This window comes from Roseateles sp. (assembly GCF_052436255.1).
Lineage (GTDB): Bacteria > Pseudomonadota > Gammaproteobacteria > Burkholderiales > Burkholderiaceae_C > Pelomonas.
This window is the reverse complement of sequence record NZ_JBQVNP010000006.1, coordinates 1-56990: the sequence shown is the minus strand read 5'-3', so window position 1 is coordinate 56990 and position 56990 is coordinate 1. Positions and strand designations below refer to the sequence as shown.

Below are 56990 nucleotides of genomic sequence, written 5' to 3'. Positions count from 1 at the left end.
ACACGATCAGGATCGGCGTGAAGGCCCGCACGTACTCATGAGTGTCATTGAGTACGAGGTTGCCCGACTGCACCCAGGAGTGCGCAGCGAAAGGTCGAGTCCTGACGCCGATCACCCAGCTGGGAAACAGACGCTCGGCTGCCAGGAAGCGCAGCAGCGTCAGCGAATCGTGCAGGCACTTGTCATGCGAGGTGATCACCAGGGGACGCATGCGAAGGTACAAGGCGCTTGCCTGTGGCAGATCGGCGGTCGGGTCGGCATGCCCTTGTGCCGTCAGCACCGGGCGCAGGTCACGCACCTTGCGCGCAATCGTGGCAAGGCTGTGCCGCTTCAGCCAGTGCGCCGTGAGGGCAGATGCGTATGCAAGGCGGGAAAACCTGCGCCAGGGAACTCTTGGCAGGGGCGCGAGTTCCGAGAGGGGCAGGCTGTCGAGGGGCGTCGCAAGAACCTGGGCGACCGACGCTGGCTGCGATGCAGGCACCAAGAGGCCCTGCTGGTGCAGATTGCCAATCCAGCGATCGACCCCGTCGCGCTGAGTATGAATGGGGCCCTGATCGCCGGCAGGCCAGTCTGCGATGTTTGCCGAAAGCGCGGACGCGAGCGGACCGCCCGCGCCGATGTACTTGTCGTTCTGGAGGTCGATCAGGATCACCTGGCCATCGACCAGGCACGCGCGCACATGATCGGCAAGGCGATATTCCGGCTGAGTCGCTGATGTCGTTGACATGGTGATCCTGCGAGGCGTGCGGCTTGTCGCCGCACGCCGTTTCAGCTGCCCGTGGGATCAGAACTGCTTGTAGATCCCGACCTGGTTGTCTTCAACCCGCGGCAGATCGGGCTGGCCCTTGGTCTCTTCCTTGGCGTCGCCCAGGTCGACGATCTCGAGTTGCGTTGCTTCGTTCATGACGTTCTCCTTGAAGTTGCGTTGAGGTCAGAAAAGCCGTCGGCGCAAGGCCATCCGGCCATGAAAGATTGAGGCTGGCCCGGCGTGCGGGCAACCTCCTGTGCCGACGAGTTGTGGCGTTCGGCGATCGCACCGATACAGGCGGCCGGGCGTAGATGGGCTGCTGGATTCGTTGTCCCGACGGCGCCTCAGCACTGCGTCCGTTCGGTTGTTCTGCTAGGGGATTGAGGGCATCGACGCCTCTGCCACGTCAATTCGAGAGTGGAGCTGCCGATCAACCCAGGAGCGACGCCATCAAACGCCGCGGGACGCGGGCTTGGCGCCGCTTTGATCCGCGCAGCCGGCTGAGCGCAGACCTGCTCTGCCTGTCCCGCCGAACAATCGGTTTGGTGCTGGGCTCTTCATGCTGAGGTTTTTGGCGGCTGAAACGTCATGGAGATATGGAAAGCTCCGTGTCCGCCCAAGGCAACTCGACCACCTGGCATCTCTGCTGGCAGGCAGCAGTTGGGCGCGACCTGGTCTCCAGCCCGAAGCTCATCGAGAAGATCACCCAGCCGGCCCAGGGCGTCAAAGGAGCTGCGGGTGGTCGTGCTGACAAGATCAGGGCCACTGCTAAGCACGCGCGTGAGATTGCCACGACGGTTGTATCCGTAGTCCAGCGTGAGCCGGCGCGCATTGGCTGTTCCCACCGGGTCGATGTCGCGGACCTCTCGGTCGAGCTGACCGAAGGCGTTGTAGGTGGTGTCGGTCTTGTGGCCCAGGGCATCGATGGCCTGCTGGATGAGGCCGCGGCGGTTGTAGGTAACGGCGTTGCGGTTGTCCTTGGCCGCGTCAGACAGCAGGTCGATCTTGTCTGTGAGCGCTTGGCTGACGCTGCCACCGGTCAGGGCGTTGGCGTCGGTCGTGCTCAGCCGCGCGCTATAGCTGACGCTGGCACTGAGCTCGCTGAAGCTGCTGTAGATCGTCTCCACGACCTCGCCGCCCGTGAGCGGATCGATGAGGATGGCGTAGCGCTGGCGCCCTTCCGTGTCGTAGTAATAGACGGTCTTGTAGCCGCGCGCATCGGTGACGCTGGTACGGCGCCCGGCGGCGTCATAGGTGGTGGTCACACCCGTCGCGTCGCCCTGCGTGCGCGTGCTCTTGACGCGTCCCCAGTCGTCGTACTCCATCAGCCGCTCGCGCCGCTCCGGCTGGCTTTCGGCCAGGGTCGTGCTCTTGAGCCGCTGCAGGTTGTCATACTGGTAGTAAGTGACGGTGCCGTCAACGGCAGTTTCGCGCTCAAGCAGGCCGAGGGTGTTGTAGCTGCGGCTGGTCTTGAGCGGGGCGGGGGTGCTCAGGCTCGGGCGCAGCGTGTTGAGGTCAGCCAGCAAGAGCTTGCGCAGCGTGACCGGGCTGCCGCTGACCACGGGCTTGAAGGCCTGTTTGAGGTATTGCAGCGTCTCCTGCAGCCGCCCTGCGTTGTCGTAGCGGTATTCGGTGAGGTGACCTTCGGCATTGACCTGGGCGATCTGGCGGCCCTGGCCGTCGTAGAGCCACTGTGTGAACTCGTCGTCCGCCAGCGGGGTCAGTGCCTTGAGCTGGGTGAGGTTGTAGGCCGCTTCGGCGGTGCTGAGCACTGCGGAGCGACGCAGCTGGCCGAGTGGGTTGCCTGCGGCGTCGTAGGTCCAGACGGTGAGGGCGTTCTCGCCATTGATCTGCGCACCCAGGCGGCCAGATGCGTCGTACAGATTGCGGATCGCACGGTCCCTGGCCACGTCCTCAGTAACGGCAGGTTGGGTGGGGACTGTGCTGCGGGTGGTGCCCAGCATCACGTCGAGCCGGGTCACGGTCGTTACGTTGGCGAAGGTGGTCTGCGACGTGATGGCACCCGTGCCGTCGTACTTCGTATGAGTAAGGAAGCCGTCGGCATCCTGTACGCCGCTGAGTCGACCGGCCGTGTCGTAGTAATACGTGGTGATGCGGTCCTGGCCAAAAGCGGCGACGGGGCGGATACCGGCATCGCTGATCTTGTTGGTGGCGGCGAGCCCATTCAGCTTGGCTTGGCTCAGCGGCGTGATGTAGGCAATCGTCTGGATAAGCCGCCCGGCCGCGTCGTACATGTACTCGGTGAGCTGACCGTTGGCGGCAATGTCCGCGCTCTTGCGGCCGCTGACGTCATACAGGGTGAACGTCTTGACGCCCGTCGCATCACTCGTGCGCCACAGCCGGCCCAGCGCGTCGTACGCGTACTCGGTCTTGCCCAGCCACTTGGGGTTGGCCTCGGTGTTGCCAGCACCCATGACGTCGCTGCTGACGAGGTTGCCCTGCGTGTCAAAGAGCTGGACGGTGGTCTGGCCGTTGGCGAGCTGCACGCTGGTCTTGCGGCCCGCGTCGTCGTAGCTGTAGATCGTCGAGACGTTGTTGGTGTCCAGGCTTTTGATGACGCGACCGAGCCCGTCGTACTCGTAGCTGAGCTTGACGCCGCTTGCGTCCTGTCGATGGAGCAAGCGACCGAAGGCGTCGTAGGTGTACAGGGTCGTCGAGAGGCCGCCGTCAACCACACCGCCGCCGCTCAGGCTGGCCGAAGCGTAGCGACGCTGTTCCCGCACCTGACCACGCAAGTCGTAGTCGTACTCGGTGACCTGGCGCTCCAGGGTCTGCGCCTGCGCAGCGGTGGTGACCCATGACTCCAGGCTCGTGAAGCTGGGGCTGCCGGCCGTGAACAGTGCCCCGGTGTACTGAACCTGACGCGTCAGCTGGCCTTCGCTGTTGTAGATCTGGCGCGTCACCTCGCCCTGTGGCCCCACCACATAGGCCAGCCGCCGCTTGGCGATGTTGGTGGTGTCGTAGACGTACTGGGTCTTGCGCGCGCCGCCTGGCTGCGCTGCACCGGCCGCGCCATCGGAGTCTGCAATGCTGTAGGCGGCTTCGGTCAGGAGCAGCCGGGTGACCGGGTCGTAGCTGCGATCAACCACGTTGCCGGCATGATCGGTGCGACGTGTCCAGGCGCCATTCGTGCCTCCGGCGCCGTCATAGCCGTAGGTGGTGGTTTGACCGGCGGCATTGGTGACGGTGAGCAGGTCGCCTTCAGTGTTGTAGACATAGCTCTGCTTGAAGGCGGCGCCACCCATGACAGCGCCCGCGACTTCCAGCAACTCGCCGGCCGTGCCGTACTTCAGCACGCTCGATTGAAGGCTTTGCGTGCCGAGCTTTTCTTGGACGGTGGTGGTGCCTGCGACTGAATAGTCAAAGACCGTGGATCTGACACCGAGGCCGGAGGGCGACGACATCGAGGCAACCCGACCATTGGCGTCGTACCCGATGGTGATCTGGCTGCCATCAGTCTGCTGGATGCTGCTGAGCCGGCCGTTGGCGTCGTAGTCGTAGGTGACGGTGTAGACCTTGCCGTCGGCATGACCGGCAACCCCCGGCGTCAGGTCGGTGGTGACGGTCTGAAGCTTGCCTGTCTTGGCACCCGAGCCAGCCGGGTAGTAGGTGTAGCTGGTGACGCTGCGCGTCTTTGACTGCCCGCCGTCCTGGTAGCTGGTGGTGATGCTGCTCAGCTGGACGCCGCTGTAGTTGAGCGCGATGGTTTCAACGGCTGGGCTGCTGCCGGCCTTGTGGGTGGTCAGCGTGGTGATGCGGCCCGTGCCGGCGTCATAGGACACCTTGACGGCGTTGCCTTCAGGATCGGTGACCTGGGTCAGCCGGTACAGGCCACCGCCCAGCACGTAGGTCTCTTTGGCGCCGGAGTCGCCGTCGGTCCAGGTCCAGCTCTGGCTGCCGGCATCAAAGCTCAGCGTGTCGTACTGGCCGCCGCCTTCCTTGCTGACGTAGGCCGTGCCGTTGTAGGCGTACGCCCGCTCCGATCCGTCTGCCTCGACCCGCTTGGCGATGCTGCCCGCGCCATTGGCCGTGCCGCTGCTGAGTTCGACCTTGCGGTAGTAACCGATGCGCCAGCCGTCGTTGTTGTCACCATCCCAGCCGCCGAGGCTGTTGTAGGTGCGCAGCAGATCGACATCGGGCCCGACCCCAACGAGGTACTCGTCTCGACCCTGAATGATCAGGTTGCCATTGGCTGCATTGACCGTGACGCGCTCACCCGCCCGGCCATGTGCCGCATTGCCCAGCTCGCCCGCCCCACCCAGGACATCCTTGGAGCCGTTCGCCAAGCCGTTGCCGTAGCCCGTCACCACCGAAACCATGCTTCTCACCCTCGAATCCAAATATGGATATGGAGTGATCCAGGCTTTGCGATGCCGGTTTAGCTAAAAGCGAAATTGTTACAAATAGGGCGGCCGACGCTGGCGCGCAGCACGATGTTTTTTTTGCCCCTCGATTGCGGCGCACCTAGCGGCCGATAGCCACGCGCCAGTTCGCGCACCGCGCGCTTGACGATGCCGGCATTGGCCGTATGCGGCAGCGCCTCCGGCGAGAGGTGCAGCAGGTCGTCTCTAGCCCCGCACTTCAGTTTCTCCGCCAGCCAGGCGCCTGCACGTGGCCATCAGGACATGCTCGGCCATGCCCTCGTAGAAGTCGCTGACGATGACGGCGGAGCGACGCGGCACCAGCACCTGTTCGGCCGCGTGCCCACCGCCTTGCCGATGAAGGTGCCGCCACCAAGCTGCACGCCCATCAGGGCATCGACCGGATCGCTGACGTGTTGGTCGGATCACCACTTCGGTGTCGAAGGCGATCAGATGGGTCTTGATGCCGGGCAGGCTCCGCAGGCAGCAATGCCCAGGCGAGCACAATCGCCCTCCGCCTGCCCCCAGCCTGGAGCGCGATGCCAGGTTTACCAGTAGAGCGCTTGCACCGCGCAGGCGGCCCCTCGCATGGCGATACCGTCAACAGCGTGCTGGATGCCGTCACTAGGCCAGCGCTGTCTGTGCAGATGCCGTCAGGACACTAGGTTCAACGGACGTTGTGCTGCAAGGTGCAGGGCAGCAGCGGTCGTTGTCGCCCAACGGCATACGGGCGGACCTTGGCCGCCATCTGCGACGACGGTAGTTCCGACGCTATTCGCCGGTTCCAGGACCAGAAAACTGCCGATCTCTCCAATGAGGCGGGACAAGCCGTTGACAATAAAGTGGGAACGAAGACTGTCAGCTCGACGATGGCGACTCAAGGAAGCCGGTAATTGACCGCTTACGGCCAGCTCGCTGGACACTGCGCCTTTCAGGCGAGAGTCGGAGCTGATTTCGAAGGCCATTACCCGCGTCAAAGAGGGCTTCGAAGACTGGCTGCAAGACCAAGCGTATGCCCACACTGGAGAGCCCGAGCAAGCCGACAGATGAGGTGCGGGCATCTCTACCTAGCGAGCTGAGGCAAACGAGCCACTCACCCGCTGCAGCTGCGTTAGGCCGACGCCGGCGGCCCCGGTTCGGCGGGCGAAGCCAGAGAGTCCCACCAGCGCAGCAGCGCGCCTCTCGCGAGGTAGTGGAACGTTGGCAGGTTGATCGGCAGGTCCTTGGCAACCCAGTAGCCGCCCTCCGTGGTTACGGCCAACTCCTCCGTTCCCAACTCAACCAGCGGGCCATCGGCATCGAGCCGACTCGCAGGCAGGCACATCGGCGCGGGAAACGGCGTGCCACCGTGCAGCGCTTCCGACCGATACCCATAGACGATCCCTAGCACCGATGCCATGTTCGCCGCGGTCCACTCGACCTGGTAACCCGGCGACTCGGGCCGAACCGCCGGTCGCGCAGGAAGATGCTCGACGACGAAGGCGACGAACTTCTCGGTGGACTTGACGAGGTGCGAGAGCTTCTTCGCGACAAATGCCATCAAGTCGTCGCCGCCAACGTCTTGCACACGCTTTGCAAGGTCGGGCATCGCCGCCTGCAGGTGCACACTGGTGTGCCCCAGCTTCTCTTCCATCGATTGGCTGCCGCCTCAAGCGCAGACACCAACAGCAGCCAGGCGAGGTTCGGTTCCGATTCGGCGACCCACAGCGCGTCCTGGTACAGGCGGGCTGCACGTACCAGCTCGATGCAGTCCTCCCGACCTAAGGTGGGCATGGAGCTCAGCCTCGGTACGAGGTCTCGCAGGTCCCCCTGCGACGACACATCCGGAAGCATCGGGCCCTCTCGGTTCAGCAGCAGTGTCGGCTCGCCCCTGCGTCGCGGGGAGCCTGGCGTTCCTAGTTCATCGCGACCGTCGAAGCGCCTGGTTTCGTCGCCTGCCATGAATCGCTTGCCGAGCGCCAACGACGCCAATGCCGCGACCTCGTCCGGAATCCAGCCACCGTGATAGAGCTAGTTTGACGAAGGGCTTCCATAGACGTGCCGCTGGAAGAGCTGCGTGTGCATCGCTATCCTTGCCACGACTGGAACCTGCACACGCCCTGGTGACCTGCTCCCTTCCTGCCGTACCAAGCTAAACGAGAGCGAGTCCGTCCTTTTGGAGAATGACGGACATGAGAACCAGCAAGTACAGCGAGCAGCAGATCATTGGCTTCCTGAACCAGGCGACAGCCGGGATGGGCATCAAGGAGCTGTGCCGTAAGGAAGGCTTCAGCGAGGCCACGTTCTACAAGTGGCGGGCCAAGTACGGCGGCCTGCAGGTCAGCGAGGCCGTGCGGCTGCGTGAGCTCGAAGCCGAGAACGGCAAGCTCAAGAAGCTGCTGGCCGAAGCGCACCTGGACATGCACGCGCTCAAGAGCGTGCTGGGCGTAAAGCGCTAGCCCCGCAAGTGCGCCGGGACGCCGCGCGTCGCATGGTGGACGAACACCAGTTCAGCGAACGCCGCGCCTGTCGCCTTGTGGGGCTGAGCCGAGATGCCTATCGCCACCCGCCGGTGGCGAGCAAGGAGAACCAGATCTTGATTGAAGCCATCAAGACCATCGCGCTGCGGCGACGCCGCTTCGGCTATCCGAAAAAAGCGTCGGCCTACGTCTGCGGCTGTTGGAGGAATTCCCACGGAACGTCTTTGGCCCACTTTGGGCCCACCTCAAGACCGTTGCACGGTTCGCGCGTAGGCCGCCAAATCGGCAAAGCCATGCGAGTCAGTGACTTGCATGGCCTTGATCTGGTGCGCCCGGTTGGGATCGAACCAACAACCCCTGCCTTCGGAGGACCAGAACGGCGAGCAATCGTTGCTGAGATTCAGTCATACGGTTCAAGCCATGCAGCGTCTGCATCCAAGCCATGAGTACGGGGGTACTTTTGGGGGTACAGCACATCGCGGATATCTTGAGCGTCTAGATATAGCTGACGTTTGACGAATGATATGGATGCCTCCGACCCAAGTACATCAAATGGGCCCCCTGGGCCCATTTTTTATTTCACCAAGCGTTCGGGGCAAGCAGTCGGGTGTGCCAGCCGGCGATGCCGGCGGCGCAGCGCAGCGACTGCGCTCTTCCTTTCAGCCCTCCCGGAACCATCGCGCGGCGGCGGAGTGTTGCCACGGACCTTGCAAGCCAGTTGTGAGCCGCATCTCCCGAAGATGATTCGCTGCATGGGTGCGGCGGCCGGTGTTCGCGTTGACTTGCATCAAGCAGCGCAGGGTGCCCGTCGATAGGCTGTGAGGCATTCCAGCTTGCTTTCAGGGCACCCTCATGACAGAACTCAGTTTGCCATCGCGGATCTTCGTGGCCACCGACCTCAGCGCCCGCTGCGACCGTGCCCTCGCCCGTGCTGCTCAGCTCGCCGACGTCTGGCAGAGCACGCTCATCGCCGCGCACGTCGTCAGCGCGGCCGAGGTCGCGCACCGCGAGCGCCCGACAGCTGGCGCGCCCTCATGGCGCCGCCCCGAGCCCTGGACTCAGACCTTGCAACGCAGGCTCGAAGCAGACCTCTCAGCGGAAGGCATACAGGCGGAACCCAGGGTCGTGATCGGTGCGCCTGAGGAGGTCGTGCAGCAGGCCGTCGCCAACGCCGCCGCCGGGCTGGTCGTGCTCGGGGTGGCGAAGGATTCGCGGATGGGACGCATCCAAATGGGCAGCACCGCCGACGCGCTGGTGCGGAGTTCTCTTGTGCCCGTGCTCAACGTGCGAAGCCGCGCGCGTGATGTCTATCGTCATGTCGTCGTCACCACCGATTTCTCGGCGCCATCCCTGCAGGCACTGCGCCTGGCGGCGTGCTGGTTCGGGGCGGCGCGGCTGACGGTGTTTCACGCTTACACGCCGGCAAGCGGCACAGATCCCGGCAGCGAGGCCGAAGAATCGTGGCGCGCAGCGGTGGTTGAGGAATTCGCAACTTATGTGGCGGACGCCGGGTTGCCCGCCGCCACGGCCGCCAGCATGGAGCGCGTCATCGAGCGCGGGCAACCAGGCGCCCTGCTGGCTGACTACATCACCAGCACCGGGGTCGACCTGGTCGTGCTGGGTTCGCATGGCCGCAGCGGCCTTGCCCGCGCGCTGCTTGGCAGCACGGCTGAGCACTTGCTGCACAGCCTGGACTGCGACACCCTGGTCGTTCGCGGTGTCTGAGATCGCCACCGCACGTGGCGCATGAAGTGGCCTTGGAGTGCGCTGCTGCGCGTACTCGGTTGCCTGGCGGCGGCGGCGGTGGTGCTCGCCTTCGCGCCGCCGCCCGATGCACTGCGCACCGGGTTGGCTCTTTTCACGCTGGTTGGCGGCCTGTGGATGACCCAGGCCCTGCACCTCAGTGTCACCGCGTTGCTGGTGCCGCTGCTGGCTGCGCTGACGGGGCTGATGGACGTGCGCACGGCGCTGACCTCGTTCGCCCATCCGGTCATCTTCCTGTTCCTCGGCGGATTCGCGCTCGCTGCGGCATTGCAGCAGCAGGGGCTGGACCGCGCCATGGCACTGGCCGTGTTGCGCCTGGCCGGCGGGCGGCGCGCCACCGCCGTGGGCCTGCTGTTTGCGTTGACGGCGTGGCTGTCGATGTGGATCAGCAATACGGCGACCGCCGCGATGATGCTGCCCCTGGCGCTGGGCCTGCTGCGCGACGACGACGGGCCGAATGAGCGCGTCTTCGTGCTGCTGGGCGTGGCCTACAGCGCCAGCATCGGGGGTATTGGCACCCTGGTGGGTAGCCCGCCCAATGCCATCGCCGCAGCGCAGGCGGGCATCGGGTTTGCGCATTGGATGCGCGTCGGCGTGCCGCTGGTGCTGGTGCTGCTGCCGCTGATGGCCGGCATGCTGCTGCTGTTGCTGCGCCCGCAGCTGGGCGCTCGGGTGCCCCTGCCCGCAGCAGGCGCCGCACCGGGGCCGTGGACGCGCGCTCAGCGTATGGCGTTGCTGGTGTTCGCGTCGACGGCGGCGGGCTGGATCGGCGCCGCGCCGCTGGGGCGGCTGCTGGGTATTGGCGCCGACTTCGACAGCGCCATCGCACTGGCGGCGGTCGTCGCTCTCGTCGGCACCGGCGTGGTCGGCTGGCGTGACATCGAGCAACGTACCCATTGGGGTGTACTGCTGTTGTTCGGCGGAGGGCTGGCCCTGAGCGAGGTGATGGCGGTCAGCGGCGCCAGCAACTTCCTGGCAGGCGCGTTGACTGCGGCGCTGCATGGAGCGCCTACCGGGCTGCTGCTGCTGGGGGTGGTCGCCTTCGTCGTCTTCCTGACCGAGCTGGTCAGCAACACCGCGTCGGCGGCCCTGCTGGTGCCGGTGTTCTTGGGGGTGGCGGCCTCACTCGGCCTGCCGCCGCCTTTGTTCGCCGTGGCCATCGCGGTGTCGGCATCGTGCGCGTTCATGCTGCCGGTGGCCACGCCGCCCAATGCCCTGGTCTATGCCACCGAACAGGTGCCGCTGGCGAGCATGATGCGTTGCGGCCTGCTCCTCAACCTGATCTGCATCGCCGTCATCACGACCCTGGCAGCCTTCGTCTATTCATGATCGACCTGCAGATTCTTGGCACGATGGCCGGCGGGCTCGGCTTGTTCCTGCTGGGCATGGGCCTGATGACCGAGGGTCTCAAGCTCGCCGCCGGGCCGGCGTTGCACCGCATCCTGGCTGGGGCGACGCGCACGCGCGCCCATGCCCTGGGCTCAGGCCTGCTGGTCACCGCCCTGGTGCAGTCGTCCAGCGCCGTCACCGTGGCAGCCATCGGCTTCGTCAACGCCGGCCTGCTGGCGCTCGGGCCGGCGCTGTGGGTGCTGTTCGGTGCCAATGTCGGCACCACCATGACCGGCTGGGTCGTCGCGCTGGTGGGGCTGAAGCTCAAGGTCGAGGCGCTGGCCATGCCCCTGGCGGGGCTGGGCGCGCTGTTGCGCCTGACCGGTGAGGGCCGGCGCAGCGGCGCGCTGGGCACTGCGCTGGCCGGCTTTGGCCTGCTGTTCATCGGCATCGCGTTGCTGCAACAGGCTTTCGCCGGCCTGGCCGGGCAGCTCAGCCTGCCGCAGGGCGACGGGCCGGCCGCCGTGGTGGCCCAGCTCGGCATCGGGCTGGTGATGACGGTGTTGATGCAGTCGTCCAGCGCCGCCATGGCCATCACACTCACCGCAGCCCAGGGCGGGCTGATCGACCTGCAGGGGGCGGCGGCGGTGGTCATCGGCGCCAACATCGGCACCACGGTGACGGCGCTGCTGGCGGCCATCGGCGCCACGCCCAACGCGCGCCGCGCGGCTTGTGCGCATGTGGTGTTCAACCTGTTGACCGGCGCTGTCGCGCTGCTGCTGCTGCCCTGGCTCATCGGCCTGCTGGCCCGGGCGCAGGCAGCGCTTGGCCTGGCGGCAGACCCGGCCACGCAGCTCGCTGTCTTCCACACCACCTTCAACCTGCTTGGCGTGCTGCTGATGTGGCCGCTGGCGGCGTGGTTGACGCGCTGGCTGCAGCAGCGCTTCCGCGCGCGCGAGGAGGACGAAGCGCAGCCGCAGTTCCTCGACGACACCGTGCTGGCCGTGCCCACGCTGGCGCTGGATGCGCTGGCCCGCGAAGTGGCTCGCGCAGGCCAGGTGTCGCTGCGCATGGCTCGCAGCGCGTTGGGCGGCGCGCCAGCGGCGGCGCTGAGGGCGGACCACGGCATCTTCGCCAGCCTGGACGCCGCCATCGAGCGCTTCGTCGAGCAGCTGCGCAGCGCCTCGATGTCGCAGCCTGCCAGCGCGCGGTTGGCTGGGCTGCTGCGCATCCAGCGCTACCACGAGGCTGCCGCGGAACAGGCCGCCACCGCGGCCACGCTGCCAGCCACCGACACGACCGACACCCGTTTGGCCGAGGCCCTGGCGGCTTTCTCCTCAGCCGCCGACGCGCTGCTTCGGCGCTGCAACATAGCCGCGGCCCCGGCCGCGGTGGATGAGACCGGCCTGGATGCGGGCCTCGCCGCGATGGAGTCTTGCTACCAGCAGCTCAAGGCCGAACTGCTGGCCGCCGGCGCAGATGCGCGGCTGGGCCTGAGCGACATGGAGCGAGCGCTGCGCCGCTGCAGCGCGCTTCGGCGCGCGCTGCAGCAGTTGCACAAGGCCCGGCGGCGCGGCGAAGGTGCTTCGTCGTGACCAGCGTGGCCGGCATCCTGCTGGCGCTGGGGCTGATGATCGGGCTGGCATACCGGGGCCTGAGCGTGCTCGTGCTGGCCCCGCTGTGCGCGCTGGTGGCGGTCCTGTTCAGCCCGGACGCGCCGCTGTTGGCCAGCTACACGCAGGTGTTCATGCAGGCGCTCGGCGGCTTCGTGGCCGCATTCTTTCCGCTGTTCCTGCTGGGCGCCATCTTTGGCAGGCTGATGGAGGCGAGTGGTGCGGCGACGGTGATCGCGCAGGCCATCGTGCGCTGGATGGGTGCGGAGCGCGCCGTGCCGGCCATCGTCGCGGCCTGCGCATTGCTCACCTACGGCGGCGTGTCCCTGTTTGTCGTGGCGTTCGCTGTCTTCCCCGTTGCGGCGACGCTGTTCCGGCAGGCGCGGCTGCCCAGGCGCCTCATTCCCGCCACCATCGCGCTGGGTGCTTTCACGTTCACGATGACGGCATTGCCGGGCACGCCGGCGATACAGAACGCCATTCCGATGCCCTTCTTTGGCACGACGCCCTTTGCCGCCCCCGGCCTCGGCCTGATCGGCGGGCTGGTGGTGGATCGAGCGCCGCAGTGCGGCGGCGCGCCGATCTATGGCGGCGAGAACCCGGCAAGCGCGGCAACGCTGCCTGCCGGATCGGCTTTGCCGCCGCCCCTGCTGTCCTTGCATGCGGCGCTCGCGCCCGTACTGCTCGTCGTCGCCCTGAATTACCTGCTGTCCACCTGGCTCTGGCCCGCGCTGGACACCGCCTACCTTTCAGAGCAACGCTACGGTGCCACGACGGTGCAGGCGGTACGGGGCATCTGGGCAGTCATCGGCGCATTGAGTGCCGCCATCGTGTTGATGGCTGTGCTGTGGCAGGCGGCCGCGCGGCGCCACGGCGCTCCTGGCTTGAAGTCGGCGCTGGAAGAGGGTGCTGGCGCGTCCATCATGCCGCTGATGAACACGGCTTCGCAGGTCGGCTTCGGCGCGGTGATTGCGTCGCTTGCCGGCTTCGCGCTGATCCGTGATGCCCTGCTGGGCATCACGCCGGGCAATCCGCTGGTGTCGATATCGATCGCCGTCAACCTGCTGGCGGGTATCACGGGCTCGGCGTCGGGCGGCATGAGCATCGCGCTGCAGGCGCTGGGTGCCACCTGGCTGGAAATGGGCCGCATCGCGGGCATCGCGCCCGACCTGTTGCACCGGGTCATCGCCATTGCCACCGGCGGGCTCGATGCGCTGCCGCACAACGGCGCCGTCATCACGCTGCTGGGCATCTGCGGGCTTACACACCGCCAAAGCTACTTCGACATCTTCGTCGTCGCGGTCGTCGTCCCGGTGCTAGCGCTGGTTGGGGTGGTGGTGCTGGGAACGATGTTTGGCAGCTTCTGAACCGCGCTCCGCCCATCCGGGGCGAGGCCGCGAGCGCGGCGCGCTGCGCCGTCTCAGGCGTAGCGCGTCGCGCGGCCTTCACGCACAAAAGCCCAGAGCTGCAGGCCGCAGGCCTGCGCCGTCGTGACGGCCAGGCTGGTGGGTGCCGACATGCAGGCCAGCAACCCGGCGCCGGCCATGGCGGTCTTGTGTACCAACTCATAGCTTGCACGGCTGGACATCATCACGAAGCCATCGCGCGGGTCCGCGTCGCGACGCGCCAGGGCGCCGGTCAGCTTGTCCAGCGCGTTATGACGGCCGACGTCCTCGCGGGCGATCATCAGTTCGCCGCTCGTGCGACACCAGGCAGCGGCATGCAGGCCGCCGCAGTGCGCGTTCAGCACCTGGGCCGCGGGAAGGGCAGCGAAGGCCCGCGTGAGCGCGTCGGCGGCCAGGGTCGGCGCCTGCACCCACGACGGTTGCACCGCAGCCAGTGCGGCCAGGCTTTCAACGCCGCACAGGCCGCAGCCGGTGCGCCCGGCCAGGCTGCGGCGGCGTGTTCTAAGGCGCTGCTCGCAGGCGGCGGTCACCGTCAACGCGAGCTCCATGCCTTCGCTGTGAGCCTTGATGTCGACATCGAGCAATTCGCGGCGGCCGGCAAGCCAGCCCTCGCTGAGGCCAAAGCCCAGCGCGAAGTCCTCCAGGTCGGCCGGCGTGCCCAGCATCACGGCCTGCGAAATGCCGTTGACCGTCAAGGCGATGGGCAACTCGACGGCCACCTCTTCATCCACCGCAGTGTTCAGCGGTCTCAAGGTTTGCAGGGCATCCACAGCGGTCATGGCGGCGATGATAGGCACCTCGTTTTACCGGAGTCGCCGTGTACCTGCCCGCCCAATTCAAGTCAGCCGATCTGGAACATGCGCAACGACTGATTGCCGAGCATCCGCTGGCGCTGCTCGTTGGCCCCGATGCGGCGGGCGACAGCTTCGGCAGCCACCTCCCGCTGGTCGTGGTGCCGGACGAAAGCGGCGTGGTGCTCGAAGGCCACATGGCGCGCGCCAACCCGCATTGGTCCTGGCTGTCCCGGCAGCGAAGCCTGCTCGCCATCTTCAGCGGGCCGAGCGCCTACGTCAGCCCGCGCCACTACGAGAGCGTGCAGAACGTGCCGACCTGGAACTACGCGGCCCTGCATGCCTACGGCGACATCGAGTTGATCGACGGCCAGGCCGACAAGGACGCGCTGCTCAAGCGCCTCATTGGCCGCTTCGAGCCCGACTACGCCGAGCAGTGGCGCGGCCTGCCCGAGGACTATCAGCGCAAGCTGCTCGGCGCCATCGTCGGCTTTCGCATCCGCGTGAGGCGTTGGGAACTCAAGCTCAAGATGAGCCAGAACCGCGCGGCAGTGGAGCGCCAGCGCATCCGCGAGTCGCTGTCGGTTTCCGAGCGTGCCGAGGAGCGCGCCACCGCCGAATGGATGGTGCGGCTGGAAAAGGCCTAGGCAGGCACATCCTCACCCAGCGCGCGGCGAAGCGCCATCGCGGCGTGCGGCGCGCGCTCCTTGGCGCCGCTGATGAAATAGACAAAGACATCGCGCGCTGGCGTTGTGACGGCTGGCACGGCCTCGATGCGCGGCAGACCGTCCGGCTCGCCACCGGCGGCCCAGCAGCGCGCCGCCTCGGCCAGTGGCGGGAAGATCTCGGCCTTGCAGCCCAGGGGCTCGTCCGAACGGGTGCGCATGATGCGCGTGTAGACGAAGTCGCCGGTGGGCTCGGCGATCGGCGGGTAGTCCTCGGATTCGGTGAACACCGTCGCAGCCTTGTACTGACGCGCCAGCGCGAGGTACTCCGGGCACTGGAAGCTGGCATGCCGCACGTCCAGCACGTGGCGCAGCTTCAGGCCGTCGACGCCGGCCGGCAGTAGTTCAAGGAAGGCCGTCAGATCGGCGGCATCGAAGCGGTGCGAGGGGGCGAGTTGCCACACGATGGGGCCCAGCTTGTCGCCCAGCTCGGCGATGCCGCTGTCGATGAAGCGCTTGATCGAATCCGCGCCGTCGGCAAGCACGCGGCGCTGCGTGGCAAAGCGGATGGCCTTGAGCGAGAACATGAAGCCGTCGGGCACGGCGTCACGCCACTTGGCGAAGGTGGCCGGCTTCTGGGCACCGTAGTAGGTACTGTTGATCTCGATGGCCGTGAGGCGCTGGCTGGCGTACTCCAGCTCGCGCGCCTGGGGCCAGCCTTTGGGATAGAAGTTGTCCCGCCACGGCTCGAAGTTCCAGCCGCCGATGCCGACCCTGATGGTGCCTGTACTCACGCTGACTCCTGCCGATGACTGGATGAAAAACCAGTCTATCGGTCAGTGCAGACAGCGCGCAAGCGCGCTTACATCCCGGCGTAGTTGGGCCCGCCGCCACCCTCGGGCGTCACCCAGACAATGTTCTGCGTCGGGTCCTTGATGTCGCAGGTCTTGCAGTGCACGCAGTTCTGCGCATTGATCTGCAGGCGCTGGTTGCCCCCCTCCGCCGGCACGAACTCGTACACGCCGGCCGGGCAGTAACGGCTCTCGGGGCCGGCGTACTTGGCCAGGTTGACCTGCACCGGCACCGCGTCGTTCTTCAGCGTCAGGTGGGCCGGCTGGTTCTCTTCGTGGTTGGTGTTGGAGATGAAGACGGAGGACAGCTTGTCAAAGGTCAGCTTGCCATCCGGCTTGGGGTAGGCGATGGGCTTGCACTCGTCCGCGGTGCGCAGCGACTGGTGGTCGCCCTTGTGGTTGTGCAGCGTCCACGGCGGGCTCTTGACGCCCAGCTTGGGCAACAGCCACTGCTCGATGCCGGTCATCAGCTGGCCCGTCGTCTTGCCCTTCTTGAACCAGAGCTTGAAGTTGCGCGTCTGCTGCAACTCCTCGTTCAGCCAGCTCTTCTCGAAGGCTTCCGGGTAGGCCGTCAGCTCGTCCTGGGCGCGGCCGGCTTGCAGTGCCGGCGCGAGCGCTTCGGCGGCCAGCATGCCGCTCTTGATCGCCGCGTGGCTGCCCTTGATGCGGGCGGCGTTCAGGTAGCCCGCGTCGCAGCCGATCAGGCAGCCACCGGGGAACACCGTCTTGGGCAGGGCCTGCGGCGTGCCGTTGTTGATGGCGCGGGCGCCGTAGCCGATGCGCTTGCCGCCCTCGATGTGGACGCGGATGGCAGGGTGGGCCTTCCAGCGCTGCATTTCCTCGAACGGGCTGAGGTAGGGGTTGTCGTAGTCCAGGCCGATGACGAAGCCGAGCGTGACCTTGTTGCCTTCGAGGTGATACAAAAAGCCGCCGCCGAAGGTGTCGCCCTCCATCGGCCAGCCGGCGGTGTGCACGACGCGGCCGGCCTGGGCCTTGTCGGCCGGGATCTCCCACAACTCCTTGATGCCGATGGCATAGGTCTGCGTGTCCCTGCCTTCAGTCAGCTTGTATTTCGCCAGCAACTGGCGGCCGAGGTGGCCACGCGCACCTTCGGCAAACACGGTGTACTTGGCGCACAGCTCCATGCCGAGCTGGAAATGGTCGGTCGGCTCGCCGTCCTTGCCCAGGCCCATGTTGCCGGTGGCTACGCCGCGCACGCGGCCCTGCTCGTCGTACAGCACCTCGGCCGCGGCAAAGCCCGGGAAGATCTCGACGCCCAGCGCCTCGGCCTGCTGGGCCATCCACTTGACGACGTCGGACAGGCTGATGACGTAGCCGTCGTGGTTGTGGAAGTTGCGCGGCACCAGCCAGTCGGGTGTGCGGGTGCTGCCGGTCTCGCTGAGGAAGAGCACGTCGTCGCCCGTCACCGGCTGGTTCAGCGGGGCGCCGAGTTCCTTCCAGTTCGGGAACAGTTCGGTGATGGCGCGTGGGTCCATCACCGCGCCCGACAGGATGTGGGCGCCGGGCTCCGAGCCCTTTTCAAGCACCACGACGTTCGCGTCGGGCTTGATCTGCTTCAGGCGGATGGCTGTGGCCAGGCCCGCGGGGCCGCCGCCGACGACGACCACGTCGTATTCCATGGACTCGCGAGGGCCGAACTGGGCCAGGATTTCTTCGGAGGTCATTGCCAAATCTCCAGCAGCATTGAATTGCGCGCGATTCTAGAGAGGGTGAATCGCAAATCGAACGATCGTGCTTTTTTAGTGGGGCCAGCCTATGTCGGTAGGATGGCCGCAACCCACTCACAAGGCAGTCTCATGAGTTACTCCATCAATCTTGAAGGCCGCGTGGCCTTGGTCACCGGCGCATCGAGCGGACTGGGCGCTCAATTCGCCCGCACGCTCAGCAAGGCGGGCGCCTGCGTCGTGCTGGCCGGCCGGCGCATGGAACGGCTGAAGGACCTGCGCGCCGAGCTTGAAGGCAATGGGGGCGACGCCCACGTCGTGCAGCTCGACGTCACCGACGTGACGAGCATCAAGGCGGCCGTGGCGCATGCCGAGACCGAGGTCGGCACGCTGGACATCCTCATCAACAACTCGGGCGTCAGCCGCACCCAGCGCCTGACCGATGTCACGGAGAACGACTACGACTACGTGATGGACACCAACACGCGTGGTGCCTTCTTCGTTGCGCAGGAGGTGGGCAAGCGCATGCTGGCGCGGGCCCGCGGGTCGGCGCCGGGCACCTTCATCGGCGGGCGCATCGTCAATGTGGCGTCGATGGCCGGCCTGAGGGTGCTGGGCCAGATCGGCGTCTATGCAATGAGCAAGGCTGCCGTCATCCATATGACGCGGGCGATGGCGCTGGAGTGGGGGCGTTACGGCATCAACGTCAATGCCATCTGCCCGGGCTACATCGACACCGAGATCAATCACCATCACTGGGGCACGGAGCAGGGCAGAAAGCTCATCGACATGCTGCCCAGGAAGCGCGTCGGCCAGCCGCAGGACCTGGACACCTCGCTGCTGATGCTGTGCGCCAACGAAAGCCATTTCATCAATGGCGCGGTCATTCAGGCCGACGACGGCTTCGGTGTCTGATGGGCAGACGAGACCTGACCCCGCTGGAGGCCCGCGTCCTCGCCGTCCTCGTCGAAAAGGAAAGCACCGTGCCGGACAGCTACCCGCTGTCGGCCAACGCGCTGACCTCGGGCTGCAACCAGAAGACGGCGCGTGACCCGGTCATGGACGTCAGCGAGGCCGAGCTGCTGGCCACCGTCGAGGAACTCAAGGCGCTGCACCTCGTCAACACGGTCAGCGGCAGCCGCGTGGTGCGCTACGAACACAACTTCGCGCGTGGCATGGGCGTGCCGGGCGCCGCCATGGCGCTGCTGACCCAGTTGATGTTGCGCGGGCCGCAGACGGCGGCTGAGCTGCGCCAAAACACCGAGCGGCTGCATCGCTTTGCCGATGTGTCGTCAGTCGAAGGTTTTTTGGAGGAACTGGCCGCGCGTGAGCAGCCGATGGCGATCAAGCTGCCACGAGCACCGGGTGCGCGAGAGGCGCGCTGGGCGCATCTGCTGTGCGGACCGGTGGCCTCGGTGGAACACGCCGTCGCGGTGGCTCTGCCGCGTGACGAGGAGGTGGCCTTGCTGCGCGCTGAGGTCGCCTCGCTGCGCAGCCTCGTCAACCGCATTGCCGCTGAGCTTGGTATCAATCCATGAGATACCTCGTCCCGGCCGAGAAGAGGCTGACCTTTGAGCTTCGCATCCAGATGCGCTGGGGCGACATGGATGCGATGGGACACATCAACAACACGCTGTACTTCCGGTATCTGGAGATGGCGCGTGTGGACTGGCTGACGTCCATCGGTGCGCCGCCGAATCCGGGCGGGCAGGGGCCGGTCATCGTCAACGCCTTTTGCAACTTCTATCGGCAGTTGAAGGCGCCGGGCGAGGTGTTGGCCAAGCATTACGTCAGCGACCCCGGCCGCACCAGCTTCGAGACCTGGATCACGCTGGAGCGCGCCGACGAGCCGGGCGTCATCCACGCCGAGGGCGGTGCCACGACGCTGTGGTTCGACGCCCGGACCGACAAGGCCATCGCCCTGCCGGACTGGGTGCGCGGCTTGGTCAGTTAGCGAAAGCTGTACTTCGCGCTGACGTAGCCGTAGCGACCCCGCGGGTCGGTGTAGCTCGGGTCGTAGCCCGACAGGAAGAACCAGGCCTGTTGCGAGAACGGCGGCGCCTTGTCGAAGGCGTTCTGCACGCCGGCGCGCAAGGTGAGCGACTTGGTGGCCTCCCAGGCCGCCGACAGGTTCCACAACGAATAGGCGCCCACCTTGCGGTCGGGCTTGCCGATGATGTGCTGGTCGTCGTAGCCGGACAGGAAACTGTTGGAGACCGTCGCCGAGAACGGGCCGCTCTCCCAGTCCATGCTGAGCGTATGCCGCCAGCGCTGCACGACACCGTCGTTGATGAAGCGGCCCAGGTTGCTGACAAACGGGTCGCCGTCGCCGGTCTGCTGCTTGGACTTCAACGTCAGGGTGCCGTTCAGCCGCAGGCCGAGCCGACCGAAAGAGGTTCTCAGGCCCGACAGCGCGATACCCAGGTCGAGGCCGGAGATGTTCTGCTTGCCGCGGTTCTCCTTGACCAGGTCGATGACGCAGATGCCGTAGTCATCGGGGTCGTAGTCGTCCGCGCAGGCCGGGGGCAGGCTGGTGTCGTAGTAGCGGTGCACGAGCGAGCCGTACTTGCCGAGGTCCGACAGGATGACGTCGACGCCCAGCGTGCTGATCAGGTTGGACTTCTGGATGTTCCAGTAGTCGAGGTTGACATTGATGCCGCGCTGCGGCTCGAAGACCATGCCTACCGAAAACTGCCGCGACTTCTCCGGCTTGAGTTTGGGGTTGCTGTAGTTGAAGGTCGACCAGATGTCGGAGCAGTCCGTCGGCGTGTTACTGGGATCGTCGGCCATGCAGACCGGATCCACCAGCGTGGCCGCCGAGCCTTCCGTGACCGGGCGGTACAGGTCGGACAGGCTGGGCGCACGGAAACCCTTGCCGATGGAGGCGCGCAGCAGCAGCGCCGGGCTTGGCACATACCTCAGGCCCAGCTTGGGGCTGGCCGCCCCGCCGCTGACCTGGTAGTGCTCGTAGCGCAGCGCGGCCTGCAGTTCGAGCTGCTTGGTGACGGGCGCGCTGACCTCGCCGAACAAGGCGCTGACCTTGCGCGACCGGCCGAAGTCGGAATCGGGCCCCTGCGAGGTTTCGCCGAGGATCAGATCCTGCTTGAGCGCATCAGACTGGTGGTAGTTCTGCTTCTCCCGGCGGAGCTCGCCGCCCAGCGCCAGCATCAGGTCGCCGCCGGCCAGCGGTGTGAGCGCCTTGGACATCTTGAAGTCCAGGCTGTCCATGGTGCCGGTGGCGTTGCGCACCTCGCCGCGGATCTGCGCCTTTTCGTACAGCGCCAGGCCCGCCGCGCCGGAGGCGCCGGAGCCCTTGAGCGTGCCGTCGGCGAATCCATCGCGGATCATCTGCTCGTTCAGATATCCCTGGTAGTCGCGGTCAGACACCCGGCTGGTGCTGTGGTTCAGCGCCCATTCATAGTCCCAGCCCGACAGCACGCCGTTGGTGCCCAGCGCAAGGCGCTTGGTGGTGGACACCAGCTCGCTGGTGCGCAGGCCGGCTTCCACCAGCCGAACTCGAAGCGTGATGAGGCGCTGCTCGTCGTCGGCGTCCAGGTCGTTGAGAGCGCTGTTGGCCAGCACGGCGACGCGCGAGACGTCGACGTCGGCATCGACCCGGTTGGGGGTGCCGGTATAGAAGGTGCGCGCGTGCGCGACGGAGACTTCGGCAAAAGCCTGGTGGCCGCTGCCGAGGTCGAGCACGCCGCGGCCGAAGACGCTGCTCTTGTCCGACTTTGGATATAGCTCGATGTCGCGCATGTAGTCGTAGGTGCAGCCGTCCGCGCCGCCGATGCCGTCGGGCAGGTACAGCGTCCCGGTCGCCGGGTTGCAGCCGGTCGCGGCAGCGGCGTTGACCGTGCGCGAGTTGATGACCGTCTTGCCGTTGCTGCTGAAGCCCTCGGCCCTGAGCGTGTTGCGTTGGTAGCTCGACAGGATCATGTTGGCCGGAAAGCCCGCGCTGGATAGCAGGTCTGGCAGGCGGCCCGGGATGTCCAGTTCCTTGATGAACTTGCGCTGCGACGCGTTGAGGCTGCTGGTCTTCTGCATATCGACGACGGCGAAGACGTTGAAGCCATCGCGTGCGTAGTCGCCGACGCCGCCGGCCAACGTCGCTGAGCGCTTGCCGCCTCCGCCTTCGGAGGTGTCACCGACCAGCGCGGAGACCTCGACGCCGCTGAAGTCCTTGCGCGTGATGAAGTTGATCACGCCGCCGATGGCGTCCGAGCCGTATAGCGACGAGGCGCCGTCCAGCAGGATCTCGACGCGCTGGATGGCTGCGGCGGGGATGCTGTTCAGGTCCACGCCGGCAGCGTCGCCGGGCGAAGCGAAGTTGGCCATGCGCCGGCCGTTGAGCAGCACCAGCGTGGACGACACGCCCAGCCCACGCAGGTTGGCGGCGTTCAAGCCCATCTGGTCACGAAAGCCGCCGTAGCCCACGCTGCCGCCGTCGGTCATGTTGTTGGCACTGGCGCTGATGCGGGCGATCAGCTCGGCCGCCGTCGTCACGCCGGCCTTGTCGATCTCGCCGCGCGTGATGACCTGCACCGGCAGCGCCGTCTCGCCGTCGATGCGCTTGATGGCCGTGCCCGTGACTTCGACGCGCTCCAACTGGGACTGTGCCTGGGCGTTCAAAACGGCGACCAGCAGGGCCGCAGCGGCGGCGATTCGAGACGGGCAGGGGGTTCGCATGAGCACACTCCGGTGGTTCGGGCGAGTCTATGCACGGGGGCGCTAGCTGCCGGTTCGCGCGCCGGCATTCGTCTCGCTCGCACCACGCCGTTCGTGGTTCGAATTAGGGGCGGGTCGTCATCCGGCCTCTGTCATCATGTGCACAACGGACCAAGGAGGTTGTGGGCATGAGGGCAAGGATTTGGGCGGGTTTGGCGGCCATGGCCGTGGCGATGGGCGTGCAGGCAGCGCCCCCGACGACACCGGCCGCCAGCACATCGGCGCAGAGCAGTCGGCAGCCGCGTGCAACGCCTCCGGCGGCGGCGGCGCGCCCCGCTGCGCCGACGCCAGCGAAGCCGGCCCGGGCTGAATCCGCGCTGCTGCCGGTCCTGGATGCCGAGCCCCCGATCCGTGGCTATGCCGTGCCCATCGGCGGCGCGCTCAAGGCCGACAACGACGAGGTTTGGCAGCGCGTCGTGCAGCTGGCCGGCGGCAAGGGCGCGCGCTTCGTCGTGTTCGGCACCGCCAGCGAGGACCCGGAAGCCAGCGCCAAGCAGGTCGTCGATCTGCTGCAGCGCCGCGGGGCCGTCGCCGAGGCCCTGCCGGTGGCGCCCAAGTTTTCCTGGGTGGATCTGACCAAGGTCGTGCGCGACCCCGCGCTGATCGCCAAGGTGAAGGCCGCCAAGGGCGTGTTCTTCACCGGCGGCCTGCAGGAGCGCATCGTGGACGTGCTGCAGCCCGGCGGGCAGAGCACGCCGATGCTGGAAGCCATCTGGGATGTCTACCGCAAGGGCGGCGTCGTCGCCGGCACCTCCGCAGGTGCTGCCATCATGAGCACCATCATGTTCCGCGACGCGCCCAGCGTCATGAACGTGCTCAAGGGCCGCTTTGCCGACGGCAAGCAGGTTGACCGCGGCCTGGGCTTCGTCGGCCCGCACCTGTTCGTCGACCAGCACTTCCTCAAGCGCGGCCGCTTCGGTCGCATGATCCCGGTCATGATGGCCAAGGGCTACAAGCTGGGCCTGGGCGTGGATGAGAACACGGCGGCCGTCATCCGGGGCGACGACATCGAGATCGTCGGTGACCGCGGCGCGCTGATCGTCGACCTGACCGAGGCCAAGAGCGATGCGTCGCTGGGGGCCTTCAATGTGCAGGGCGCCCGGCTTTCCTACCTGGAGCACGGCGACCGCTTCCACATGCGTGCGCGCTCGACGACACCCTCGGCGCCCAAGCTGCGCGGCGAGGTGCACGACGCCGAGTCACCCAACTTCAAGCCCTACTACACCGACGACGTCTTCCATCTCGACATGCTGGGCGACTCGACCATCTCGGGCGCCATGAGCCGGCTCATCGACAGCGTGCGCCGGGAGGTCAAGGGTCTGGCCTTCGACGTGCTGCCGCGCACCAACGACCCGCTCGGCGAGCTCGGCTTCCTGTTCCGCATCTACAAGGGCTCGGACTCGCTGGGCTGGAGCACCGAGGAGTTCGGCGGCGAGCAGTTCACCGTCACCAACCTCTACCTCGACATCACACCGGTGCGCCTGCCCATGCCGCTGTACGGCGGCTGGACGCCGCCGCGCCAGGCGCCGACGGCGCCAGCGGCCGCGGCTTCGGCGGCTTCAGTGCCTGCCGCGTCGGCGCCGCAGTAGCCTGGATTGGTGACGCGCCTGCATCGTTTGGTCACGAGGCTTGCTTCTCTGCGGGCCTCCCCCGGTGTCCGGCGGCGCCCTTGCCTGCCAAGATGACGGCCTTGTGAATCCAGCAAGTCCGGCCCATCGCCGGGCTCAGCGACCATCTTGCCCAGCCCAACCCAAGCCGGCACCGTCATTGTCATCGGCGGCGCGCTCAAAGCGGAGAGCGACGCCGTCTGGCAGCGCATGGTCGACGAGGCCGGCGGTGCTGGCGCCGCCATCGCCGTCTTCCCGACGGCGGCGGCCGACCCGGAGCGCGTCGCAGCCCAGATCGTCGCTGCGCTGAACCGCTGCGGCGCACGCGCCCACGTCGTTCCGGTGGCGCCGCATCTCGAAGGCGTCGACCTGCAGGCCGCTTTGCGCGATGAAGCGCTGATTGCGCGCGTCGCCGCATCGGATGCGGTGTTCTTCTCGGGGGGCTCCCAGGAGTTCATCGTCGACACGCTGCAGCCGGCGGGTCGGCCAACGGCCATGCTGGGCGCGATACATGCGGTCTTCTCGGCGGGCGGCGTCGTCGCCGGCACCAGCGCGGGCGCCGCCATCATGAGCCGGTTGATGTTCCGTGACGCGATGGACAACCTCGCCGTGCTGAAGGGTCAATGGCGCGCAGGGCGGGAGTACGACCAGGGTCTGGGCTTCGTCGACCCGGCGCTGCTGATCGACCAGCATTTCCTCAAGCGCGGACGCATCGGCCGCATGTTGCCGGCCATGCGGGCCCTGGGCTTGCGTCTCGGCCTGGGGGTGGACGAGAACGCGGCAGTCGTCATCAAGGGCGGCCGGCTGGAAGTGCTGGGCGGCAGCGGTGCCCTGCTCGTCGACCTGGGCGAGGCCAGCCACGACGCCGCCTTGCCGGCCTTCAATCTGCGTGGTGCGCGGTTGTCCTATCTCGACCACGGCGACTGTCATGATCTCGCCAGCGGCGTGACGACGCCTGCACCGCGCAAGCTGACCGGGACGTGCATCGACCCGGCCGCGCCTGGCTTCAAGCCCGGCCTGGAGACGGACCGCTATTTTCTCGACATCCTTGGCGACGGCTGCCTCCTCGGCGCCATGACTCAACTGCTCGACGGCCCTGGCGCCGAAGTGCGCGGCCTGGCCTACCGGGCCAACCCCCCGTCCGATGAAAGGGCGCCCGACATCGGTTTCGAGTTCCGCCTGCACCGTGCCCCCGGGCTGGTGGGCTGGCGCAGCGCCGGCCACGGGGACGAGGGCTACACGGTGCTCGGTGCCAGGCTGGACGTGGTCCCCGTGCGCGTTGCCAACCCCTTGTTCCTGCCGTTGACCGCAGAGCCCGCGCACGTGGTCGAATCGGCACAGTGCCAGGCAGGCACAGCGCCGTAACGAGGATCGGCGCAGCTGCCGGGCCTAACCCGCGTGAAGGAAACATCATGAACAAAATCGTCCTCGGCTTGAGCGCCGCTCTGCTGGCCGGCACCGTGCAGGCCACGGATATCGGCGTGTCGGTGCAGATTGGCCAGCCCGGCTTCTACGGCCGCATCGACATCGGCAACGCGCCGCCGCCGGTGGTGTTGCGTGAGCCCATCTGGGTGCAGCGCCGCCCGGTGCATGTCGAGCCCGTCTACATGCGCATCCCGCCCGGTCACCAGAAGAACTGGGCCAAGCATTGCCGGCGCTACGACGCCTGTGGCATGCCGGTCTATTTCGTCCGCGAGGATTGGTACCAGCAGCGCTATAGCCATCCCGACCACGTGCGCCACGATCACGGCAAGGATCATGGCAAGGACAAAGACAAGGGCGGCCATGGCAAGGGCCACGGCAAGGACAAAGGCAAGGACAAAGACAAGGACGGGCACCGCGACTGAGCCGCGACACAATCGCGGCCATGTCTGAACTCCATCCCCGCGAGCCTCGCGATACCCGACCCGAAGGCTTCCAGCGTGTCAGCGCGGCACTGGCCGCCAGCGCCCACCCGAACCCGCCGCTGTGGCTGGAGGTCGCAGCCCGCACCGCCCAGGAAGCCGCCGACGCGTTGGGCGTGACGCTGGGCCAGATCGCCAAATCGGTGGTCTTCCGCCGCAAGGCCGACGGCGATGAGGCCGGGGCGGTGCTGGTCATCACCTCCGGCGACCGGCGCGTCGACGAAGCCAAGCTCAAGCCCCACACTGGTTCGCTGGGCCGTGCCGACGCCGACTTCGTCAAGGCGCGCACCGGCTTTTCCATCGGTGGCGTCTCGCCTGTCGGCTTTGCGCCCAGCGAAGGCCATGCGGCGCCGCAGCTCTTCATCGACCGCGAGCTGTTCCGCTTCGACATCATCTGGGCCGCGGCGGGGCATCCGAACGGCGTGTTCAAGCTGACGCCGACCGAGTTGGAAAGGCTCACCGGCGCGCCCGTCATCGATGTCGTCCAGTGACGCTGCCGTGCTGAAGTCGCCCTGCATCAACGTCTGCCAGGTGGATTCGGCCAGCGGCTGGTGTCGGGGCTGCGCGCGCAGCCTTGACGAGATCGCCGGTTGGGGCGGCGCGTCCGACGCCGTGCAGCGCCAGGTTCTCGACGAACTGCCGCCGCGCCGTGCCGAACTGCAGCGCCGCGGCGTCTGGCTCGGCCCGGCAACGAACGTACAAGGCTGCCCGTGAAACAGCTGACCTTTTACTTCGACCCCATTTCGCCCTATGCGGCGCTGGCCTTCGAGGCGCTGCCGGAGGCGTTGGCGGGGCACAGCGTCGAGGTCGTGTACCGGCCCATCCTCTTTGCGGCCCTGCTGCAGGCGCTGGGCCAGAAAGGGCCGGCGGAGATTGAGGGCAAGCGCCGCTGGACCTTCCGCCAGGTGGCCTGGCTGGCGCACTGCCAGGGGGTGGTGCTGGACCCGCCGGCCCAGCACCCCTTCAACCCGTTGCCGCTGCTGCGCCTGGCCTGGGCCTGCGCGGCACCCGAGGGGCAGCCTGGCGACACGCCTGGGCGCTGGGTCGTCGAGCAGCTTTTCCACCACGTCTGGCGCGGCGCCGGCGCGGATGCAGGCGATGCAGCCCGCCTGGCTGCATTGGCCGAACGCCTGGCGCCGGCGCAGGACCCGACCGCCGACGCCACCAAGCAGCGGCTGCGCAGCGAGACCGAGGCCGCGCTCGCGCTCGGTGTGTTCGGCGTGCCGACGGTGGAACTCGACGGTCGTTTGTTCTGGGGCCAGGACGCTTTGCCCATGTTGCGCGCCGCGCTCGAAGGCGACCCCTGGTTCCGCACTGGCGTCTGGGAAGAAGCCGGCCGCCCGCGTCCTGGTGTCGCGCGTCGGCATTAGCGCCTGTTCACGCTGCGGCGGCCGGCTCTAGTCAACTGCGGTCACAACCCGACTCGGGACTTACCCGTGACGACCCTGGATTCCCGCATTGAGGAATGCTGACTGCGGGTTTCAGCGGAGTTTGTCAGCCTCGATTCAGACTCGCGTCAGAACACGGTCAGAGGCATTGTGAATAGTCTGCCCAAGGACGGCCCCGGCGTGGGGCGGTCGACTACAGACGGAGACTTATCAATGGCAACTGCGACTTCGACGGCCGCGACGCCGATGACCAAGGAGGAAAAGAAGGTCATCTTCGCTTCCTCACTGGGCACGGTGTTCGAGTGGTACGACTTCTATCTCTACGGTTCGCTCGCGGCCATCATCGCGAAGCAGTTCTTCGCGGGCCTTGAGCCCGGCGCCGCGTTCATCGCGTCGCTGATGGCCTTTGCTGCCGGCTTCATCGTGCGCCCCTTCGGCGCGCTGGTGTTCGGGCGTCTGGGCGACATGATCGGCCGCAAGTACACCTTCTTGGTCACCATCCTGATCATGGGCCTGTCGACCTTCATCGTCGGCGTGCTGCCCACCTACGCGACCATCGGCGCTGCCGCTCCGGTCATCCTGATCATCCTGCGCCTGCTGCAGGGCCTGGCCCTCGGCGGCGAGTACGGCGGTGCGGCCACCTACGTGGCCGAGCACGCACCGCACGGCAAGCGCGGCGCCTACACCGCCTGGATCCAGACCACCGCGACGCTGGGCCTGTTCCTGTCGCTGATGGTCATTCTCGGTACGCGTACCCTGATGGGCGAGCAGGCATTCGGCGAGTGGGGCTGGCGCATTCCCTTCCTCGTGTCCATCCTGCTGCTGGGTATCTCGGTGTGGATTCGCTTGAGCATGAACGAGTCGCCCGCCTTCCAGAAGATGAAGGCCGAGGGCAAGACCTCCAAGGCGCCGTTGACCGAGTCCTTCGGTGAGTGGAAGAACCTGAAGATCGTGCTGCTGGCCCTCTTCGGCCTGGTGGCCGGCCAGGGTGTGGTCTGGTACACGGGCCAGTTCTACGCGCTGTTCTTCCTGACGTCGGTGCTCAAGGTCGAACCGGCCAGCGCCAACATCTGGATTGCGATCTCGCTGATCCTGGGTTCGCCGTTCTTCGTCTTCTTCGGCACGCTGTCGGACAAGATCGGCCGCAATCCCATCATCATGGCCGGCCTGCTGCTCGCCGCAGTGACCTACTTCCCGCTGTTCAAGGCATTGACCGCAGCGGCCAACCCGGACCTTGCCAAGGCCCAGGAGACCCAGAAGGTCACGCTGAGCACGAACACCGCCAGCTGCTCCTTCCAGGGCAGCCCGATTGCGCGTGAAGTGGACTTCACCAGTGCTTGCGATATCGCCAAGCGCGCACTGGCCGGCTCGTCCGCCAGCTCCGAGACCGTTGAAGCTCCCGCCGGTGCTCCCACCGTCGTGCGCGTCGGTGACAAGGAGATCGCCGTCCCCACCGCCAGCAAGCTGACAGAGCACAAGTTCGACGAAGCCAGCGTCAAGGCCATCGCCGCGTTCAAGAAGGATCTGGGCGCCGCAATGTCCGCCGCCGGCTATCCGGCCAAGGCCGACATGTCCAAGGCCAACGTGCCGCTGGTCATCGGCATCCTGTTCATCCTGGTGCTGTACGTGACGATGGTCTACGGCCCGATCGCGGCCATGCTGGTCGAGATGTTCCCGACCCGCATCCGCTACACCTCGATGAGCCTGCCGTATCACATCGGCAACGGCTGGTTCGGCGGCATGCTGCCTTCCATCACCTTCGCGATGGTGGCCCAGAACGGCAACATCTACCACGGTCTGTGGTACCCCATCGTCATCGCCGTGATGACCCTGGTCATCGGCGTGCTGTTCGTGCGCGAGACCAAGGACGTCGACATCTACGCCAAGGACTGACCCCGGCGCAGATCCCGCAGCAAGCACGCTGCGGGGTCTCGCTCTCAGGACGCAAGGCCGGCGATCGCCGGCCTTTTTTCTTGCCGTCGCACGGCCTCCATGGCGATGCGTTGGGGGCTCTTGCGTACGATGCCGTCGATGCCCAAATCCAAAGCTTCCTCCGATGCCGCCGACAGCAGCGCCCAGGAGCAGCGGCGGTTGCAGATGGTCGACATCGCGCGCCTGGCGGGCGTGTCGGTCTCCACCGTCTCACGCGCGCTCAACGGCAGCGAGCTCGTCAACGCACAGACCCGCGAGCGGGTGGCCGAGCTGGCCCGATCACTGAACTATTCGATCAACCTCGGCGCGCGCAACCTGCGCCTGCAGGAGAACCGGACGGTCGCCGTCGTCGTGCCCTATGACGCCGCGTCGCGGCAGCACATCTCCGACCCCTTCTTCCTGTCCCTCGTCGGCTCGATTGCCGATGCGCTGACCGACCGCGGCTACGACATGCTGCTGTCGCGGGTGGACGCCGAACGCCTGGACCTGGCCTCGCGATGGTTCGACTCGGGCAAGGCCATCGGCGTCGTCCTCATCGGCCAGTGGCGTCATCACGACCAGCTCAACGAGATGGCCGCGCGCAAGCTGCCCCTGGTGGTCTGGGGCGGGGAGATGCCGCAGCAGCTCTACTGCAGCGTCGGTGGCGACAACGTGCTCGGCGGCACGCTGGCCACACGCCATCTGCTGCAGCTCGGCCGGCGTCGCATCGCCTTCGTGGGCGACGCCGACCTGCCCGAGGTCTGGCTGCGCCGCCAGGGCTATGCCCAGGCCCTGCGCGAGGCGGGCGTGGCCGTGGACCCGCGCTGGGAAGTGGCCGCGCCTTTCGAGCCGGGCGTGGCCACCGGCGTGCTGCAGGCCTTCTGCGCGGCCGAGCGTGGCTTCGATGCCGTGGTCTGCTGCAGCGACGTGCTGGCCCTGCTGACCATCCAGGCCCTGCGCGCCAGCGGTCGCAGCGTGCCAGGGGAGGTGGCCGTCATCGGCTACGACGACATGCCGCTGGCCGCCTACTGCGACCCGCCGCTGACGACCGTGCATCAGCCGGTCGCCGAGGCGGGGGCGGAACTGGTCGAAGCCCTGCTTGGCCAGCTGCGCGGCGAGCGCGCCGGCCCACGCACCCTGCCGGTCTACCTGAAGCTGCGCCAGAGCGCGCCGGGCACCGCCGCCTGATCCCTTTCCGGCTCTTCTCCGCCGTGCGCCGGCGCCTGAGCAATCGTTTTCATGATTCCCACATGCGAGGCTTTTGCTAAGTGTAAACACCAAGCTGCAATCGATTGCAAAGATGGGTTTCGGATCGCAGAATGACGGCACGGATCGGCGCCCAGCGGTGCCGGCACGGTCTGCCTCGCAGAAGGCTTGCACACACGAACCCAGGAGACACCATGACCCGCCCCGCCTCGCCCCACGCCCTTCCATACGGCCGCCGTCTCGCCCGCCGGCCAGTGGCCTCCGCCATCGCCCTGGCGCTGCTCGGCGCGGCCACCGCCCAGGCCCAGCAGGCGGCCAGCGAGACCGCTGACGGCCTCAAGCTCGACCAGGTCGTCGTCACCGGCGCTTCGTCGGCCAAGTCCAAGATGCGTTCCAGCGTCGCCATCTCGACCATCGAGAGCGAAGGCGTGGCGGCCGTCACCGCCGCCAGTTCGACGGACCTGCTGCGCGGCGTGCCCGGCATCCGCGCCGAGGCCAGCGGCGGCGAGTCCAATGCCAATGTCGCCGTGCGCGGCATCCCGGTCTCGGCCGGCGGCGCGCGCTATATCCAGTTCCAGGAAGACGGCCTGCCCGTGCTGCAGTTCGGTGACGTCGCCTTCGCCACGCCTGACACCTGGATGCGCGCCGATGCGGGCTTCGAGCGCCTGGAGGTCGTGCGCGGCGGCTCAGCTGCGCTGCTGGCCACCGGCGCGCCGGGCGGCATCATCAACTTCATCAGCAAGACCGGCCTGGAGCAGGGCGGCAGCATCCAGCTGACCAAAGGGCTGGACTTCGACCAGACCCGCGTGGACATCGGTTACGGCGGCCGCCTGGCACCCAAGACGCGTTTCTACATCGGCGGCTTTTACCGCGTCGGCGATGGCGGCCGCGAGGGCGCCGACGGTACCGAGAACGGTGGGCAGGTCCGCGGCAACGTCACCTTCGAGCTGGAGGGCAAGAGCCATGTGCGTTTCAGCTTCAAGCACCTCGACGACCGCAGCCCGAGCTTCATGCCCACGCCGGTGCGCTATGTGAATGGCAGCATCCAGCAGATCCCCGGCCTGGACCCGCGCCGCGCTGCCTTCTACAACGCTGCCTGGCCGCTGGACAACACGCTGACCAATACCAACGGCCGCGCCAGCAGCAATATCCGCGACGGCCTGGTGGCCAAGAGCGATGCCTTCGGCGCCGAGGTCGACCTCGACGCTGGTGGCGGCTTCCGGCTGCAGAACAAGTTCTCGTGGAGCAAGAACTCGGGCCGCTTCATCGGCATCTTCCCCGGCGACGACGTGTCCGCCGCACCGGCCGGCACGACGCTTGCGACCGGCCCCGGCGCCGGCGCGGCCTACACGGGCAACAGGTTCACCGCCGTTGTCTTCAACACCCGGGTCGACAACGCCGGCCTGATGGCCAACGATCTGAAGTTCTCGCGCGATTTCGACCTCGGCGGCGCCGCCAAGCTCAGCGCCGTCGCCGGCCTCTACACCTCGGTGCAGAAGCTCGACCTGACGTGGAACTTCAACCAGTACTCGCTGTCGGCCCACGAAAGCGGCGCCCGCGTGCTCAACGTGCCCGGCGTCGTCAACGGCTCGCCGGGCTTCGGTGGTTGCTGCAGCAACACCCAGGACAGCAAGTACACGACCAACGCGCCCTATGTGGTGCTCAACCTGGAGTCGGGCGCGCTGTCGGCCGACATCGGCCTACGCCGCGACAACCAGAAGGCCAGTGGCGCCTACTACCAGTCCAACGCCGGCATCAGCTATGACCTGACGCGGCCCAACGCCATCGACTACGACTTCGGTCGCACGTCCTATTCGCTGGGCGGCAACTACGCGCTGAGCAAGGACCTGTCCGTCTTCGCCCGCTACTCCGACGGTGCCGCCTACAACGCCGACCGCATCACCTTCTTCAACAACCCCGACCTCGTCAACGGCAAGAGCCCCACCATCCCGACCAACCAGGTCAAGCAGGCCGAGGCCGGCGTGAAGATCCGCGGCGGCGGCATGAGCCTGTTCGCGACCCTCTTCCATGCCAAGACCGACGAGGTCAATGTCGACGTGACGACCAACCCCATCGTCGCCCGGGCCAACAGCTACCGCAGCAAGGGCCTGGAGCTGGAAGCCTCGGCCCGCCTGGGTGTCTTCAACCTGGTGGGCGGCCTGACCTATACCGACGCCAAGCAGGCCGATGGCCGCGCACCCAAGCGCCAGGCCAAGCTGGTCTACCAGCTCACGCCCACGGCCTACATCGGCGATGCGCTGACCGTCGGCGTCGGCATCGTCGGCACGACCAAGAGCCAGGACGACGGCCCGACCGGCCCGCTGACGATCACGCTGCCGGCCTACACCGTCGTCAACGCGTTCGCGAGCTATGCGCTCACCGACCGTGCGACGCTTTCGCTGGCGGCCAACAACCTCCTCAACGAGCTGGCCTACACCGAGAGCAACGACGGCCGCGGCGCCGCGCGCGCCTACACGGGCCGCACCGTGAAGGCCTCGTTGCGCTACAGCTTCTGATGGCGCGCGTCCTGGTGATCGGCGAAGCCCTCGTGGACGAGTTCCATGACGGCTCGGTGGCTGGCGGCGCACCCTTCAACGTGGCGCGCTCGCTGGCAGCGCTCGGCGCGCCGGTGCGTTTCGTCAGCCGCATCGGCGTCGATGACGCAGCCGGCCGGCTTGTGCTGGACAGTGCTGCACGCTTCGGCCTGGCGGTCGACGGCATCCAGCGCGACGCGACCCGTGCGACTGGTCGCGTCAGCGTGCACGAGGACCAGGGCAGCGGCCACCGCTTCGAGATCCATGCCGATGCGGCCTGGGACCATCTCGAAACGCCCGCGGCGGCAGGCGCCGGCATCGTCTACTTCGGCAGCCTCGCCCAGCGCCATGCCGTGTCGCGCGCGGCCATCCGTGCCACGGTCAAACGTGCGTCCGGGCTGCGCCTGCTCGACCTCAACCTGCGCCCCGGCAGCGACACGCCGGAGCTGGCTGCCGAGTCGCTGATGCTGGCCGACTGGGTCAAGCTCAACGAGGACGAACTCGACCGTCTGCTCGGCTGGTTCGGACCCACGCTGCCCGCGCTGATGGCCCGCTTTGCACTGCAGCGCCTGGTCGTGACGCGCGGCGCGTCTGGTTACTCGCTGCACGGCGAGCAAGGCCAGGTGTCGGCGGCAGGGCAGGGCGTGGCGCAACCCGACTTCATCGACAGCGTCGGCGCGGGCGACGGCTTCACGGCCGTGCTGCTGGCCGGCCTGTCGCTGGGCCTTGACCTGAGCGCCACGCTGGCGCTGGCCAACCGCTACGCCGCGATGATCTGCGGCGTGCGCGGCCCATTGCCGGCTGACCCGACCACGTTGGCCGCCTGGCGCGAGGCCGTGCACGCGCTGCCGGCCGGTGAGTGAATGAAAACCAAACAAGCCCACAGAGGCACAGAGACACAGAGGCAGCGGGATGAAGGTCCCGCTGTGTCTCTGTGCCTCTGTGGCTGTGTTCTCTTGCCGCATGTCGCCTTGGGCTTGATGCCCGGCATGGGCCGCGAACGCCGAATGAAAGACTGAGAGATGCACAAGCCCCACCTGTCCTTCTCTCAGATCCTGAACATGAATGTCGGCTTCCTCGGCATCCAGTTCAGCTTCGGTCTCCAGCAGGCCAATATGAGCCCGATCTACCAGATGCTGGGCGCCGACGGCAAGGACCTGCCCTATCTCTGGCTGGCCGGCCCCGTCACCGGCCTGCTCGTGCAACCCCTCATCGGCGCGATGAGCGACCGCACCACACACCGGTTGGGCCGGCGCACGCCTTACTTCCTGATCGGTGCGCTGATCTGTTCGCTGGGCCTGCTGCTGATGCCCTTCAGCCCGGCGCTGTGGTTCGCGGCCGGCCTGCTGTGGATCCTGGACGCGGCCAACAACGTGACCATGGAGCCCTACCGCGCCTACGTCAGCGACCGGCTGCGCGAGGAGCAGCACGCCAGCGGTTTCCTCACCCAGGCCTCCTTCACCGGCCTGGCGCAGACCCTGGCCTATCTCACGCCCAGCCTGCTGGTCTTCTTCGGCATGAACAAGGACGCGCTGGGCGCCAACGGCATCCCGGTGGTCACGACGCTGGCCTTCATGCTCGGCGCGCTGCTGTCCTTCACGACGGTCTGGTGGTCCATCCGCAAGGTGCCCGAGCTGCCGCTGCCGGCTGCCGAGATCGCCCGCCTGCGCGCGTTGCCCCATGGCTTCGTCCCGGCGCTGGCCGAGATCTGGGCCGCGCTGCGCGACATGCCGCCGGTGATGCGGCGGCTGTGGTGGATGGCGCTGTTCCAGTGGTACGGGATGATGTGCTACTGGATCTATATCGTGCCGACACTGGCCGCCACCGTCTTCGGCACCGACGACCCGGCAAGCAGCGGCTTTCGCGACGCGGCGCTGCTCAACGGCCAGGTCGGCGGCTTCTACAACGCCGTCGCCTTCGTCGCCGCGTTCGCGATGGTGCCCTTCACCAAGCGGCTGGGCGCGAAATGGGTCCACGCTTTCGCGCTCGTCTGCGCGGCGGCCGGCATGTGGGCGTTGCCCGGCATCACCGGGGTCGACAACCAGGCCTGGCTGTTCCTGCCCATGCTGGGCATCGGCCTGGCCTGGGGTTCCATCATGGGCAATCCCTATGTGCTGCTGGCCGGCAGCATCCCGCCCGAGCGCGCCGGCGTTTACATGGGCATCTTCAACATGTTCATCGTCATCCCGATGCTGATCCAGGCCGTGACGCTGCCGCTGGTCTACGACAGCCTGCTCGGCGGCCGCCCCGAAAACGTCATCCGCCTGGCCGGCGTGTTGCTGGCCCTGGCCGCGCTGTGCGTGCTGGCGGTCAAGACGCCCAAGTCCTCATGAAAAACCAAGTCCAACTCATCACCTATGTCGACCGCCTCGGCGGCCAGCGCGACGGCGCCGACCTACGCCGCCTGAAGGCGCTGCTGTGCGGCCCCGGCTCGCCAATGCAGGGCGTGTTCGGCGGCGTCCACCTGCTGCCCTTCTTCGATGCCATCGACGGCGCGGATGCGGGCTTCGATCCCATCGACCACACCCGGGTCGACCCGCGCCTGGGCGACTGGGGCGACATCAAGGCGCTGACCGAGGGCCTGGATGTGATGGCCGACGTCATCGTCAACCACATGTCCAGCGCGTCGCCGCAGTTCCTCGACTACTCGGCAAAGGGCGAGGCCTCGGCCCATGCGGGCCTGTTCCTGACGCTGGACGCCGTCTTCCCCGGCGGCGCCAGCGAGCGGGACCTGCTGGCCGTCTACCGGCCGCGCCCCGGGCTGCCGCTGACCTATGCCGCACTGAAGAACGGCGAGCGCCGCATCCTCTGGACGACCTTCACCGCCACGCAGATCGACATCGCCGTGCGCCACCCCCAGGGCCGCGCCTACCTCACCGGCATCCTGGCGACCTTTGCCGCCAACGGCATCCGCCTGGTGCGCCTGGACGCCGCCGGCTATGCCATCAAGAAGGCGGGTGCCAGCTGTTTCATGATGCCGGAGACCTTCGACTTCATCGCCGAGTTCGCCGCCGAGGCGAGGGCGCTCGGCATCGAGGTCCTCGTCGAGATCCACGCCTACTTCCAGCGCCAGATCGAGATCGCGCGCGAGGTGGACTGGGTCTACGACTTCGCGCTGCCGCCGCTGGTGCTGCATGCCTTCGCGTTCAAGACGGCCGCACCGCTCAAGCGCTGGATAGGCATCCGCCCGACCAATGCGCTGACGGTGCTCGACACCCATGACGGCATCGGCATCATCGACATCGGCGCCGACGCCAGCGACCGCGCCGCCCAGCCCGGCCTGGTGCCGCCGGAGGAGCTGGACGCGCTGGTCGAGCGCATCCACGCCGCCAGCGGCGGCCAGAGCCGCCTGGCCACCGGCGCGGCCGCCAGCAACCTCGACCTCTACCAGGTCAACTGCAGCTTCTTCGACGCCATGGGTGGCGACGAGACCGCCTATCTGCTGGCGCGCGCCATCCAGTTCTTCCTGCCCGGCGTGCCGCAGGTCTACTACGTCGGCCTGCTGGCGGGTCACAACGACATGGACCTGCTGGCACGCACCCAGGTCGGTCGCGACATCAACCGCCACTTCTACGCCGAAGACGAGATCGCCCGCGACTGCGAGCGCCCGGTCGTGCGCCGCCTCATCGATCTCATCAGGTTGCGCAACCGCCACCCGGCCTTCGGTGGCGACTTCCAGGTCGAGCCCGGCGGTGCGGACGAGCTGCATCTGCGCTGGCGGCGGGCCGGCCACTGGGCAGCGCTGCGCATCGACTTCGCGACGCTGGCCCACGAGCTGACCCACAGCACCGAGGGCGGCGCCAGCGCGGCCTTCGCCTTCAGTTGAGCGTCAGCCTGCAGCCGCAGAATCCGCCGCAGTACAAACCTGTGGAGACACGAGCATGTGGAAGTTGATCGTCGCGTTTATCGCCTTTGCCGCACTGGCGCTGTTCATCCTGACCAAGAGCGGCGGCGACATCGACCTCAGCGGCGAATCGCATGGCATCTCCAGCAGCCATGAGCCGGCGCCAGCAGCATCCACCGATGCCGCCGCTTCGGCGGCAGCATCGGCCGCTGTGGCGGCTGCGGTCGAGGCGACCTCCGGCCCGGCCTCGGCGGCTTCTCAGTAACTCGGCGACGCCTCGCCGCCGGCGCGCTGCGGCGCCATCCGCGGCAGGCGCATCAGCATCTGCGTGCCTTCGCCGGGGGTGGACCTCACCTCGATCTGGCCGCCCAGCACATTGGTCACGATGCTGTGCACGATGTGCATACCCAGCCCGGAGCCGCCGGTGCCCAGCTTGGTCGTGAAGAAGGGGTCGAAGATGCGCCGCCGCACTGACTCGTCCATGCCGCGGCCGTCGTCGCTGACGCTGAGCTCGGCCTCGGTGTCGTTCAGCGGCGCGCAGCGCAACGTCACGCGGCCCCGCTCGACGCCCTCGAAGCCGTGCAGCAGGGCGTTCATCAGCAGATTGGTCAGCACCTGGCCGAGCGCCCCCGGGTAGCTGTTCATCATCAGGCCGTGGCAGAGCTCGGTATTGATGACGAAGGGTGTGTGCTTGAAGCTGGGCTCCACCATGACGAGCATGTCCTCGACCACCTTGCCGAGGTCGAAGTCGCGCCGCAAGTCCGCCGTTTGGTCGATGGCCACCTGCTTGAAGTCGCGCACCAGGTCGGCCGCCTTCTGCACGTTGCGCTGCAGGATGTCCTGGGCACGCCGCGTGTCGCGCGCCAGCTCCTCCAGCGTGCTGCGACGCATCTGCACGTTCCCCGCCAGCATGGCTTCGAGCTGCTTGTAGCGGTCGTCCAGCGTCGACACGACGGTCAGCGCATTGCCCAGCGGCGTGTTCAGTTCATGCGCCACGCCGGCCACCAGGCGGCCCAGTGAGGCGAGCTTCTCCGACTCCACCAGCTCGCGCTGGGCGGTCTGCAGCGTCTGCAGTGCCTCTGACAGCTCCGCATTGCTGGTCGTGAGCTCGGCCGTGCGCTGGGCCACGGTCTCTTCGAGGTTGACGTTGTGCTGGCGCAGCGCCTCGAAGGCCGACAGCAGCGCCTGGCGCATGCGTTCCATCGCCGCACCCACGCGGGCGATCTCGTCGGCGCCGCCCACGTGCAGTGGCTGGTCGAGCCGGCCGGCGGCCAGCGCCTCGGCCGCCCCTGTCAGCTCCGTCATCGGGCGCATGACATAGCGCTGCAGCACCCACAGCATCAGCACGAGGGATAGCGTCAGTGTCAGCATGCTGCGCCAGACCGTGCGCCAGACCTCCGCCTGCTTGGCCTGCAGCAGCGGCGCCGCGCTCATGCGCACTGTGAGCCGGGCGATCTCGCGGCCGTCGCGCTGGATGGGGCGGGTTTGGCTCAGCACCAGGTCGCTGTCGACATCACCGGGGCGCTGCTGCGACAGGAAGGGCGCCGACGACGCCGGCTCGACGACCTGCACCGACACGAAGCGCGGGTCGTCCATCTGCGCCTTGACCATGGGGTCGGCCAGGTCGGGCGACACCTGCCAGACCGGCTCGGCCAGCGACAACGCCATCACCTCGGTGGCGCGCGCGAGGTCGCGCTTGAGGTCCTCCATCGCCGTCGCGCGCGTCTTCTGGCCGTCGTAGAGCAGCACGGCCGTCGTCGGCAGCAGCAGGCCGAGCAGCAGGGCCAGCACGACGGCGAAGGTCAGCGAATTGCGCTGCCAGCCGAACAGATGCGCGGGCTGCTGGGGCGGTCGGACGGCTGGCGGTGACAGGTGGCTTTCCGGCATGAGGGCGCGCGAGGGCGGGCCGAGTGTAGGCCCGGCAAAAGCGGTCGAAATGCGCATTCGGAGCCGGTGAAGCCCGGGTTTTTCCTGGGGCGACGGGCCTCCTGCCAGCGGGGGGGCAGGCCCCACAATCCGCCGCCAGATCGCGTCCCCCGGCGCGTGGCCAGGAGAAAAACAATGAAGCGTTGGGTCGGCCTGTTGGCGTCATTTGCCACCTCCATTGCAATGAATGGCGCTTTCGCCCAGGGCAGCTTGCGCATCGGCATGGTGGCCGGGTTCTCCGGGCCCGTCGCCGGCATCGTGCGCGAGAGCGCCGAAGGCGCGCGCTTGTACTTCGACGCGGTCAATGCCCAAGGCGGCATCCGCGGCCAGAACATCGAGTTCCTCACCCAGGACGACAAATACAACCCGGCGACCGCCGCAGCCGCGGCCAAGTCGCTGGCCAGCCAGGGTGTGCTGGCGCTGATGCTCAGCCGCGGCACCGGCCCCACCGAGGCCATGCTGCCGGTGCTCAAGGAGAACAAGCTGCCGCTGATCGCGCCGGCCACCGGGGCCATCAGCCTGCGCGAGCCGGCGCAGCCCTGGGTCTACCACCTGCGCGCCAGCTACCAAAAGGAGGCAGAGCGCGCGGTCAAGCACCTGGTGGGCATCGGCGTCAAGCGCATCACCATCGTGCAGGTCAACGACCCCTTCGGCAACGATGCCGGCAAGGGCGCGATCAAGGGCCTGGACGACCTCAAGTTGCGCGCCCTGTCCAACCTGCGCTTCGACCGCAACAAGCCCGACCTGGCACCGACCATGCAGGCCATCGCCCGGGCCAACATCGAGGCGGTCGTCCTGATCGGCCCGGCCTACGCTGTCGTCGAAGGCGTCAATGCGCTGCGCGCCGCGGGCTCGACGGCCCACGTTGCGACGCTGTCCAACAACGCCTCCAGCGAGTTCGTCAAGGCGCTCGGCGACAACGCCCGCGGCATCGTCGTGACCCAGCTCTTCCCCTACGAGCGTTCCACCGCCAACCCGCTGGTGCGCGAGGCCCTGGGCCTGGCCAAGGCGGCCGGCCACGGCGAGCTGACACCGGCGCAGCTTGAAGGCTTTGCCGCGGCCAAGCTGGTTGTCGAGACCTTGAAGCGCGCAGCGGGCAAGGACATCAATCGCGATGCCTTCGCCAAGGCACTTGAAGGCTCGCGCATCGACCTCGGCGGCCTGCAGGTGAACTACACCGAGAAAGAGCACAACGGCCTGGAGTTCACCGACGTGTCCATCGTCGGCCCTGACGGCAAGTTCTGGCGGTGACCGGCGGCAGTCGGCCTCGGCTCGCGCGATGATGCGCGCCTGCTTGTGATGCCGGAGAGCTGACATGGATCTGGGATTGAATGGCCGCTGGGCATTGGTCTGCGCAGCGAGCAAGGGGCTGGGCCGCGGCTGCGCCGAGGCGCTGGTGGGTGAGGGCGCCCATGTCGTCATCACGGCGCGCGGCGAGGCCGATCTGCTCGCCACGGCCGCAGCGCTGCGTGCGCTGAACCCGACCGTCGAGGTGCGCGCGGTCACCGGCGACATCGCCACGCCGGAGGGCCGTGCCGCCGCACTGGCCGCCTGCCCGCAGATCGACATCCTCGTCAACAACGCCGGCGGCCCGCCGCCGGGCGACTTCCGCGACTGGGGGCGCGAGCAGTGGATCGCGGCGTTGGACGCCAACATGCTGACGCCCATCGAGCTGATCAAGGCCACCGTCGATGCGATGGCCGCGCGCGGTTTCGGCCGCATCGTCAACATCACCTCCGGCGCCGTGAAGGCGCCCATCGACGTGCTGGGCCTGTCCAACGGTGCGCGCTCGGGGTTGACCGGGTTCGTCGCCGGCCTGGCCCGCCAGCCGCGCCTGGCCGGCGCCAACGTGACCATCAACAACCTGCTGCCGGGCGCCTTCGACACCGACCGCCTGAGGAAGACCATGGCCGCCGGTGCTGCCAAGACCGGGCTTGCGGAAGGCGAAGTCGCGGCCAGGCGGCGTGCGGCCATACCTGCCCAGCGCTTTGGCAGCGCGGCCGAGTTCGGCGCCATCTGCGCCATGTTGTGCAGCGCACAGGCCGGCTATCTGACCGGGCAGAACATCCTGCTCGACGGCGGCAGCTTTCCCGGGACCTTCTGATGGCCTGGCTCAAGCGCATCCTGGGCGGTCTGCTGCTGCTCGTGCTGCTGCTCGTCCTGGCACTGTGGCTGGCCTTGCGCGGCAGCCTGGCGCAGCTCGACGGCGAGCGGGCGCTGCCCGCGCTGGCTGCGCCGGTCGAAGCCCAGCGCGATGCCCGCGGCTACCTGACGCTGACCGCCGAGACGCGGCTGGACGTCGCGCGTGGCCTGGGCTTCGTGCATGCGCAGGAGCGCTTCTTCCAAATGGACCTGATGCGGCGCAACGCCGCGGGCGAGCTGTCGGCGTTGGTGGGCGCGAAGGCGCTGCCGCTGGACAAAGCGCGGCGCCTGCACCGTTTCCGCCACCGTGCCGAGGCCGGCCTGGCCGCGCTGCCGGCCGACGAGCGCGCGCTGCTGGACGCCTACGTGAGCGGCGTCAACGCCGGCCTCGCGGCGCTCTCCAGCCGGCCGCCCGAGTACTTCGTGCTGCGCCAGGTGCCCAAGGCATGGACGGCGGCCGATACCCTGCTGGTCGGCTACGGCATGTACCTCGACCTGCAGGGCGCCCAGGGCCGTGACGACATCGCCATGGGCCTGCTGCACGCCGCCGTGCCGGCCGATTGGTACGCCTTCCTGACCCAGCACAGCGCCGACTGGCAGGCCGCGCTTGACGACAGCCGCGTGACCGCCGTGCCGCTGCCGGCCAGCCCCATGCCCGAGGCCTTGCGCGCCGCCAGGACGGCCTGCAGCGACTGCAGCCTGCGGGATGCGAGCAGCCTCGGCAGCAACAACTTCGCCGTCGCCGCCGCGCGCGGTGCCGAGGGGCGGGCCATCGTCGCCGACGACATGCACCTCGGCCTGCGCTCGCCCGGCACCTGGTTCAAGACGCGCATGAAATGGAAGGGCAGCGCCGGCAGCCACGACATCGCCGGCGTGACCCTGCCCGGCACGCCGCTGCTGCTCGTCGGCAGCAACGGGCGCGTGGCCTGGGGCTTCACGAACACCACGTCCGACTGGGCCGATGTCGTCACGCTCAAGCTCAATGCGGCCGGCACGCATTACCTGGCAGGCAGGGCTGAGCGGCTGCTGCGGCGCGTGGTCGAGCGCATCGAGGTGGCCGGCGAGGCGGCGGTCGACCATGTCGTGCTGGAAAGCGAATGGGGCCCCGTCTTGCCGCAGCGCGCCGCGCCGGGCCACGCCTACGCGCTGCGCTGGGTTGCGCACGACGGCGAAGGCGCGAATGTGCGGCTGATGCAGATGGAAACCGCCGGCAGCGTCGACGAGGCCGTGCAGCTGGCCGCGGGCGCGGGCATGCCGGCCCAGAACCTGGTGGTGGGTGACGCCAGCGGCCGCATCGCCTGGACGGTCATCGGCGCCATCCCAAGGCGCGTCGGCGGCGTCGACCCCGACCGCCCGCAGGACTGGAGCGATGGCCGCTCACGCTGGCAGGGTTATCTGGCGGCTGCCGAGCAGCCGCGCCTCGTCGACCCGCCCGACGGCCGGCTGTGGACGGCCAATGCACGCATGATCGGCGGCGAGGCGATGAAGCTCGTCGGCAATGGCGGCTGGGACCTCGGCGCCCGCGGGCTGCAGATCCGCGACGGCCTGCGCGCCCACGACAAGCTCGACGAGGCGGGCCTGCACGCCATCCAGCTCGACCACCGGGCGCTCTTCCTGCAGCGCTGGCGCCAGCTGTTGCTGGAGCAAGTCCTGACCCCTGATTTCGTCGCCGCCAACGGCCTGGCCGACTATCGCGTCGAGGTCGAGCAGAGCGCCGAGGCCGCGCGGCCCGACGCGGTCGGCTACCTGCTCGTGCGGGCGTTCCGCCTGAAGACGCTGGGCAGCCTGTTCATGCCGCTGGCCGGTCTCATGGAGGCCCAGGGCGTCAAGCTCAGCGACTTGAAGCTGGTGCCCGAGACGCCCGGCTGGGCGCTGATCCAGGCCGCCCGGCCCGACACCCTGCCGGCGGGATTCAAGAGCTGGCCCGAGCTGCTGCAACGCGCCGTGCTCGACAGCCGCAGGGAACTGCTCGCCAAGCATGGCAGCCTCGCCGCCGCCGTTTGGGGCGCCGAGAACGTCACCAGCATGCGCCACCCGCTGAGTGCCGCCGTGCCGCCGCTCGCGCGCTGGCTGGACCAGGCCTCGCAGGGCATGGCGGGCGACGCCCACATGCCCCGCGTGCACGACCGCGGCCATGGCCAGAGCGAGCGCATGGTGGTCTCGCCCGGCCATGAGGAGCGCGGCATCCTCGTCATCCCGGGCGGCCAGAGCGGCCATCCTTTGTCGCCCTTCTACCGCAGCGACCACGCCGCCTGGCTGGCGGCTGAACCGCTGGCCTTCCTGCCGGGCGAGACGGTGCATCGCCTGGTGCTGCGACCCTGATCCAGGCGACCTTGCTCGTGTGGGCTGGGGATGCCCGGTGCTGCCTGGCCTGGGCACAATCGACGTTTTCTGGAGGATTGCCGAGATGAAAAAGACCCTGTATGCGCTGATGCTGGCTGGCCTGACGACGTCCGTCCTGGCCCAGACAGAGGGGGGCGGTTCCACTGTCGAGAAGTGTTCCAAGAAGCTCGGCGTGCTGGCGGTGGCCGAGCCCCAGCATGGCTGGAACCACCTGTCGCATTACGGCCTGGGCTCGCCTGCCGCGCTGCTGCGCATGATGGTGCAGCAGTCGGGCTGCTTTGACGTCGTCGAGCGGGGCCAGGCGATGCAGAACATCCAGCAGGAGCGCTCGCTGGCCGCGGCCGGCGAGATGCGCCAGGAGTCCAACATCGGCAAGGGCCAGATGCAGGCAGCCGACTTCGTCATGACGCCGAATGTGCAGGTCGGCGCCAACACCAGTGGCGGCCTCGGCGGCTTCCTCGGCGGCAAGCTCGGGGTGCTCGGCGCCATTGCCGGCGGCCTGAAGTTCAAGGACGCATCCACCAGCCTGCTGCTCGCCGACGTGCGATCCAGCATCCAGGTGGCCGCAGCAGAGGGCAAGGCCAGCAAGATGGACTTCTCCATCGGAGGATGGGGTTTCGGCGGCGGTGCCATCGGCGGCCTGGGCGGCTACACCAGCACGGCCGAGGGCAAGCTGATCGCGGCCAGCTTCCTCGACAACTTCAACAAGATCGTGCTGACCATCCGCGACCAGGGCAGCCTGATCCGCACCGGCAGCGCCTCCGGCGATGCCAACGCAGGCGCGTCAACTCAAGCGGGCGCGCCGGTGCCGGCCGGCCAGATGCTGGTCGCCAAGATCTCCAACGTGAAGGTCTATGCGGCGCCATCGCGCGACGGCAAGGTCGTCGCCACGCTCAACCGCAGCGATGAACTCGTGGCCACCGGCGAGGTCAAGGACGGTTTCGTCCAGGTCGACGCGGCCAACTTCAGCGGCTGGGTGCAGCGCACGCTGGTGGCGCCGGCCGGTCGTTGAGATGAAGGTGGCCCTCGTCACCGGCGGCGGCTCGGGCATCGGCCGGGCCGTCGCCCGCGCGCTGGCGGCCGAGGGCTGGACGCTGGCGCTGATGGGCCGGCGCGAGGCCACCCTGCGCGAGTCGCTGCCCGATGCGCTGGTGCTGCCGGCCGACGTGGCCGATGAGGCCCAGGTCGATGCGGCCTTCGCCCAGCTGCGTGAGCGCTTCGGTCGCCTGGACCTGCTCTTCAACAACGCGGGCATGGGCGCGCCGCCCGTGCCCATCGACGAGCTGACCGTGGCCCAGTGGCGCGCCGTCGTCGACACCAACCTGACCGGCAGCTTCCTGTGCGCGCGCGCCGCGTTCGCGCTGATGAAGACGCAGGCGCCGCGCGGCGGCCGCATCATCAACAACGGCTCCATCTCCGCCCATGCGCCGCGGCCGTTCTCGGCGCCGTACACGTCGACCAAGCACGCGATCACGGGCCTGACCAAGGCGCTGAGCCTGGATGGCCGTGCCTTCGACATTGCGGCGGGCCAGATCGACATCGGCAATGCCGCCACCGAGATGACCGAGAAGATGCTGCGCGGCGTGCCCCAGGCCAACGGCACTGTCGCCGTCGAGCCGCGCATGGATGTGGACGACGTCGCGCGTGCCGTCGTCTACATGGCCGGGCTGCCGCTGTCGGCCAATGTGCAGACGATGACCGTCATGGCGACGAGCATGCCTTTCGTCGGACGCGGTTGAGCCGGTCAAAATACCGGCCATGCGCCTGCTCCGTTCGCTGCTTCGCCTGCTGATGATCGTCATCGGGGCCCTCATAGGCCTCGGCCTTTTCGTGATCGCCGTGCTGGGCTTCGTCACCTTCGTGCTGGTCCGCCTGCTGACTGGCCGCAAGCCGAACCTGAGCTTTCGCGTCAACAAGAACCCCTGGGCCGGCCACAAGCCACCGGCTGGCGATGTCGTCGACATCGAGGCGCGCGAAGTGAAGGACGCGGCGCCGCTGTCGCTGCGGCCGCCCGAGCGGCGTTGGCCGCAGTAAGCCTCACCTCAGTTCGACGGGCCCGTACCAGGTGCGGGCCGACGCGCGGCTGTTGTCGCTGTCCGTCATGACGGCCATCGACAGCAGCGGGCCGGCGGTCTCGCCGAAGGCGAGGCGGAAGTCGGCGGCCAGGTCGCGACGGTGTTCACGCCAGCGGCGCAGCTCGCCCGGGCCGGAGTCGACGACGAGCTTGCGGATGCGGTCGCTGCGCGGGTTGACGACGACGGTGCCGACTGGCAGCTTGCTATCCCAGACATACATCAGCGTCGCATAGGGCGGCACCTCGCCGGTCAGGGCCTGGGCCAGCTCGAACTTCATGCGCGTGCGCAGGGGCAGGGCGTCGATGTCGCCGCCAAAGCCGAAGATGACGCGCGCGACCGCGTCCTCGCGCTCGACGTCCGCGACGTTGGCGTCGGGGATCAGCCCCTGCACCCACCAGGAAAAGCTGACTTCGCCGACCTTGAGCAGCGCCGGGTCCAGCCGCTTGCGCCAGATGCTGGCCGAGCGCTCGGACGAGGCCTCCAGTGCTGGCCGTCCGTCCTTCTCGGTCCAGCTGTAGTGGGTCACCGCCTTGCCGGGCAGCGACAGCGGCTGCCAGCCTTCGGCGGCGGGCGGCGGCATGGTCGGGGTGGCGCAGCCGGCCAGCAGGGCCAGGGCGCCGACGGTCAGCAGCGTTCCGCGCATCACCAGCTTTTGCGTTGCAGTTCTTCGAGGATCTCGCCGTAGATGCGGTAGCGGCCGGGGCTGATCTGCCCGGCCGCGACGGCCGCGCGCACGCCGCAGTCGGGCTCGTGGATGTGGCTGCAGTTGGCAAACCGGCAATGGGCATGCTCGCGCAGGTCGGGCATGTAGCGCCACAAGTCAGCGGGGGCTATCTGGCGCAGGCCGAACTCCTGGAAGCCGGGTGAATCGATCAGTGCGGTTGTGCGCGAGTCGTTCGTCCAGTACCACTGCGTCGTCGTTGTGGTGTGGCGGCCGGAGTTGAGCGCCTGAGAGATCTCGCCGATCTGGGCCTGCGCATCCTTCACGAGCAGGTTGATCAGCGTGCTCTTGCCGGTGCCGCTGGGGCCCAGGACGAAGGTGCGCTGGCCGGCCAGCCAGGGGTCCAGGGTCGCACGCGAGCCCTCGCGGTCCGCCTTGAGCGCCACCTCGAACATCTTCAGGCCCATGGCGTGGTAAGGCTTGAGGCGCTCGCGGGCGGCGTCGGTGCCGGGCAGATCCGTCTTGTTCAGGGCGATGGCCATGCGTATGCCGGCAGACTCCGCGGCGATCAGCGAGCGCGTGAGCTGCGATTCGCTGAAGACCGGCTCGACGGCGACCAGCACCAGCAGCTGGTCGAGATTGGCCGCAAAGCTCTTGGTCTTCCACTCGTCCTGGCGGAACAGCAGATTGCGGCGTGGCTCGACGGCCTCGATGACGCCTTCGTCGCCGGAGTCGGCAAACCGCACTTGGTCGCCCACGACAGCCTCGCTCTTCTTGCCGCGTGGGTGACAGACGAAACGCTCGCCTTTCGAGTCCTCGACGATGTAGTGCCGCCCGTGGCCGCGCACGACCAGTCCCAGGTCCAGCGCCTGGAACTTGTTCATCCAGCGGTCGCTTCGGGCAAGGCGCTCACTTGTGCCGCACAGATGGCGTCGTTGAGCGTCAGCCCACCGCGCGAGTGGGTTGTGTAGCTGACGGTGCAGGCATCGAAGCCGACGTGCAACTCGGGGTGATGGTCCTGCGCATGCGCGATCTCGGCGACCGCGTCGACGAAAGCCATCGTCTGGTAGAAGTTTGCGAAGCCGAAGCGCTTTGCGATCAGCTTGTTCTCGGGGTCGGGCAGCCAGCCGGGCAGAGCGGCGAGCATGCGGGCGCGCGTGTCGGCGTCCAGCAGCGCGGCTTTGGGGTCACATTGGGCAAGCAAAAGGTCAGTCATGTGGCGAGCGCGGCGAGGCGTTCAGCAGCGGGTGGGTGTGAGTAATAGAAGCGCGCATAGACCGGGTCCGGTGTCAGCGTGCCGGCGTTGTCCTCGTGCAGTTTGAGCAGCGCAGATGACAGGGCGGCGCCGCTGGCTTGGGCGCGCGCGTAGGCATCGGCCTGGAACTCGTCGCGGCGTGAGAAGTGGGCTGCCAGAGGCGTGACGAAGAAGCCGAACACCGGACCGGCGAGCAGGAAGAGGATGAGGGCCAGCGCATCGTTGGGCGCGCCGAGCGACGGCCGCACGCCCAGGCCCGCGTAGAAGGCCGGTGCTTCGGCCAGCCAGCCCAGCAGCGCGAAGCCGGCCAGGCTCATCGCGAACATCAGGGCAATGCGCTTGGTGATGTGACGGTGCTTGAAATGGCCAAGCTCATGCGCCAGCACGGCCTCCACCTCGCCGCCGTTGAGCTTGGTCAGCAGCGTGTCGAAGAAGACGACGCGCTTGGCGGGGCCGAAGCCGCTGAAATAGGCATTGCCATGCGCCGACCGCCGGCTGCCATCCATGACGAACAGGCCCTTGGCGGCGAAACCGCAACGGGCCATCAGGCGCTCGACACGCTCTTTCAGCGCCGCATCGGTCAGCGGCTCGAACTTGTTGAACAGCGGCGCGATGACCGTGGGATACAGCACCATGACCAGCAACTGGAAGCCCACCCAGGCGAGCCAGGCCCACAACCACCAGAGCGGGCCGGCGGCGCCCATCAGCCACAGGATCAGCGCGACGATGGGCAGGCCCAGCAGGACGCCCACGGCCAGGCCCTTGAGCATGTCGGCGAGGTACAGGCGCAGCGTCGTGCGGTTGAAGCCGAAGGCCTGTTCGATCCTGAAGGTCGACCACATCTCCCAGGGCAGGTCCAGCAGCGAGCCGATCAACACGAAGGCGCCGACCAGGCCGAGCTGGTAGCCCATGGTCCGCCAGCCCTCGGGCAGCGCGCCGCTCAGTTCGAGCACCCAGCCGTTGAGCGCATGCAGCCCGCCCAGCAGCGTCCAGCCCAGCAGCACGGCGGCGTTGAATGCCAGGGCCAGCAGGCCGAAGCGGCTGCGCGCGATGGTGTAGTCGGCCGCCTTCTGGTGCGCCGCCAACGTGACGCTGCCGGCAAAGGCGGCGGGCACCGCGTCGCGGTGCGCCGCCACGTGGCGGATCTGCCGCGTGGACAGCCAGAACTTGACCATCAGCGAGGCCGCGAGGGCAAGTGCGAACGCGAAGGACAACAGCGTGGGAGACATGGGGCGAAGTTTAGGCTGCGAGAATTCGCAGCTCTTCAGAGCGAGCCCAACATGTCCGACACCCTTGCCTCCAGCGACAACAACCTGATCTGGATCGACCTTGAGATGACGGGGCTCTATCCCGACACCGACCGCATCATCGAGATTGCCGTTGTCGTCACTGACCCCAACCTCGCAACGCGCATCGAGGGCCCGGTCTTCGCCATCCACCAGAGCGATGCGACGCTGGACGCGATGGACGCCTGGAACAAGGGCACGCATGGCCGCAGTGGCCTCATCGACCGCGTGAAGGCTTCGACGATCAGCGAGGCCGATGCCGTCGCGCAGACCATCGCCTTCCTGAAAGCTTATGTGCCCAAGGGCAAGAGCCCGATGTGCGGCAACAGCATCTGCCAGGACCGGCGCTTCCTCGCCAACTACATGCCGGAGCTGGAGAGCTTTTTCCACTACCGCAACCTCGACGTGTCGACGCTGAAGGAACTCGCCAAGCGCTGGAAGCCGTCGGCGCTGGAGGGCTTCAAGAAGGCCCAGGCGCACACCGCGTTGGCGGACATCCACGAGTCCATCGACGAGCTAGTGCACTACCGGACGCATTTGCTGGCGCTTTGATCCACGCGGCGTTCGACTTCCCACGCCATCCGCTCGCGCGGGAGGATGGGGAGCGGCTGCGCGGCAGCTGGTCCGTGCCGCCGTCGCGCTGGTTGCGGGCGACGCGGCACGACGAGGTGAGGGCGGTCATCACCCAGGCCGAAGCGGCGTCGCGCGCGGGCGCCTGGGTGCTGGGCGGCTTGCGCTATGAGGCCGCCGCCGCCTTCGACGCCGCGTTGTCGACGCATCCTGCAGCGGCGCCGTTGGCCGAGTTCGCCGTCTACGAGCAGGCGCCCGAGCCCTGGCCCGACGAGGCGGTGGCTCATACCGGCTTGCTCGGCTGGCGCGATGCCGAGCCCGATGCGAGCGCCGCCATCGAGCGCATCCGCGACTACATCCGCGCCGGCGACTGCTACCAGGTCAACCTGACGACGCGGCTGAGCGCCGCTGCAGGAGGTCTTGACGCGGCGCAGCTCTTCCTGGCCCTGCACACCAGCCAGCCGGGCGGCTTCAGCCTCTTCCTGCGCGAGGCCGGCGCGGCCAGCGTGTCGCCCGAGCTCTTCTTCGACTGGCGCCCCGTGCCCGGTGCCAAGGCCAGCTGGCTGCTGGCCGCCCAGCCGATGAAGGGCACCGCGCCGCGCGGCCGCGACCGGGTCGACGACGAGGCGGCGCAGGCTCATCTGCGCACCAGCGAGAAGGAGAGGGCGGAGAACCTGATGATCGTGGACCTGCTGCGCAACGACCTGAGCCGCGTCGCCCAGCTCGGCACGGTGCGGGTGCCGCGGCTGTTCGAGCTGCATGCGCTGCCGACGGTCTGGCAGATGACCTCCACCGTCACTGCGGTCAGCCGCGCCGGGCTGTCGCTGGCTGAGGCCTTCGCGGCGCTTTTCCCCTGTGGCTCGGTGACCGGCGCGCCCAAGGTCCGCGCCATGCAGGTCATCCGCGAGCTGGAGCCGACGCCGCGCGGCTGGTATTGCGGCGCGCTCGGGCTCATCCAGCCGGGCGGTGTGGCGACGTTCAATGTGCCCATCCGCACCGTCGAGTTCCGCGCCGAAGTGCTGACCTGCGGCGTTGGCAGCGCCATCACGCTGGACAGCGCGCCCGCCGCCGAGATTGCCGAATGGCGCGCCAAGTCGCGCTTTCTGGCCCGTGCCGAGGCGCCCGTCGAGGCACTGGAGACCCTGCGGCTGGACAACGGCGTGGCGCTGCGCGGTGAAGCCCATCTGGCCCGCATGCAGCGCACCGCGCGGCACTTCGGCTTGCGCTTCTCGCTGGCCGAGGCGCGCGCTCGGCTGAAGGCGGTCGCCGAGGCGAATGGGCAGGGCAGCTGGCGGCTGCGCCTGACCTGCGACGGCGAAGGGCGGATCGCCCACACGCTGGCCGCCTTTGCAGCCACGGCCGAGCCCGTGCGGCTGGCACTCGCCGACCGGCCCATCGCGACGCGGGGCCCGGCTGCTGAATTCCTCGTCCACAAGACGACGCGCCGCGAGCTCTATGCCGGCTTCGCCAAGGCGGCCGAGGCGTTTGACGTCATCCTGTGGAACGAGTCCGGCGAACTGACCGAGTGCAGCTTCGGCAATCTGGCCTTGCAGCTCGACGGCCAGTGGCTGACGCCGCCTCTGGCAAGCGGCCTCCTGCCCGGCGTCCTGAGGGCCGAGTTGCTGGCGCAAGGGCGCGTCAAGGAAGCGCCGCTGACGCGCGCCGACCTGGCCCGCGCCCAGGGGCTGGCCTTCTTCAACAGCCTGCGCGGCTGGCTGCCTGCCGAGCTGATGCCCGCGTGATTTGGTGAAAACCCTGAGCCGTGCTACAGTCGCGGCTTCGCTCGGTTCCAACCGAGCTTCGTACGTCTCCTCTGACCTCGTTCGGCCCGCAGAATTGATTTCGATCATGGCGGCTTCTCGAACACCCCTCGTGGATCGGTCGGCGGCGATGAAGCCGTCGCTTTGACTGTTCCCCCGTGGCGCATCCGGCGTTGCCTAGGCAAGCCGAGCCGCCCGACACGAGCTTTCTCCCAGCGACTATGACTGCCAGACGGCTGTAAGCCGTCCGGCGCCTGCGCGCCCGCTCAACCGGCGGCGTGGACGGGCTTTTGACTGAAAGATTGACATGAGTTTCGAGAACCTTGGCCTGAGCGACGTTGTGATGAAGGCCGTGAAAGATTCCGGCTACGAGACGGCCACCGACGTGCAGACGCTCGCCATTCCCGCCGGTATCGCCAACAAGGACCTGATGGTCTCGGCGCGCACCGGCTCCGGCAAGACCGCCGCTTTCATCCTGCCGGCGCTGGAGAAGATCCTGGCCGCACGCGGCACGGACAACACCCGCCGCGAAAAGGGCAAGATCTACGGCCCCAAGATTTTGGTGCTGGCACCCACGCGTGAGCTGGCCATGCAAGTGGCCAAGGCCGCGCAGACCTATGGCCGCTTCATCCCCGGCCTGAAGGTCGCGACGGTGCTGGGCGGCATGCCCTACCCGCTGCAGATCCGCCAGCTGATGGGCCCGCTGGACATCCTGATCGCCACGCCCGGCCGCCTGATCGACCACATCAACTCCGGCAAGTGCGTGCTGGGCAATGTCGAGATGCTGGTGCTGGACGAAGCCGACCGCATGCTGGACATGGGCTTCATCGACGACATCACCATGATTGCGGGCAACACCCCGGCCGAGCGCCAGACGGTGATGTTCAGCGCCACGTTTGCCGGCCACGTCGGCCGCCTGGCGCAGGACCTGCTGAAGAACCCCGAGCGCATCGAGGTGGCCAACCACACCGACACGCACGAGAACATCACGCAGCGCCTGCACTGGGCCGACAACCCCAACCACAAGGACCAGCTGCTGGAAGCCATCCTGGCCAATCCGGAGATGGACCAGGCCGTCGTCTTCACCAGCACCCAGCGCGATGCCGACTGGCTGGCCGAGCGCTTGGCCGAGATCGGCCACTCGGTCGCCCCGCTGCACGGCGCGATGCCGCAAGGCAAGCGCAACCGCGTGCTGCAGGCCCTGCGCAGCAAGCAGGTGCGCGTGCTGGTGGCCACCGACGTGGCTGCCCGCGGCATCGACGTGCCGACCATCAGCCACGTCATCAACTACGGCCTGCCGATGAAGGCCGAGGACTATGTCCACCGCATCGGCCGCACCGGCCGCGCGGGCCGTGCCGGCCTGGCCATCACGCTGGGCATGCGCGAGGACGTGTCGATGATCCGCCGCATCCAGCAATTCACGACGCAACAGATCCCGGTCGAGCAGATCGCGGGCCTGGAGCCCAAGACGCAAGAGCCGCGCATCTTCCCGCCGCGCCCGGCCGGCTCCTTCGACGACCGTGCCCCGCGTGGCAACTTTGGCGGTGGCCGCCCCAGTTTTGGCAACAAGCCCTTCCGTCGTGATGACCGCCCGCAACATGGTGCCGGCAAGCCCTTCGGTCAGCCGGACCGTGGCTTTGCCCCGCGCGACGACCGTGGCTTCCAGCCGCGCCCCGAAGGCTTCCAGCCGCGTGGCGACGAGCGTGGTTTCGCACCACGTGATGACCGCGGCTTCCAGCCCCGTGACGACCGTGGTTTTGCACCGCGCGGTGACCGCCCCTTCACGCCCGGCGCCAAGCCCGGCTTTGGTGGCAAGCCGAGCTTCGGCGCCAAGCCGGCTTTCGGCGACCGTCGCCCGCCGAGCGGCCCGCGCAAGGGTGGCTTCGGCCGCTGAGCCCCGCGCCTGTGAACCAGGCTGAGGGATGATGACAGGCCTGCGCAAGCAGGCCTTTTTCATGGCAGAAAGACATGCGACAAACCGGCAGCCTGACCCACTGGGACGACGCCAAGGGCTACGGCTTCGTCACGCCGGATGGCGGCGGCGCCCGGCTCTTCGTGCACATCAAGGCCTTCGGGCTGAGGGCGCAGCGCCCGTTCGTCGGTGAGCGTCTCAGCTACCTGCCCGGCCTGGATGCCCAACGCAAGCCGCGCGCGCTCGATGTCCAAAGCCTCGAGCCGCGCCGCGCGCCACCCGCCCAGGCGCCTCGTGACGACGGCCGCGTGCTGTTGCTGATCCCGGCATTCGCGAGTTTCGTGCTGGCAAGCCGTCTGCTGTGGGGCCTGCCGAATTGGTTCTGGGGCGCCTACTCGGCGATGAGCATGGCCACCTTCATCGTCTACTGGCTGGACAAGCGCGCCGCGGCGCGTGGCGGCTGGCGCGTGGCCGAGAACACGCTGCACGCGCTGTCGCTGGCCTGCGGCTGGCCGGGCGCGCTGCTGGCCCAGCACCTGTTGCGTCACAAGAGCGCCAAGCGAGAGTTCCGGCGGATCTATTGGCTGACGGTGCTCGTCAACATCGCGGCCTTCGTCGCCGTCTTCACGCCGCTGCTGAAAAGCTGAACTCGCCCAGGCCCTCGAAGCTCAGCGTGCCGCGCAGTTCGCCGCTCCAAGGATGCAACCCGCCCCAGGCGCCGGTCGTCACGATGGTGCCGGCGCGCAGCGGGGCGCCGTGCCGGGTCGCGTGCGCCAGCCAGGCGGGCAGCACGCCGGCCGGATCGGCCAGCGCATGCCCGCCGCGATGCATGATGTCCGGCTGACCGGGCATCGCCAGGCACCATGGCAGTTGGCGCCAGTCCAGCGCGTGATACGGCTGCCACGGGCCCAGCAGCAGGCCGGCGTTGGATTGGTGGTCGGCCATGCGCAGCAGGGCGGGTGCGTCCAGGCCTTCGGCCCAGCGCGAAGCAACCAACTCGACGGCGATGCACATGGCCTGCGGCAGGCCATCCGCGCCGACGCGCAGCGCCACCTCGGCTTCGATGCCGAGCAGCGCGGCGCCGGCGACCGGGTTGACCGGCGAGTGGCTGAACGGCCCCTGCGCACCGGCGCCACCTGACTTCCATCGGTCCAGCGGCCAGCGCAGCGCGGCCGCCACGCCCTCTTGCACGGCATAGGCATCGGCTTCGTCACGCACCGTGTCGGACCAGTCGGCTACCCGCAGCCGGGTGCCGTTCCGGTGGGCGTCGACAAGGGCATGGATCAGAGCTTCGGTCATGAGTGTGAGCGCTGCTGCGCGGGTCGCCGTCTAACCGGACCTTAAGATGAAAGTGCCTCGGGGCATCGGCCCGCGCGCAATGTATACGCGGGCAGCGCGCATCGCCCGCGACATCAAAATTCTGGAAGCAACATGGCATTGAAGTTGGGCTTGGTAGGTATCGGCAAGATCGCCCGCGATCAACACATTCCGGCGCTCGCCGCCGACCCGCGCTTCGAGCTGGTGGCCACCGCCAGCCGCAACGCCAGCGTGGACGGCGTGGCCAGCTTCACCAGCGTCGAGGCGATGCTGGCCGCCGTGCCCGAGCTGGATGCCATCTCCATCTGCACGCCGCCCAACGCCCACTTCGACGCGGCGCTGGCCGCACTGCGCGCCGGCAAGCACGTCATGCTGGAAAAGCCGCCTGCCGCGACAACGCGGCAGATTGCACTGCTGCAGGCCGAAGCGGCGCGGCACGGTCGCAGCTTGTTTCAGACCTGGCACTCGCGCTTCGCCGCGGGCGTGGACGCGGCGCGCGATTGGCTCAAGGGCCGCGCGCTGACCGGCGGCACCATCACCTGGAAGGAAGACGTGCACCACTGGCACCCTGGCCAGCAATGGATCTGGGATGCCGGCGGCCTGGGCGTGTTCGACCCGGGCATCAATGCGCTGTCGGTGCTGACCGAGGTGCTGGTCGAAGAGGCCTTCGTCCACAAGGCTTTGTTGGAGTTCCCCGAGAACCAGCAGGCACCCGTCGCGGCGCACCTGGACCTGCGGACCGAGGCCGGTGTCGCGGTGAATGCGGTGTTCGACTTCCGCCAGAAGGGCGAGCAGACCTGGGACATCGAGCTGCTCACGACGACCGGCCGCCTGCGCCTGTCTCAGGGTGGCGGTGTGCTGGAGATCGACGGCCGGCCGGTGGCTGGCGACGCGGCGCTGGCGGGCGAGTACCCCCGGCTTTATGCCCGCTTTGCCGAGCTGTGCGCGGGGGGCCAGTCGGAAGTCGACTGGCGGCCATTCCAGTTGGTGGCCGATGCCTTCCTGATCGGCGAGCGCCGCACGGTGGCGGCGCACCACGTCTAGCCGAACCTGAAGCTTGACGCCGTCACGCCGCCCATGACGTCGGTCTCGTGATAGTTGCTGCTCGCGGTGTCGCCCTCTGCGGCGCCGGCGGCGACCATCAGCGGCAACAGGTGCTCCTCGCGCGGGTGGGCGATACGCGCGGCCGGAGCCTGGGCCCAGGCCAGCAGCCGCTGGTCACGATCTTTCGGCGCGGGCAGGGCGGCCTGCAGCCAGCCGTCGAAAGCCGCTGACGGCTCGCGCCCCGACAGGCCGTACAGACGCAGGTTGTGAAAGCTGAAGCCGCTGCCGAGAATCAGCATGCCTTCGTTGCGCAGCGGCGCCAGCGCCCGGCCCAGCGCCAGATGGTCGGCCGGGCTCAGGCCGCGCTTGAGCGACAGCTGCACCACCGGCACGTCCGCGTCCGGGTACATCGGCACCAGCGTGCAGAAGGCACCGTGGTCGAAGCCGCGCTGGGCATCGCGCGCGGCGGGCAGGCCGGCGGCCTCGATCAACGCGACGACGCGCTCGGCCAGTACCGGGTCGCCCGGGGCCGGGTAGACCACCTCGTAGGTGTGCGCGGGGAAGCCGCCGTAGTCGTACAACATGCCGGGCGCCGGTGAGGTCATCACCGTGAAGACGTCCTCCTCCCAGTGCGCCGAGATCATCAGGATGGCCTTCGGTCTAGCGGGCAACGTGGCGGGCAGCGCCTGCAGCGATGCCTCCAGCTGGGCGTGCGCCCGGCGGTAGTCGCCGTCCATGAAAGGCCAGGGGCCGCCGCCGTGGGAGAGGAAGAAGGTGGGCTGTTTCATGCTGCCGCCAGCTTAGGCCGGCCTTGCCCTGTCGGCGTTCATCGAAGCTGCCGTCAGCACTCGAACCGGCTGAACTGATAATCCGCGCCCCATGTCCCAACCTGCCCCAATCCCAGACACAGATGACGCCCTGCGCGCGGAGGACTACTTCCGCGACGGCGCCGCGCCGGCCGATGCGCTGCTGTGGTGGCAGCTGGAGCGCCAGGAGCCGCTGCAGGCGGCGCTGCGGGCGCTGTTCCAGGGTGACGCGCGCGTCACGCGGCTGCGGCTGTGGGTGTTCCTGGAGCTGATGGCGCTGCGCGAGGCGCGGCTGACGCGCGAGGCGCTCAACCATGCCTTCCACCTGCTGCGCGACGAGGTGCTGGACAGCGTGCTCAAGCGCTTGCGCGACGCCGAGCTGCTGGCCTGGGACGCCACGGCGCAGACCTATGCCGTCACGCCGCTGGCCCAGCAACTCGTGGGCCTGCTGCAGCCGCTGACGGCCGACGCGGCCGACCAGGACGCCGACCTCGCCGCGCTGCTGGCTGGCGTTGCAGGTGCCCACCAGCTCGGGCTGCTGCAGCCGGCCCAGCTGCAGCATCTGCTGGCGCAACTCGCGCGGCTGCGCGAGGAGTTTGCCGATGCGATGGCCAGCGGCAGCGAGTTCCAGCTGCGCCGGGCGCGCCAGCGTTTCGAGCGGGCGCTGACGCTGGTGGACCGCGCTGGCGAGGCACTCAAGGCCATCATCGAACAGGCCCAGACCCATGGCGACGCACGGTTGGAGCGGTTGGCCCGCGAGCTGGGCGGTGCGCAGGCCAGCCTGCTGGCGATGGCCAGCCAGTTCAACCGCGCGCTGCAGCAGGCCGACCGTCAGCGCGTGACGCTGGGCTCCACCGGCGTGACCACCACCGACGTGCGACGCTGGCTGCAGGCCGTGCCGCAGCTGGATGCGCTGGCGGCCGGACTGGTCTCTATCGGCCTGCACCCGGTCATGGTGGCGCCGCAAGAGCTGGTGGACGGCGCCGAGGCCGAGTTCGAGCGTGACCGGCCCGTGGCCGCCGCGCCCGAGGGCCTGCCCGCGGCGGTGGCGGCGCCGCCGGGCGAGCTTGCCGTGATG

General features: G+C 68.1%; 48 protein-coding genes and 1 pseudogene (1 of these 49 running past the window's edge). 34 read left to right on the top strand and 15 right to left on the bottom strand.

Annotated elements, in window-relative coordinates; genetic code table 11:
* From ACT6S0_RS02860 to ACT6S0_RS02845, 4 genes are all read right to left on the bottom strand, one after another.
* Positions 1-727, bottom strand: the 5' portion of a protein-coding gene (locus tag ACT6S0_RS02860) for a lasso peptide biosynthesis B2 protein (protein WP_444762409.1). The gene continues 2 nt to the left of window position 1, outside the view; the window shows 727 of its 729 coding nt (coding positions 1-727); its start codon is at positions 725-727; its stop codon straddles the left edge of the window (only 1 of its three bases is visible, at position 1).
* Positions 728-784: 57 nt separating this feature from the next.
* The gene (locus ACT6S0_RS02855) at positions 785-904 is read right to left on the bottom strand and encodes a rubrivinodin family lasso peptide (protein WP_444762408.1); all 120 of its coding nucleotides are present in this window, start codon (positions 902-904) and stop codon (positions 785-787) included.
* Positions 905-1305: 401 nt separating this feature from the next.
* Entirely contained in the window at positions 1306-5097 is a 3792-nt protein-coding gene (locus ACT6S0_RS02850; RefSeq protein ID WP_444762407.1) for a hypothetical protein, read from the bottom strand.
* A 1144-nt stretch (positions 5098-6241) separates the two neighbouring features.
* Entirely contained in the window at positions 6242-6763 is a 522-nt protein-coding gene (locus ACT6S0_RS02845; protein ID WP_444762406.1) for a hypothetical protein, read from the bottom strand.
* 538 nt (positions 6764-7301) lie between these two features.
* Between ACT6S0_RS02845 and ACT6S0_RS02840 the strand changes: the two are divergent.
* The 5 genes and pseudogenes from ACT6S0_RS02840 to ACT6S0_RS02820 form a co-directional block, all read left to right on the top strand.
* Positions 7302-7675 (top strand): annotated as a pseudogene (locus ACT6S0_RS02840) (transposase); the annotation flags it as partial.
* A 799-nt stretch (positions 7676-8474) separates the two neighbouring features.
* Positions 8475-9314, top strand: coding sequence for a universal stress protein (locus tag ACT6S0_RS02835; RefSeq protein ID WP_444762405.1), 840 nt, complete (start codon positions 8475-8477; stop codon positions 9312-9314).
* A gap of 21 nt (positions 9315-9335) precedes the next feature.
* Entirely contained in the window at positions 9336-10682 is a 1347-nt protein-coding gene (locus tag ACT6S0_RS02830; protein WP_444762404.1) for an SLC13 family permease, read from the top strand.
* Positions 10679-12277 carry a Na/Pi cotransporter family protein gene (locus ACT6S0_RS02825; RefSeq protein ID WP_444762403.1) on the top strand — a complete coding sequence of 533 codons (1599 nt, stop codon included), beginning with the start codon at positions 10679-10681 and terminating at the stop codon, positions 12275-12277. The genes ACT6S0_RS02830 and ACT6S0_RS02825 overlap by 4 nt, the downstream gene beginning before the upstream one ends.
* Positions 12274-13662 (top strand): GntP family permease, encoded by a 1389-nt coding sequence (locus ACT6S0_RS02820; RefSeq protein ID WP_444762402.1) that lies wholly within the window; start codon positions 12274-12276, stop codon positions 13660-13662. The genes ACT6S0_RS02825 and ACT6S0_RS02820 overlap by 4 nt, the downstream gene beginning before the upstream one ends.
* A gap of 53 nt (positions 13663-13715) precedes the next feature.
* Here the strand turns inward: ACT6S0_RS02820 and fdhD are convergent, their stop codons facing one another.
* Positions 13716-14480 (bottom strand): formate dehydrogenase accessory sulfurtransferase FdhD, encoded by a 765-nt coding sequence (gene fdhD / locus ACT6S0_RS02815; protein ID WP_444762401.1) that lies wholly within the window; start codon positions 14478-14480, stop codon positions 13716-13718.
* A gap of 38 nt (positions 14481-14518) precedes the next feature.
* On the opposite strand from fdhD, the gene ACT6S0_RS02810 reads away from it, so the two are divergent.
* Positions 14519-15139 (top strand): FMN-binding negative transcriptional regulator, encoded by a 621-nt coding sequence (locus ACT6S0_RS02810; RefSeq protein ID WP_444762400.1) that lies wholly within the window; start codon positions 14519-14521, stop codon positions 15137-15139.
* Here ACT6S0_RS02810 and ACT6S0_RS02805 read toward each other — a convergent pair.
* Positions 15136-15951: a DUF72 domain-containing protein gene (locus tag ACT6S0_RS02805; protein WP_444762399.1), complete on the bottom strand. Its 816-nt coding sequence runs from the start codon at positions 15949-15951 to the stop codon at positions 15136-15138. The two genes, ACT6S0_RS02810 and ACT6S0_RS02805, sit on opposite strands and share 4 nt — an antisense overlap.
* 68 nt (positions 15952-16019) lie before the next feature.
* Complete coding sequence (locus tag ACT6S0_RS02800; protein WP_444762398.1) at positions 16020-17693, bottom strand: electron transfer flavoprotein-ubiquinone oxidoreductase; 1674 nt, start codon at positions 17691-17693, stop codon at positions 16020-16022.
* Between the two features lie 132 nt (positions 17694-17825).
* Here ACT6S0_RS02800 and ACT6S0_RS02795 point away from each other — a divergent pair, with 132 nt between their 5' ends.
* From ACT6S0_RS02795 to ACT6S0_RS02785, 3 genes are read left to right on the top strand one after another with little or no spacing between them, the layout of a single operon-like run.
* Positions 17826-18608, top strand: coding sequence for an SDR family oxidoreductase (locus tag ACT6S0_RS02795; protein ID WP_444762397.1), 783 nt, complete (start codon positions 17826-17828; stop codon positions 18606-18608).
* Positions 18608-19231 carry a YceH family protein gene (locus tag ACT6S0_RS02790; protein WP_444762396.1) on the top strand — a complete coding sequence of 208 codons (624 nt, stop codon included), beginning with the start codon at positions 18608-18610 and terminating at the stop codon, positions 19229-19231. Before ACT6S0_RS02795 ends, ACT6S0_RS02790 begins: the two co-directional genes overlap by 1 nt.
* Complete coding sequence (locus ACT6S0_RS02785; protein WP_444762395.1) at positions 19228-19647, top strand: acyl-CoA thioesterase; 420 nt, start codon at positions 19228-19230, stop codon at positions 19645-19647. The genes ACT6S0_RS02790 and ACT6S0_RS02785 overlap by 4 nt, the downstream gene beginning before the upstream one ends.
* Here the strand turns inward: ACT6S0_RS02785 and ACT6S0_RS02780 are convergent.
* The gene (locus ACT6S0_RS02780) at positions 19644-22382 is read right to left on the bottom strand and encodes a TonB-dependent receptor (protein ID WP_444762394.1); all 2739 of its coding nucleotides are present in this window, start codon (positions 22380-22382) and stop codon (positions 19644-19646) included. The two genes, ACT6S0_RS02785 and ACT6S0_RS02780, sit on opposite strands and share 4 nt — an antisense overlap.
* 167 nt (positions 22383-22549) lie before the next feature.
* On the opposite strand from ACT6S0_RS02780, the gene ACT6S0_RS02775 reads away from it, so the two are divergent.
* The 13 genes from ACT6S0_RS02775 to ACT6S0_RS02715 all read left to right on the top strand — a co-directional run bounded on the left by ACT6S0_RS02775 (position 22550) and on the right by ACT6S0_RS02715 (position 37080).
* Complete coding sequence (locus ACT6S0_RS02775; RefSeq protein WP_444762393.1) at positions 22550-24010, top strand: cyanophycinase; 1461 nt, start codon at positions 22550-22552, stop codon at positions 24008-24010.
* A gap of 147 nt (positions 24011-24157) precedes the next feature.
* Entirely contained in the window at positions 24158-25393 is a 1236-nt protein-coding gene (locus ACT6S0_RS02770; protein WP_444762392.1) for a cyanophycinase, read from the top strand.
* Positions 25394-25440: 47 nt separating this feature from the next.
* Positions 25441-25875 carry a hypothetical protein gene (locus ACT6S0_RS02765; protein WP_444762391.1) on the top strand — a complete coding sequence of 145 codons (435 nt, stop codon included), beginning with the start codon at positions 25441-25443 and terminating at the stop codon, positions 25873-25875.
* A gap of 20 nt (positions 25876-25895) precedes the next feature.
* Positions 25896-26423, top strand: coding sequence for a YbaK/EbsC family protein (locus ACT6S0_RS02760; RefSeq protein ID WP_444762390.1), 528 nt, complete (start codon positions 25896-25898; stop codon positions 26421-26423).
* Positions 26424-26430: 7 nt separating this feature from the next.
* Positions 26431-26646, top strand: a complete 216-nt coding sequence (locus tag ACT6S0_RS02755) for a DUF1289 domain-containing protein (RefSeq protein WP_444762389.1) — start codon at positions 26431-26433, stop codon at positions 26644-26646.
* On the top strand, positions 26643-27302 hold the full coding sequence (locus ACT6S0_RS02750) for a 2-hydroxychromene-2-carboxylate isomerase (protein ID WP_444762388.1): 660 nt from the start codon (positions 26643-26645) through the stop codon (positions 27300-27302). The genes ACT6S0_RS02755 and ACT6S0_RS02750 overlap by 4 nt, the downstream gene beginning before the upstream one ends.
* 231 nt (positions 27303-27533) lie before the next feature.
* A complete protein-coding gene (locus tag ACT6S0_RS02745) occupies positions 27534-29213 on the top strand; it encodes an MFS transporter (RefSeq protein ID WP_444762387.1) in 1680 nt (559 codons plus the stop codon).
* Positions 29214-29351: 138 nt separating this feature from the next.
* Positions 29352-30419 (top strand): LacI family DNA-binding transcriptional regulator, encoded by a 1068-nt coding sequence (locus ACT6S0_RS02740; protein ID WP_444762386.1) that lies wholly within the window; start codon positions 29352-29354, stop codon positions 30417-30419.
* A 212-nt stretch (positions 30420-30631) separates the two neighbouring features.
* Positions 30632-32953: a TonB-dependent receptor gene (locus ACT6S0_RS02735; RefSeq protein WP_444762385.1), complete on the top strand. Its 2322-nt coding sequence runs from the start codon at positions 30632-30634 to the stop codon at positions 32951-32953.
* The gene (locus ACT6S0_RS02730; RefSeq protein WP_444762384.1) at positions 32953-33834 is read left to right on the top strand and encodes a PfkB family carbohydrate kinase; all 882 of its coding nucleotides are present in this window, start codon (positions 32953-32955) and stop codon (positions 33832-33834) included. Before ACT6S0_RS02735 ends, ACT6S0_RS02730 begins: the two co-directional genes overlap by 1 nt.
* A gap of 159 nt (positions 33835-33993) precedes the next feature.
* Positions 33994-35304 (top strand): MFS transporter, encoded by a 1311-nt coding sequence (locus tag ACT6S0_RS02725; RefSeq protein WP_444762383.1) that lies wholly within the window; start codon positions 33994-33996, stop codon positions 35302-35304.
* Positions 35301-36797: a sucrose phosphorylase gene (gene gtfA / locus ACT6S0_RS02720; RefSeq protein WP_444762382.1), complete on the top strand. Its 1497-nt coding sequence runs from the start codon at positions 35301-35303 to the stop codon at positions 36795-36797. The genes ACT6S0_RS02725 and gtfA overlap by 4 nt, the downstream gene beginning before the upstream one ends.
* Before the next feature lie 55 nt (positions 36798-36852).
* Entirely contained in the window at positions 36853-37080 is a 228-nt protein-coding gene (locus ACT6S0_RS02715; protein ID WP_444762381.1) for a hypothetical protein, read from the top strand.
* Here ACT6S0_RS02715 and ACT6S0_RS02710 read toward each other — a convergent pair.
* Complete coding sequence (locus tag ACT6S0_RS02710) at positions 37074-38702, bottom strand: sensor histidine kinase (protein ID WP_444762380.1); 1629 nt, start codon at positions 38700-38702, stop codon at positions 37074-37076. The genes ACT6S0_RS02715 and ACT6S0_RS02710 overlap by 7 nt on opposite strands.
* 174 nt (positions 38703-38876) lie before the next feature.
* On the opposite strand from ACT6S0_RS02710, the gene ACT6S0_RS02705 reads away from it, so the two are divergent.
* The 6 genes from ACT6S0_RS02705 to ACT6S0_RS02680 all read left to right on the top strand — a co-directional run bounded on the left by ACT6S0_RS02705 (position 38877) and on the right by ACT6S0_RS02680 (position 45260).
* The gene (locus ACT6S0_RS02705; protein WP_444762379.1) at positions 38877-39992 is read left to right on the top strand and encodes an ABC transporter substrate-binding protein; all 1116 of its coding nucleotides are present in this window, start codon (positions 38877-38879) and stop codon (positions 39990-39992) included.
* A 64-nt stretch (positions 39993-40056) separates the two neighbouring features.
* Positions 40057-40845: an SDR family oxidoreductase gene (locus tag ACT6S0_RS02700; RefSeq protein ID WP_444762378.1), complete on the top strand. Its 789-nt coding sequence runs from the start codon at positions 40057-40059 to the stop codon at positions 40843-40845.
* On the top strand, positions 40845-43205 hold the full coding sequence (locus tag ACT6S0_RS02695) for a penicillin acylase family protein (RefSeq protein WP_444762377.1): 2361 nt from the start codon (positions 40845-40847) through the stop codon (positions 43203-43205). The genes ACT6S0_RS02700 and ACT6S0_RS02695 overlap by 1 nt, the downstream gene beginning before the upstream one ends.
* A gap of 85 nt (positions 43206-43290) precedes the next feature.
* Positions 43291-44238 carry a CsgG/HfaB family protein gene (locus ACT6S0_RS02690; protein ID WP_444762376.1) on the top strand — a complete coding sequence of 316 codons (948 nt, stop codon included), beginning with the start codon at positions 43291-43293 and terminating at the stop codon, positions 44236-44238.
* Between the two features lies 1 nt (position 44239).
* Entirely contained in the window at positions 44240-44965 is a 726-nt protein-coding gene (locus tag ACT6S0_RS02685; protein WP_444762375.1) for an SDR family oxidoreductase, read from the top strand.
* 19 nt (positions 44966-44984) lie between these two features.
* Positions 44985-45260 carry a hypothetical protein gene (locus ACT6S0_RS02680; RefSeq protein WP_444762374.1) on the top strand — a complete coding sequence of 92 codons (276 nt, stop codon included), beginning with the start codon at positions 44985-44987 and terminating at the stop codon, positions 45258-45260.
* Between the two features lie 3 nt (positions 45261-45263).
* Here ACT6S0_RS02680 and ACT6S0_RS02675 read toward each other — a convergent pair whose 3' ends face one another.
* Genes ACT6S0_RS02675 through ACT6S0_RS02660 form a run of 4 tightly spaced genes read right to left on the bottom strand, consistent with a single transcriptional unit; the run spans position 45264 to position 48446 of the window.
* On the bottom strand, positions 45264-45944 hold the full coding sequence (locus ACT6S0_RS02675; RefSeq protein ID WP_444762373.1) for a DUF3047 domain-containing protein: 681 nt from the start codon (positions 45942-45944) through the stop codon (positions 45264-45266).
* Positions 45944-46846, bottom strand: a complete 903-nt coding sequence (rsgA, locus tag ACT6S0_RS02670) for a ribosome small subunit-dependent GTPase A (RefSeq protein ID WP_444762372.1) — start codon at positions 46844-46846, stop codon at positions 45944-45946. Before rsgA ends, ACT6S0_RS02675 begins: the two co-directional genes overlap by 1 nt.
* Positions 46843-47178, bottom strand: a complete 336-nt coding sequence (locus ACT6S0_RS02665; RefSeq protein ID WP_444762371.1) for a 4a-hydroxytetrahydrobiopterin dehydratase — start codon at positions 47176-47178, stop codon at positions 46843-46845. Before ACT6S0_RS02665 ends, rsgA begins: the two co-directional genes overlap by 4 nt.
* On the bottom strand, positions 47175-48446 hold the full coding sequence (locus ACT6S0_RS02660) for a M48 family metallopeptidase (RefSeq protein ID WP_444762370.1): 1272 nt from the start codon (positions 48444-48446) through the stop codon (positions 47175-47177). The genes ACT6S0_RS02665 and ACT6S0_RS02660 overlap by 4 nt, the downstream gene beginning before the upstream one ends.
* Before the next feature lie 51 nt (positions 48447-48497).
* Here ACT6S0_RS02660 and orn point away from each other — a divergent pair, with 51 nt between their 5' ends.
* From orn to ACT6S0_RS02640, 4 genes are all read left to right on the top strand, one after another.
* Complete coding sequence (gene orn, locus ACT6S0_RS02655; RefSeq protein ID WP_444762369.1) at positions 48498-49055, top strand: oligoribonuclease; 558 nt, start codon at positions 48498-48500, stop codon at positions 49053-49055.
* On the top strand, positions 49052-50815 hold the full coding sequence (locus tag ACT6S0_RS02650; RefSeq protein ID WP_444762368.1) for a chorismate-binding protein: 1764 nt from the start codon (positions 49052-49054) through the stop codon (positions 50813-50815). Before orn ends, ACT6S0_RS02650 begins: the two co-directional genes overlap by 4 nt.
* Before the next feature lie 325 nt (positions 50816-51140).
* A complete protein-coding gene (locus tag ACT6S0_RS02645) occupies positions 51141-52727 on the top strand; it encodes a DEAD/DEAH box helicase (protein ID WP_444762367.1) in 1587 nt (528 codons plus the stop codon).
* A gap of 74 nt (positions 52728-52801) precedes the next feature.
* Positions 52802-53392 carry a DUF1294 domain-containing protein gene (locus ACT6S0_RS02640; protein WP_444762366.1) on the top strand — a complete coding sequence of 197 codons (591 nt, stop codon included), beginning with the start codon at positions 52802-52804 and terminating at the stop codon, positions 53390-53392.
* On the opposite strand, the gene ACT6S0_RS02635 is transcribed toward ACT6S0_RS02640, so the two are convergent.
* Positions 53370-54044: a 2-keto-4-pentenoate hydratase gene (locus tag ACT6S0_RS02635; protein WP_444762365.1), complete on the bottom strand. Its 675-nt coding sequence runs from the start codon at positions 54042-54044 to the stop codon at positions 53370-53372. The genes ACT6S0_RS02640 and ACT6S0_RS02635 overlap by 23 nt on opposite strands.
* A 132-nt stretch (positions 54045-54176) precedes the next feature.
* Here ACT6S0_RS02635 and ACT6S0_RS02630 point away from each other — a divergent pair, with 132 nt between their 5' ends.
* The gene (locus ACT6S0_RS02630) at positions 54177-55106 is read left to right on the top strand and encodes a Gfo/Idh/MocA family protein (protein ID WP_444762364.1); all 930 of its coding nucleotides are present in this window, start codon (positions 54177-54179) and stop codon (positions 55104-55106) included.
* Here ACT6S0_RS02630 and ACT6S0_RS02625 read toward each other — a convergent pair.
* The gene (locus ACT6S0_RS02625; RefSeq protein WP_444762363.1) at positions 55103-55894 is read right to left on the bottom strand and encodes a DODA-type extradiol aromatic ring-opening family dioxygenase; all 792 of its coding nucleotides are present in this window, start codon (positions 55892-55894) and stop codon (positions 55103-55105) included. The genes ACT6S0_RS02630 and ACT6S0_RS02625 overlap by 4 nt on opposite strands.
* Positions 55895-55985: 91 nt before the next feature.
* Here ACT6S0_RS02625 and ACT6S0_RS02620 point away from each other — a divergent pair.
* Positions 55986-56990: hypothetical protein (locus tag ACT6S0_RS02620; RefSeq protein ID WP_444762362.1), on the top strand; the 1005-nt coding region annotated here is incomplete at its 3' end.

Bases quoted from the DNA above. Each gene is read 5' to 3' on its own strand.
- ACT6S0_RS02855 (WP_444762408.1), bottom strand. From the start codon at position 904: ATGAACGAAGCAACGCAACTCGAGATCGTCGACCTGGGCGACGCCAAG.
- ACT6S0_RS02845 (WP_444762406.1), bottom strand. From the start codon at position 6,763: ATGGAAGAGAAGCTGGGGCACACCAGTGTGCACCTGCAGGCGGCGATG.
- ACT6S0_RS02830 (WP_444762404.1), top strand. From the start codon at position 9,336: ATGAAGTGGCCTTGGAGTGCGCTGCTGCGCGTACTCGGTTGCCTGGCG.
- ACT6S0_RS02825 (WP_444762403.1), top strand. From the start codon at position 10,679: ATGATCGACCTGCAGATTCTTGGCACGATGGCCGGCGGGCTCGGCTTG.
- fdhD (WP_444762401.1), bottom strand. From the start codon at position 14,480: ATGACCGCTGTGGATGCCCTGCAAACCTTGAGACCGCTGAACACTGCG.
- ACT6S0_RS02800 (WP_444762398.1), bottom strand. From the start codon at position 17,693: ATGACCTCCGAAGAAATCCTGGCCCAGTTCGGCCCTCGCGAGTCCATG.
- ACT6S0_RS02795 (WP_444762397.1), top strand. From the start codon at position 17,826: ATGAGTTACTCCATCAATCTTGAAGGCCGCGTGGCCTTGGTCACCGGC.
- ACT6S0_RS02790 (WP_444762396.1), top strand. From the start codon at position 18,608: ATGGGCAGACGAGACCTGACCCCGCTGGAGGCCCGCGTCCTCGCCGTC.
- ACT6S0_RS02785 (WP_444762395.1), top strand. From the start codon at position 19,228: ATGAGATACCTCGTCCCGGCCGAGAAGAGGCTGACCTTTGAGCTTCGC.
- ACT6S0_RS02780 (WP_444762394.1), bottom strand. From the start codon at position 22,382: ATGCGAACCCCCTGCCCGTCTCGAATCGCCGCCGCTGCGGCCCTGCTG.
- ACT6S0_RS02775 (WP_444762393.1), top strand. From the start codon at position 22,550: ATGAGGGCAAGGATTTGGGCGGGTTTGGCGGCCATGGCCGTGGCGATG.
- ACT6S0_RS02765 (WP_444762391.1), top strand. From the start codon at position 25,441: ATGAACAAAATCGTCCTCGGCTTGAGCGCCGCTCTGCTGGCCGGCACC.
- ACT6S0_RS02760 (WP_444762390.1), top strand. From the start codon at position 25,896: ATGTCTGAACTCCATCCCCGCGAGCCTCGCGATACCCGACCCGAAGGC.
- ACT6S0_RS02745 (WP_444762387.1), top strand. From the start codon at position 27,534: ATGGCAACTGCGACTTCGACGGCCGCGACGCCGATGACCAAGGAGGAA.
- ACT6S0_RS02740 (WP_444762386.1), top strand. From the start codon at position 29,352: ATGCCCAAATCCAAAGCTTCCTCCGATGCCGCCGACAGCAGCGCCCAG.
- ACT6S0_RS02735 (WP_444762385.1), top strand. From the start codon at position 30,632: ATGACCCGCCCCGCCTCGCCCCACGCCCTTCCATACGGCCGCCGTCTC.
- ACT6S0_RS02730 (WP_444762384.1), top strand. From the start codon at position 32,953: ATGGCGCGCGTCCTGGTGATCGGCGAAGCCCTCGTGGACGAGTTCCAT.
- ACT6S0_RS02725 (WP_444762383.1), top strand. From the start codon at position 33,994: ATGCACAAGCCCCACCTGTCCTTCTCTCAGATCCTGAACATGAATGTC.
- gtfA (WP_444762382.1), top strand. From the start codon at position 35,301: ATGAAAAACCAAGTCCAACTCATCACCTATGTCGACCGCCTCGGCGGC.
- ACT6S0_RS02715 (WP_444762381.1), top strand. From the start codon at position 36,853: ATGTGGAAGTTGATCGTCGCGTTTATCGCCTTTGCCGCACTGGCGCTG.
- ACT6S0_RS02710 (WP_444762380.1), bottom strand. From the start codon at position 38,702: ATGCCGGAAAGCCACCTGTCACCGCCAGCCGTCCGACCGCCCCAGCAG.
- ACT6S0_RS02705 (WP_444762379.1), top strand. From the start codon at position 38,877: ATGAAGCGTTGGGTCGGCCTGTTGGCGTCATTTGCCACCTCCATTGCA.
- ACT6S0_RS02700 (WP_444762378.1), top strand. From the start codon at position 40,057: ATGGATCTGGGATTGAATGGCCGCTGGGCATTGGTCTGCGCAGCGAGC.
- ACT6S0_RS02695 (WP_444762377.1), top strand. From the start codon at position 40,845: ATGGCCTGGCTCAAGCGCATCCTGGGCGGTCTGCTGCTGCTCGTGCTG.
- ACT6S0_RS02690 (WP_444762376.1), top strand. From the start codon at position 43,291: ATGAAAAAGACCCTGTATGCGCTGATGCTGGCTGGCCTGACGACGTCC.
- ACT6S0_RS02685 (WP_444762375.1), top strand. From the start codon at position 44,240: ATGAAGGTGGCCCTCGTCACCGGCGGCGGCTCGGGCATCGGCCGGGCC.
- ACT6S0_RS02680 (WP_444762374.1), top strand. From the start codon at position 44,985: ATGCGCCTGCTCCGTTCGCTGCTTCGCCTGCTGATGATCGTCATCGGG.
- ACT6S0_RS02675 (WP_444762373.1), bottom strand. From the start codon at position 45,944: ATGCGCGGAACGCTGCTGACCGTCGGCGCCCTGGCCCTGCTGGCCGGC.
- rsgA (WP_444762372.1), bottom strand. From the start codon at position 46,846: ATGAACAAGTTCCAGGCGCTGGACCTGGGACTGGTCGTGCGCGGCCAC.
- ACT6S0_RS02665 (WP_444762371.1), bottom strand. From the start codon at position 47,178: ATGACTGACCTTTTGCTTGCCCAATGTGACCCCAAAGCCGCGCTGCTG.
- ACT6S0_RS02660 (WP_444762370.1), bottom strand. From the start codon at position 48,446: ATGTCTCCCACGCTGTTGTCCTTCGCGTTCGCACTTGCCCTCGCGGCC.
- orn (WP_444762369.1), top strand. From the start codon at position 48,498: ATGTCCGACACCCTTGCCTCCAGCGACAACAACCTGATCTGGATCGAC.
- ACT6S0_RS02645 (WP_444762367.1), top strand. From the start codon at position 51,141: ATGAGTTTCGAGAACCTTGGCCTGAGCGACGTTGTGATGAAGGCCGTG.
- ACT6S0_RS02640 (WP_444762366.1), top strand. From the start codon at position 52,802: ATGCGACAAACCGGCAGCCTGACCCACTGGGACGACGCCAAGGGCTAC.
- ACT6S0_RS02635 (WP_444762365.1), bottom strand. From the start codon at position 54,044: ATGACCGAAGCTCTGATCCATGCCCTTGTCGACGCCCACCGGAACGGC.
- ACT6S0_RS02630 (WP_444762364.1), top strand. From the start codon at position 54,177: ATGGCATTGAAGTTGGGCTTGGTAGGTATCGGCAAGATCGCCCGCGAT.
- ACT6S0_RS02625 (WP_444762363.1), bottom strand. From the start codon at position 55,894: ATGAAACAGCCCACCTTCTTCCTCTCCCACGGCGGCGGCCCCTGGCCT.